52 protein-coding genes (2 of these 52 running past the window's edge) are annotated in these 57,671 nt (G+C 69.6%); 11 read left to right on the plus strand and 41 right to left on the minus strand.

All coding sequences use genetic code 11. From position 1 onward, the window contains the following. The 4 genes from ACOGXI_RS04335 to trxA form a co-directional block, all read right to left on the minus strand. Positions 1-1,375 carry the 5' portion of a hypothetical protein gene (locus ACOGXI_RS04335; protein ID WP_419937654.1) on the minus strand. It extends 449 nt beyond the left edge of the window, so the window shows 1,375 of its 1,824 coding nt (coding positions 1-1,375); it begins with the start codon at positions 1,373-1,375; its stop codon lies beyond the left edge, outside the window. 1 nt (position 1,376) lies between these two features. Next, entirely contained in the window at positions 1,377-4,742 is a 3,366-nt protein-coding gene (locus tag ACOGXI_RS04340) for a hypothetical protein (RefSeq protein WP_419937655.1), read from the minus strand. Next, positions 4,739-5,596 (minus strand): 16S rRNA (cytidine(1402)-2'-O)-methyltransferase, encoded by an 858-nt coding sequence (gene rsmI / locus ACOGXI_RS04345; RefSeq protein WP_419937656.1) that lies wholly within the window; start codon positions 5,594-5,596, stop codon positions 4,739-4,741. The genes ACOGXI_RS04340 and rsmI overlap by 4 nt, the downstream gene beginning before the upstream one ends. A gap of 105 nt (positions 5,597-5,701) precedes the next feature. Next, on the minus strand, positions 5,702-6,040 hold the full coding sequence (trxA, locus tag ACOGXI_RS04350; RefSeq protein ID WP_419937657.1) for a thioredoxin: 339 nt from the start codon (positions 6,038-6,040) through the stop codon (positions 5,702-5,704). A gap of 165 nt (positions 6,041-6,205) precedes the next feature. Here trxA and mce point away from each other — a divergent pair, with 165 nt between their 5' ends. Next, a complete protein-coding gene (gene mce, locus ACOGXI_RS04355) occupies positions 6,206-6,640 on the plus strand; it encodes a methylmalonyl-CoA epimerase (RefSeq protein WP_419937658.1) in 435 nt (144 codons plus the stop codon). 80 nt (positions 6,641-6,720) lie between these two features. Next, complete coding sequence (locus ACOGXI_RS04360; RefSeq protein WP_419937659.1) at positions 6,721-7,452, plus strand: TIGR04283 family arsenosugar biosynthesis glycosyltransferase; 732 nt, start codon at positions 6,721-6,723, stop codon at positions 7,450-7,452. Here ACOGXI_RS04360 and ACOGXI_RS04365 read toward each other — a convergent pair. Next, on the minus strand, positions 7,385-7,840 hold the full coding sequence (locus ACOGXI_RS04365; protein ID WP_419937660.1) for a hypothetical protein: 456 nt from the start codon (positions 7,838-7,840) through the stop codon (positions 7,385-7,387). The two genes, ACOGXI_RS04360 and ACOGXI_RS04365, sit on opposite strands and share 68 nt — an antisense overlap. Further along, positions 7,837-10,458, minus strand: coding sequence for an ATP-dependent chaperone ClpB (gene clpB, locus ACOGXI_RS04370; RefSeq protein WP_419937661.1), 2,622 nt, complete (start codon positions 10,456-10,458; stop codon positions 7,837-7,839). The genes ACOGXI_RS04365 and clpB overlap by 4 nt, the downstream gene beginning before the upstream one ends. Positions 10,459-10,808: 350 nt before the next feature. Here clpB and ACOGXI_RS04375 point away from each other — a divergent pair, with 350 nt between their 5' ends. The 5 genes from ACOGXI_RS04375 to ACOGXI_RS04395 are packed head-to-tail and all read left to right on the plus strand — an operon-like array spanning position 10,809 to position 15,694. Continuing rightward, on the plus strand, positions 10,809-12,878 hold the full coding sequence (locus tag ACOGXI_RS04375; protein WP_419937662.1) for an OPT family oligopeptide transporter: 2,070 nt from the start codon (positions 10,809-10,811) through the stop codon (positions 12,876-12,878). Then, entirely contained in the window at positions 12,875-13,249 is a 375-nt protein-coding gene (locus tag ACOGXI_RS04380) for a hypothetical protein (RefSeq protein ID WP_419937663.1), read from the plus strand. Before ACOGXI_RS04375 ends, ACOGXI_RS04380 begins: the two co-directional genes overlap by 4 nt. Then, a complete protein-coding gene (locus tag ACOGXI_RS04385; protein ID WP_419937664.1) occupies positions 13,246-14,031 on the plus strand; it encodes an MlaE family ABC transporter permease in 786 nt (261 codons plus the stop codon). The genes ACOGXI_RS04380 and ACOGXI_RS04385 overlap by 4 nt, the downstream gene beginning before the upstream one ends. Continuing rightward, positions 14,028-14,774, plus strand: a complete 747-nt coding sequence (locus tag ACOGXI_RS04390; RefSeq protein ID WP_419937665.1) for an ABC transporter ATP-binding protein — start codon at positions 14,028-14,030, stop codon at positions 14,772-14,774. The genes ACOGXI_RS04385 and ACOGXI_RS04390 overlap by 4 nt, the downstream gene beginning before the upstream one ends. Then, complete coding sequence (locus tag ACOGXI_RS04395; RefSeq protein WP_419937666.1) at positions 14,771-15,694, plus strand: MlaD family protein; 924 nt, start codon at positions 14,771-14,773, stop codon at positions 15,692-15,694. Before ACOGXI_RS04390 ends, ACOGXI_RS04395 begins: the two co-directional genes overlap by 4 nt. Before the next feature lie 159 nt (positions 15,695-15,853). On the opposite strand, the gene ACOGXI_RS04400 is transcribed toward ACOGXI_RS04395, so the two are convergent. From ACOGXI_RS04400 to murA, 26 genes are all read right to left on the minus strand, one after another. Beyond that, positions 15,854-16,636 carry a Nif3-like dinuclear metal center hexameric protein gene (locus ACOGXI_RS04400; protein ID WP_419937667.1) on the minus strand — a complete coding sequence of 261 codons (783 nt, stop codon included), beginning with the start codon at positions 16,634-16,636 and terminating at the stop codon, positions 15,854-15,856. 5 nt (positions 16,637-16,641) lie between these two features. Next, on the minus strand, positions 16,642-18,177 hold the full coding sequence (gene guaA / locus ACOGXI_RS04405) for a glutamine-hydrolyzing GMP synthase (RefSeq protein ID WP_419937668.1): 1,536 nt from the start codon (positions 18,175-18,177) through the stop codon (positions 16,642-16,644). Beyond that, positions 18,174-19,487, minus strand: coding sequence for a histidine--tRNA ligase (gene hisS, locus ACOGXI_RS04410; protein WP_419937669.1), 1,314 nt, complete (start codon positions 19,485-19,487; stop codon positions 18,174-18,176). Before hisS ends, guaA begins: the two co-directional genes overlap by 4 nt. A gap of 40 nt (positions 19,488-19,527) precedes the next feature. Further along, on the minus strand, positions 19,528-19,953 hold the full coding sequence (locus ACOGXI_RS04415; protein ID WP_419937670.1) for a BrxA/BrxB family bacilliredoxin: 426 nt from the start codon (positions 19,951-19,953) through the stop codon (positions 19,528-19,530). A 2-nt stretch (positions 19,954-19,955) separates the two neighbouring features. Beyond that, the gene (locus tag ACOGXI_RS04420; RefSeq protein WP_419937671.1) at positions 19,956-21,266 is read right to left on the minus strand and encodes a bifunctional folylpolyglutamate synthase/dihydrofolate synthase; all 1,311 of its coding nucleotides are present in this window, start codon (positions 21,264-21,266) and stop codon (positions 19,956-19,958) included. Beyond that, the gene (gene accD, locus ACOGXI_RS04425; RefSeq protein WP_419937672.1) at positions 21,260-22,096 is read right to left on the minus strand and encodes an acetyl-CoA carboxylase, carboxyltransferase subunit beta; all 837 of its coding nucleotides are present in this window, start codon (positions 22,094-22,096) and stop codon (positions 21,260-21,262) included. The genes ACOGXI_RS04420 and accD overlap by 7 nt, the downstream gene beginning before the upstream one ends. Further along, entirely contained in the window at positions 22,097-23,311 is a 1,215-nt protein-coding gene (gene rodA, locus ACOGXI_RS04430) for a rod shape-determining protein RodA (RefSeq protein WP_419937673.1), read from the minus strand. It lies immediately after the preceding gene. Beyond that, on the minus strand, positions 23,308-25,146 hold the full coding sequence (mrdA, locus tag ACOGXI_RS04435; protein WP_419937674.1) for a penicillin-binding protein 2: 1,839 nt from the start codon (positions 25,144-25,146) through the stop codon (positions 23,308-23,310). The genes rodA and mrdA overlap by 4 nt, the downstream gene beginning before the upstream one ends. 10 nt (positions 25,147-25,156) lie before the next feature. Next, positions 25,157-25,618: a rod shape-determining protein MreD gene (gene mreD / locus ACOGXI_RS04440; RefSeq protein WP_419937675.1), complete on the minus strand. Its 462-nt coding sequence runs from the start codon at positions 25,616-25,618 to the stop codon at positions 25,157-25,159. After that, complete coding sequence (locus tag ACOGXI_RS04445; RefSeq protein WP_419937676.1) at positions 25,615-26,520, minus strand: rod shape-determining protein MreC; 906 nt, start codon at positions 26,518-26,520, stop codon at positions 25,615-25,617. The genes mreD and ACOGXI_RS04445 overlap by 4 nt, the downstream gene beginning before the upstream one ends. A 27-nt stretch (positions 26,521-26,547) precedes the next feature. Next, complete coding sequence (locus ACOGXI_RS04450; protein ID WP_419937677.1) at positions 26,548-27,582, minus strand: rod shape-determining protein; 1,035 nt, start codon at positions 27,580-27,582, stop codon at positions 26,548-26,550. A gap of 182 nt (positions 27,583-27,764) precedes the next feature. After that, positions 27,765-28,880 carry an alanine dehydrogenase gene (ald, locus tag ACOGXI_RS04455; protein ID WP_419937678.1) on the minus strand — a complete coding sequence of 372 codons (1,116 nt, stop codon included), beginning with the start codon at positions 28,878-28,880 and terminating at the stop codon, positions 27,765-27,767. Positions 28,881-28,903: 23 nt separating this feature from the next. Beyond that, positions 28,904-30,121 carry a M16 family metallopeptidase gene (locus ACOGXI_RS04460; RefSeq protein WP_419937679.1) on the minus strand — a complete coding sequence of 406 codons (1,218 nt, stop codon included), beginning with the start codon at positions 30,119-30,121 and terminating at the stop codon, positions 28,904-28,906. 119 nt (positions 30,122-30,240) lie between these two features. Beyond that, on the minus strand, positions 30,241-32,337 hold the full coding sequence (locus ACOGXI_RS04465; RefSeq protein WP_419937680.1) for a polyribonucleotide nucleotidyltransferase: 2,097 nt from the start codon (positions 32,335-32,337) through the stop codon (positions 30,241-30,243). 216 nt (positions 32,338-32,553) lie between these two features. After that, positions 32,554-32,817 carry a 30S ribosomal protein S15 gene (rpsO, locus tag ACOGXI_RS04470; protein WP_419937681.1) on the minus strand — a complete coding sequence of 88 codons (264 nt, stop codon included), beginning with the start codon at positions 32,815-32,817 and terminating at the stop codon, positions 32,554-32,556. A 140-nt stretch (positions 32,818-32,957) separates the two neighbouring features. After that, positions 32,958-34,079 (minus strand): hypothetical protein, encoded by a 1,122-nt coding sequence (locus ACOGXI_RS04475; protein WP_419937682.1) that lies wholly within the window; start codon positions 34,077-34,079, stop codon positions 32,958-32,960. Next, positions 34,076-34,996, minus strand: a complete 921-nt coding sequence (locus ACOGXI_RS04480; protein ID WP_419937683.1) for a bifunctional riboflavin kinase/FAD synthetase — start codon at positions 34,994-34,996, stop codon at positions 34,076-34,078. Before ACOGXI_RS04480 ends, ACOGXI_RS04475 begins: the two co-directional genes overlap by 4 nt. Beyond that, positions 34,993-35,907, minus strand: coding sequence for a tRNA pseudouridine(55) synthase TruB (gene truB / locus ACOGXI_RS04485; protein WP_419937684.1), 915 nt, complete (start codon positions 35,905-35,907; stop codon positions 34,993-34,995). The genes ACOGXI_RS04480 and truB overlap by 4 nt, the downstream gene beginning before the upstream one ends. Continuing rightward, positions 35,897-36,253 (minus strand): 30S ribosome-binding factor RbfA, encoded by a 357-nt coding sequence (gene rbfA / locus ACOGXI_RS04490; protein ID WP_419937685.1) that lies wholly within the window; start codon positions 36,251-36,253, stop codon positions 35,897-35,899. Before rbfA ends, truB begins: the two co-directional genes overlap by 11 nt. A 28-nt stretch (positions 36,254-36,281) precedes the next feature. Continuing rightward, complete coding sequence (locus ACOGXI_RS04495; protein ID WP_419937686.1) at positions 36,282-36,566, minus strand: DUF503 domain-containing protein; 285 nt, start codon at positions 36,564-36,566, stop codon at positions 36,282-36,284. A gap of 15 nt (positions 36,567-36,581) precedes the next feature. Next, a complete protein-coding gene (infB, locus tag ACOGXI_RS04500; RefSeq protein WP_419937687.1) occupies positions 36,582-39,308 on the minus strand; it encodes a translation initiation factor IF-2 in 2,727 nt (908 codons plus the stop codon). Beyond that, complete coding sequence (locus ACOGXI_RS04505) at positions 39,305-39,640, minus strand: L7Ae/L30e/S12e/Gadd45 family ribosomal protein (protein ID WP_419937688.1); 336 nt, start codon at positions 39,638-39,640, stop codon at positions 39,305-39,307. The genes infB and ACOGXI_RS04505 overlap by 4 nt, the downstream gene beginning before the upstream one ends. A 41-nt stretch (positions 39,641-39,681) precedes the next feature. After that, a complete protein-coding gene (gene nusA / locus ACOGXI_RS04510; RefSeq protein ID WP_419937689.1) occupies positions 39,682-41,151 on the minus strand; it encodes a transcription termination factor NusA in 1,470 nt (489 codons plus the stop codon). A 9-nt stretch (positions 41,152-41,160) separates the two neighbouring features. Beyond that, positions 41,161-41,652, minus strand: a complete 492-nt coding sequence (gene rimP / locus ACOGXI_RS04515; RefSeq protein WP_419937690.1) for a ribosome maturation factor RimP — start codon at positions 41,650-41,652, stop codon at positions 41,161-41,163. Positions 41,653-41,837: 185 nt separating this feature from the next. Then, on the minus strand, positions 41,838-42,605 hold the full coding sequence (locus ACOGXI_RS04520; protein ID WP_419937691.1) for a polyphenol oxidase family protein: 768 nt from the start codon (positions 42,603-42,605) through the stop codon (positions 41,838-41,840). Then, positions 42,602-43,891, minus strand: coding sequence for a UDP-N-acetylglucosamine 1-carboxyvinyltransferase (gene murA, locus ACOGXI_RS04525; RefSeq protein ID WP_419937692.1), 1,290 nt, complete (start codon positions 43,889-43,891; stop codon positions 42,602-42,604). The genes ACOGXI_RS04520 and murA overlap by 4 nt, the downstream gene beginning before the upstream one ends. A gap of 417 nt (positions 43,892-44,308) precedes the next feature. Between murA and ACOGXI_RS04530 the strand changes: the two genes are divergently transcribed. Next, entirely contained in the window at positions 44,309-44,776 is a 468-nt protein-coding gene (locus tag ACOGXI_RS04530) for a hypothetical protein (RefSeq protein ID WP_419937693.1), read from the plus strand. Positions 44,777-44,789: 13 nt separating this feature from the next. On the opposite strand, the gene ACOGXI_RS04535 is transcribed toward ACOGXI_RS04530, so the two are convergent. From ACOGXI_RS04535 to ACOGXI_RS04550, 4 genes are read right to left on the minus strand one after another with little or no spacing between them, the layout of a single operon-like run. After that, the gene (locus tag ACOGXI_RS04535; protein WP_419937694.1) at positions 44,790-47,153 is read right to left on the minus strand and encodes an ATP-dependent helicase; all 2,364 of its coding nucleotides are present in this window, start codon (positions 47,151-47,153) and stop codon (positions 44,790-44,792) included. Beyond that, positions 47,150-48,379, minus strand: coding sequence for a sensor histidine kinase (locus ACOGXI_RS04540; protein WP_419937695.1), 1,230 nt, complete (start codon positions 48,377-48,379; stop codon positions 47,150-47,152). The genes ACOGXI_RS04535 and ACOGXI_RS04540 overlap by 4 nt, the downstream gene beginning before the upstream one ends. Then, entirely contained in the window at positions 48,376-49,698 is a 1,323-nt protein-coding gene (serS, locus tag ACOGXI_RS04545; protein ID WP_419937696.1) for a serine--tRNA ligase, read from the minus strand. The genes ACOGXI_RS04540 and serS overlap by 4 nt, the downstream gene beginning before the upstream one ends. 33 nt (positions 49,699-49,731) lie before the next feature. Continuing rightward, entirely contained in the window at positions 49,732-50,304 is a 573-nt protein-coding gene (locus tag ACOGXI_RS04550; RefSeq protein WP_419937697.1) for a hypothetical protein, read from the minus strand. 194 nt (positions 50,305-50,498) lie between these two features. Here ACOGXI_RS04550 and ACOGXI_RS04555 point away from each other — a divergent pair, with 194 nt between their 5' ends. The 3 genes from ACOGXI_RS04555 to ACOGXI_RS04565 are packed head-to-tail and all read left to right on the plus strand — an operon-like array spanning position 50,499 to position 53,565. Then, positions 50,499-51,545, plus strand: coding sequence for a mannose-1-phosphate guanylyltransferase (locus ACOGXI_RS04555; protein WP_419937698.1), 1,047 nt, complete (start codon positions 50,499-50,501; stop codon positions 51,543-51,545). Next, positions 51,542-52,738, plus strand: coding sequence for a putative sugar nucleotidyl transferase (locus ACOGXI_RS04560; protein WP_419937699.1), 1,197 nt, complete (start codon positions 51,542-51,544; stop codon positions 52,736-52,738). The genes ACOGXI_RS04555 and ACOGXI_RS04560 overlap by 4 nt, the downstream gene beginning before the upstream one ends. Continuing rightward, positions 52,735-53,565, plus strand: coding sequence for an MBL fold metallo-hydrolase (locus ACOGXI_RS04565; RefSeq protein WP_419937700.1), 831 nt, complete (start codon positions 52,735-52,737; stop codon positions 53,563-53,565). Before ACOGXI_RS04560 ends, ACOGXI_RS04565 begins: the two co-directional genes overlap by 4 nt. Before the next feature lie 4 nt (positions 53,566-53,569). Here the strand turns inward: ACOGXI_RS04565 and rseP are convergent, their stop codons facing one another. The 5 genes in view from rseP to thiI are tightly spaced (at most 49 nt apart) and all read right to left on the minus strand, a layout consistent with a single transcriptional unit that may run on beyond the window. Further along, positions 53,570-54,673 (minus strand): RIP metalloprotease RseP, encoded by a 1,104-nt coding sequence (gene rseP / locus ACOGXI_RS04570; protein WP_419937701.1) that lies wholly within the window; start codon positions 54,671-54,673, stop codon positions 53,570-53,572. Further along, positions 54,670-55,836 (minus strand): 1-deoxy-D-xylulose-5-phosphate reductoisomerase, encoded by a 1,167-nt coding sequence (gene dxr / locus ACOGXI_RS04575; RefSeq protein ID WP_419937702.1) that lies wholly within the window; start codon positions 55,834-55,836, stop codon positions 54,670-54,672. The genes rseP and dxr overlap by 4 nt, the downstream gene beginning before the upstream one ends. Before the next feature lie 40 nt (positions 55,837-55,876). Then, positions 55,877-56,731 (minus strand): phosphatidate cytidylyltransferase, encoded by an 855-nt coding sequence (locus tag ACOGXI_RS04580; protein WP_419937703.1) that lies wholly within the window; start codon positions 56,729-56,731, stop codon positions 55,877-55,879. A gap of 16 nt (positions 56,732-56,747) precedes the next feature. Beyond that, positions 56,748-57,506, minus strand: a complete 759-nt coding sequence (uppS, locus tag ACOGXI_RS04585; RefSeq protein WP_419937704.1) for a polyprenyl diphosphate synthase — start codon at positions 57,504-57,506, stop codon at positions 56,748-56,750. Between the two features lie 49 nt (positions 57,507-57,555). Beyond that, on the minus strand, positions 57,556-57,671 hold the final stretch of the coding sequence (gene thiI, locus ACOGXI_RS04590; protein ID WP_419937705.1) for a tRNA uracil 4-sulfurtransferase ThiI. The gene runs 1,372 nt beyond the window's last position; 116 of the gene's 1,488 nt are visible here — the last part of the coding sequence; its start codon lies beyond the right edge, outside the window — the gene reads right to left on this strand; the stop codon is at positions 57,556-57,558.

The following is a 57,671-nucleotide window of genomic DNA, read 5'->3' on the forward strand; positions in this document are numbered from 1 at the left end:
CGCTCCGGCTCGCCCGCTCCCGCGCGGAATCGCGCTGGCCCGCGTACAGCGCCAGTCGTGCCGCCGCCGCGTCGAGCCGTCCCGACGAGGCGACGCGAATCCGTTGGCGGGCGTCGGCTACCAGCGCCTCCGCCGTGCCGAGGTCGCCCGCCCGGGCGTGGCCGAGCGCAAGGTCCCCTCGCATCCCCGCCTCGGCCGCCGCGGAGTCCGGATACTGCCTCGCATAGCGGTCGAGTACGGAGGCCGCCTCATCCAGCGAAGCGGGGTCGGCCGCGAGGAGCCCGAACAGGCGGCGCGACGCCAGTTGGTGCGGGCCGTCGCCGGGGGCGCTCTCCCGCGTCAGTTCCTCGAGCGCCCGCCGCGCCGAAGCCGTATCCCTCGCGGCCAGCGCCTGCTCCCCGGACAGCGCGAGCCAGCGCAGGCGATCCGCCGGCCGCGCGCTCAGGCCGACGAGCCGCCGGGCGGACCAGGCGACCTCGCCGGGAAGCTCCGCCGCCTCCGCTTCGCGCACATACTCGCGCAGGAACGCGGCGGCCTCCGCGTCGTCCGGCATCGGCGCCGCCTCGGCCAACGCCCGGGCCGCCTCCGCGCGCCCCAGCCGCAGCGCGACGATGGCTCCCGCCCGGGATGCTCCGTCCCGCCGGTCGGCCAGACGCCCGCGCAGCCGTTCGAAGGAAGCCGCATCGACGGCGGACCCTTGGGCCTCGGTCGCCCGGAGGCCCGTTTCCACTTCGTCCGTCGCCGGCGGTGCGAGGGCGAGAAGCTCGACCCAGGCCGCGGCCAGCCGATCGCCGTCACCCGCAGCGAGAAGGAGGTCGGCGAAGCGCGTGAGGAGTTCCCTGCCGGGGGTCGCGGCGTCGCCCAGCGTCCGGATCGCCCCCGCGGAATCCCCCGCCGCAAGCTGGACATCGGCGCGGGCCAGCCGCGCCGCGGAGAGTTGGGGGGCTTCCTTCAGCCAGCGGTCGCTCACGGCGAGGGCCGAATCGAGCATCCCCGCGCCGGTCAGGCCCCGCACCCACCACAGCCGGGCGACCTCCTCGTCCGGGGCCGCGGCAACGGCGGCCTCCGCGTACGGCACGAGCGCGGCGGCCTCGCCCGACTCCAGGGCCAGTTCGCCGAGCAGCGCGAGCGCGCCCGGCGACGCGGGCGCCCTCGCCAGGTGTTCGCGCAGGGCGGATGCGGCTTCCGCGGCCCGTCCGCCCGCGCGAAGGCGCTCCGCCCGCGCCACGGTGCGCTGCTCCGAGGCCGCGGATGCCTGGCCGGCCACGGCCGAGACCATCGGCAACTGGGCGCCGCAAACAGCCGCCAGGAGCGCGAACATCCGCATGGCTCCGCGGATCCCGCCCGCGGGCAACCGGAACCGGGGAGGATCCACGTCAGGGCTCCCGCCGGGCCGCGGCGCCTGCCGGAGGCACGCGGTTCAGCCGGTCGAAGTACTCGAAGATCAGCGACCGATAGAAGAGCGGCAGCTCCCGGAGCAGGGCTTCCGTGGGCGCCGGGTAGCGGCGTCCCCGCAGCAGCTCCGGGTCGATCGGCGGCGGGGTCCCCGGCGCAGCCGTGGCTTCGCGCGACTCCCGCTCGTTGGGGTCGAGATCCTCATCCTCCAGCGAGCGCCCCGCGTCGAGCATGCGCCGGAAGAGTTGGCGCTGTCGTTCAAGCGTCTCCTGCGTGGGCCCCTCCAACTCGAGCTGCTGTGCGAGTTCGGCCGCCTCCTCCGCCAGTTCCTCGGGACGTCCCAGCAGGTCGCCCTCCGGATCTTCCAGCTCTCCGAGTTCGTCGGCGACCTCCTCCTGGCGCCGCACGATCTCCTCGCGCCGCCGCTCCTCTCCCGACGGCCGCGGGCCGGGCATGAGGAGCGAACTCGTCTCCTGCGTCACGGCCTGCTGCTGCTGCGCGAGCTGGTTCATCTGATCCGCCGCGTCCTGGCCGGCGGACTCCTGCCCGGCCGCCCGCGCCGCCTCCTCGCTCGCGAGCAGATGTCGGGCCAGCGAGTTCAGCGACTCCTGGATGCCCTCGACCTCCGCCCGGGACGGGAGACGCCGCGCGCCATCTCCCGCGAGCCGGTCCAGCAACTGATCCATGCGTTCCGCCGCCTCGCCCGCCGCCGCCCCGGTACGCTGGTCGAGCATGGCGGCCTCGTTCCCGGCCTCGGAGAGTCTCTCGACCAGATTCTCCAATCCCTGACGCACGGCCCCCTGCTGCGCGCGCCAGGATGCCGGATCCGCCGTATTCTCGCCGCGCGTCGCCTCCGACAGACGGCCCTCCTCCTCTGCCAGCGCGAGCGCCTCGCTCCGTGCGCGAGCCAGCGACTCGACGGCGGCCTCTCCCTGCTCCCCGCTCATCTCCTGCTGCGCCGAACCGAGGGCGCCCGCCGCCTGTTCGAGCGCCTCCGCGGCTTCCTCCGCCGCCTGCCGCTCCGATTCGCCGACCTCGCCCGGCTCTCCGGACGGGGACGTTTCGGCTCCACTCTGCGCGTCGGCCATCTTCCCGAGGGCCTCCTGCGTGCGCTCACCGGCGGCCCGGGCCGAGTCCGCAGCCATCTCCCGGTCCGCCGCCTCGAGTTCCGCCTCCAGCTCGGCCAGGCGCTCCGCCAGCGCCTCGGCCTGTTCGACGAGAGACTCCTGGCCCTCCTGAAACGCCTCGGCATCCGTCTCGCCGGCGACTTCCCTCTGCTCCTGCGCCAGTTCATCCGCGTTGGCCTGCGCCGACTTCATCGCCTGTTCGAGCGCAGCCTGCTCGAGCATGCCGAGCGTCTGGTCCACCTGCTCGCGCAGATTCTCGTAATCGTCGGAGAGCTGTTCGAGCGCTTCGCGCACCGCTTCCGGATCCAGCTCGCGCAGTGCTTCCGCGAGCGCCTCGATCTGCTCCTCGAGTCCGCTCGCGGCCAGTTCCTCGTAGCGTTCGGCCAGACGCTGCAACTGCTCCTGCAGCGCGGGGTCGGAGAGCGGCGAGGCTTCGAGTTCCTCCTGAAGAGCCTGGAGCTGTTCCTCCACCCCATCGAACTCCGCCTCGGACCGCTGCGCCTCATCGAGTACGCTCCGCGCCTCTTCCGTGGCCTCGAACCGGACCTCCTCGCTGTCGTCCCCCTCGGCATCCGTCTGCCGCGCAGCGTCGGCCGCCGCCTCGGCCAACGCCTCCAGACTCTCCTCCAGGGCCTGCGCGGCGTCGGACAAGGCCTCGGTTTGCTCCGCGCGCTGATCCCGAATCTCCGTGAAGGTCGGAACGCGAAGCAGGAAGACGTCGGAAAGCGCGGGCCCCCTGGCCGGGTGTCCGTCGAAGGCCTCGAAGCGGTAGAACAGCGTATCCCCGGGCAGGAAGGATTCCGCGCTGCGGTCGAGCAGGTGCCGGAAGACCGCGCGCGCCGCCCCGGCCGGTTCGGGAGAAAGCGCCTCCCGTCGCTCCGCGTTCTCACTGCCCAACCCCGAGCGCCAGCTGCGAACGAAGGCTCGGCGGAGACCGATGTCGTCCTCCATGTCCACGATCACCGGCATCACGCGCTCGTAGCCCAGGATCGTGTCCGGGGCCGGATAAAGGAGGTGGATGCGCGGCTGAAGATCAGGGACTACGTGCACCCGGATCGGGTCCGGGACGATGGGCGCGCCGAGCGACGATTCGGCCCGCAATTCCCACGCCCAGGCGCCTGTCCGCTCCGGAACCCACGAAACGGCGAACTGCGAGCCCGCGATCTCCAGCGGGATTCGGGCTGCCGCCTCGCCGCTTTCACCGTCGCCGGGCTCCCATGCGAGAGCCCCGCCATCGAGCGCAAGGTTGGTCTCCCCGCTCAACCGCAATCTCGTACCCTCCGGCGCCACCAGCGGCGGAATCCGACCCCGGTAACGCTCCGACGCGCGCCCGAGATAGGCCGGAAATTCGACGGTGAGCTGGAGATCCTGGACCAGAAGCGGCTCGAGGGGACGGATAAGAAGGGTGTCGCTCGAGAAGCCCTCCCGGTCTTCGGCCCACACCGCCGTGGGAGAGATGATCGGCGCGGTGCGGCCCTGCGCCGAACCGGTCGCCGATACCTCCAGGAGGGTCCGTTCGGGCGCCCGGCCCGCCGCGCGCCACACCAGGTCGACCCGGTCGCGTCCCGTGGCCGAGATGGACAGCACAGCCGCTTCTCCGCGCGGTACACCGGCCGCGCCGGTCAGGCCGAGGGGCGGAAGCGGCGCGGGAAAGGCGGTGCGCCACGGCGCGCCCAGCGCCGCGGCGGCGGAGAACGTGGGCTGCGGGCGCAGCAGCGCGGCCGCCGAGATCGCGAGCAACATGAGCGTCACGGCGACACCCGAACGGCGAATCCGCCGCTTCCACCCCGGGCCGCTGACCGGCAGGAGCCCGCGCGGCGCGGCGTTCCCCAGCGCCTCGGATACACGCGCGCGGTGGAGCGCGGCCAAACCGGCGCCCCCAACCGCCTCCGCCCCTTCCAGCTCGATCGCGGAGCGGACGTCGCCGGCCCCCAGTCCCGCCGCAACGTCCGCCTCCTCCGCCACCGCATGCGGACGCAACGCGCGCCAGACGCGTCGGACGATCCACGTCAGCCCGGCGAGGCCGGCCCACAGCACGAGGGCGAGCGCGAGCGGCACGAGCGAGCCGCGGCCTTCCCGAGCGGAAACCGGGAGCAGGGAGAGGACGAGGATCAGCGCACCGCCCAGCGTAACGGCTGAAGCCGCCGCCGTCGCCGCGGCCCGCGCTCGAGCCGCCGTGCAGGCGGCGGCCAGCCGTTCGAAGCCGAATCCGTCACTCATTCCGAGGGCGCCTCTTGAACCTGCAAGCTCACGCGATAGGCCTCGTTCCGGCTCAGACCGAACTCCGCAGCCAGGCGGCCGGCAATCTCGCGCCGCCGCAGGCCATCGCGCGACCAATGTCGCGCCTCTTCCATGAGGACCGCCAGATCGGGCGCTTCGTTGCCTGCCGTGTTGCCTGCCGCACCGTCCCCGAAGACGATCGTCACCTCACCCCGGACCTCGCGAGCCGCGAACGCGGACGCCAGCTCGCGCACGGATCCGGCCGTGGTTTCCTCGTGCATTTTCGTCAGCTCCCTGCAGACGACGGCAGCCCGCTCCCCCAGGCCCGCTTCGGTCAACTCACTGAGGAGCGCGACCAGTCGCCCGGGCGCCTCGAACGCGACCGCGGTGTCCACGCAGGCGCGGAGATCGTCGATCCAGGCAGAGCGTTCGCCGCCCCGCCGGGGAACGAATCCGAGAAAAAGAAACCGATCCGCCGGAAAGCCGGACACGGAGAGCGCCGCGAGCACGGCGGAAGGACCGGGAACCGCCAGCACCTCGTGCCCCGCTTCGCGGGCGGCGGCGACCGCCCGGCAGCCGGGGTCGGATACGGTCGGCGTGCCCGCGTCGGACACCAGCGCCGCGGTGCGGCCCGCGGCGAGGGCGGCGAGCAACTCCTCCACCCGTGCCCGCTCGTTGTGCATGTGCAGCGATCGCAACGGGACGTTCGCCTCCACCCGCGCGAGCAGCTTGCCCGTGCGCCGCGTGTCTTCCGCGTAGCACACGTCGACCGAACGCAGCATCCGGACCGCACGCCGCGGCATGTCGTCCAGATTGCCGATCGGCGTGCCGACCACGTAGAGCGTTCCCGTCACGACACGCGTCCTCGTCTCCCGTTCGGCGCCCGATGCGCCCGCGCCCCCCGAAGCCACCAGGGCCGGGGGGCGCGGAGTCGGCGTGGCCCGTGGCGGCGGCGCCCCTCAGGCGTGCTCGAGGATCTTTCTCTCGAGAGAATCCCTGGGGTGCGCCCCCACGAGGGTGTCCACGACCTCCCCGTCCCTGAAGAAGAGGATGCTCGGGATCGAGCGCACGTTGAAGCGAAATGCGGTTTGCGGGTTCGCATCCACGTCGAGTTTTCCGATCGTGACGCGCCCCGAATACTCCTGCGCGAGTTCGTCGACAATCGGCCCGACGAGCCGGCACGGGCCGCACCACTCCGCCCAGAAATCCACCATCGCCAGGCCCTCCGCGCCCTCGATCTCGTCCGCGAAGTTCGCATCCGTGATCTCGACGGGCCCTCCGTTCGCAACTTCAGCCATTCGAATCTCCTGTTCCTGTGCCGCCCCGCCCACCCGTCCGGGAGGAACCGCTTCTCCTCACTGGCTCCGGCGCGGGGTCCGGAATACGTTCCCGCGCGCGGGCGCAGGTGAGGTTTCGTACCCCGGCGCCACCGCTCGTGTTCTCCGAAAGGGTTTCCGGCCGCAGTGAACCAAGGCAATCGCATTCCGGGCGCGCCCATTATCGACCACGTGGGAATCGCGGTCAACTCGCTTCCGGAAGCCGTGCGGCAGTGGTCCGCCATCCTGGGCCGGTCGCCGTCCGGGGAGGAAACCGTTCCCTCGGAGGGCATTCGGGCCACCTTCTTCGGCGAGGACGCCGGCCGGATCGAATTGCTCGCTCCCCTGACCCCGGAGTCGCCCATCGCCCGCTTCCTCGACCGGCGCGGCCCCGGCATCCACCATGTCTGCGTGCGCGTCGACGATCTCGAGGTCGCCCTCGCGGGCGCCGAAGCGGCCGGTGCGCAGGCCATACCGCCGCGGATCCGCCGCGGCGCCGGCGGTGCCCGCATTGCCTTTCTGCATCCCCGCTCGCTGAACGGAGTTCTCCTGGAGATGCGGGAGGATCCCGAGCGAGGGTGACGCAGGAGCCGGAGCCCCCCGAGCCCCCCAGAGGGTCGCCACGGAGGTCGCAGCGTCCCCGGCCGGAGTTCTCCGTCATCGTGCCGACGCTCGATGAGGAAACGCGGCTCGATGAGACGCTCCGGCGCGCAAGGTCCGCCCTCGGCCCGGAGGCGGAAATCATCGTCGTCGACGGAGGCAGCCGGGATCGCACGACGGAGATCGCGGCCCCTCACGGCCGCGTGCTGTCGACCCGCCGCAATCGCGGCGCCCAGCTCGCCGCCGGGGCCCGGGCCGCCGCCGGAGAGGTTCTCGTCTTCGTGCACGCCGACACATGGCTTCCCGATGGTGGGGCGACGGCCATCCGCGCCGCGGTTCGCGGAGGCGCGGAGGCGGGCTGTTTCCGCTTCGCCCTTCAACCGCGCGCGCGCCGATGGCGCTATCGCCTGCTCGAATGGGGCGTGAACTGGCGGACGCGCCGATTCAAAACCGCCACGGGCGATCAGGCCCTCTTCGCCACGCGCGACGCATACGAAGCATGCGGGGGTTTCGGTGACCTTCCCCTCTTCGAAGACGTGACCTTCGTCCGGGCCGTGCGGCGAGTCACGCGGTTTCGCCTTCTCGCCCTCGCGGCGCGTACCTCGAGCCGTCGCTGGGAAACCGGTTTCCTTGCCACCGTTGTTAAGCACTGGACGTTACGTGCGGCCTTCCTCGCGGGTGCGGACCCGCAGCGACTCCGCCGCTACCACGAGCGGCCCTCCGGGATCACGGAGTCCGGAGTCCCTCCGTCCCGATGCGCTCCACGAACCAGCGGCTCCCATCCGAAACGGTGATGAACGGGACGCTCACATCCCCGTTGCGCGTCCCCGTCAGATCCACCATCCAGCGCGAGGCGCCCCCGGCCGCCGAGACGGGATTCGGGCGGAGTTCGTAGGCGCGCGGCGCGAGCAGGCTCGCGAGCACGAACATCCTCTGTTCCGTCTCGGCCCGCCCCCAGCGACGGTCCGCCGGGCCCTCATCCGTTCCGAACAGCCGAGCCATGGCAGGGTAGTCGCGCAGCCTCGCGGCATCGAGAAACCGCGCGATGGCCGCCTCCGCGGACTCCGCTCCATAGATGTCCATGCCGGGGCGCCTCCCGGCGTCTCCGCGCGACGCGCAGCCGGCGAGCGCGAAACCCGCCACGGCCGCGGCCATGACCGCGACGCGAATTCCCGGGTTCATTCCTCCCCCTTCCGCGAATCGGGTACGACCGGCACGAAGCGCAGCCCGTCGCCGTCTTCTTCGAGTTCCACGCGCAGCGCGTCGCCTTCCCGGAAGCGGCCCTCCAGGAAGGCCATGGCGAGCGGGTTCGCGATGAGCCGCTGGATCGCGCGCTTGAGCGGGCGCGCCCCGAACGCGGGGTCGTACCCGACCTCCGCGATTCTTCGCCTGGCCGGTCCGGCGACCTCGATCCGGATGTCCCGTTCCGCCAGCATTGCGGCCACCCGGTCCACCTGGATCCCGACGATCGACTCGAGGTGCTCCCGGCTCAGCGGCTGGAAGACGAGAATCTCATCCACCCGGTTGAGGAACTCCGGCTTGAAGCGGCCGCGCAGGGCATTCTCGACCTCCGCCTCCGTCCCCTCCCACGACTCGCCGGCCTCGGAGCGGGCGAGGATCCTGGAACTTCCGATGTTGCTCGTCATGATGAGGACGGCGTTGCGGAAGTCCACCGTGCGCCCGCGGCCATCCGTCAACCGCCCGTCATCGAGGATCTGGAGGAGGACATTGAAGACTTCCGGGTGCGCCTTCTCGATCTCGTCGAACAGCACCACGGTGTAGGGACGCCGCCGCACGGCCTCGGTGAGCTGTCCGCCTTCCTCGTATCCGACATACCCGGGCGGCGCGCCGATGAGACGTGCCACCGCGTGCCGTTCCATGTACTCGGACATGTCGATCCGGACCATGGCGGACTCCTCGTCGAAGAGGAATTCCGCGAGCGCTTTCGCCGTCTCCGTCTTCCCGACACCGGTGGGGCCGAGGAACATGAAACTCCCGATGGGACGGTTCGGATCCTGAAGTCCCGCACGACTCCGGCGCACGGCATCCGACACGGCCGTGATGGCGTGCGACTGGTTCACGACGCGCCGGTGCAGGTGCTCCTCGAGCGTGGCGAGACGGTCCTTCTCATCCTCGAGCATTCGGGCCACCGGAATCCCGGTCCAGCTCGCCACGACTTCGGCGATCTCGCCGGGTCCGACTTCCTCGTTCAGAAACGAGCCCTCGTCCTGGATCTGCTTCAACCTGGCTTCCGCGGCGAGGAGTTCGGTCCGCCGCTTCGGCAATTCTCCGTGCAGGATTTCGGCCGCGCGCTGGTGGTCCACGCGCCGCTGCGCCTGCTGTGCCTCCACGCCGAGTTCCTCGATCTGGCGCTTGAAGCGCTGAACGGTCTCGATGGTGTCCTTCTCGCGCATCCAGCGGGCGTTGAGTCCCGCGAGCGACTCGCGCGCCGCGGCGAGTTCGCCCTCCAGCTCCGCGAGCCGCCCCCGGCTCCGCGCATCGTCCTCTTCGCGCAGCGCCTCGCGCTCGATCTCGAGTTGAGTGACTCTGCGATCCAGCTCGTCGATCTCCTCCGGCATCGAGTCGATCTCGATGCGGAGTCGGGACGCGGCCTCGTCCACGAGGTCGATCGCCTTGTCGGGCAGGAATCGGTCGCCGATGTAGCGGTCGGACAGGCGCACGGCGCTCACGAGCGCGGGATCCGTGATCCGTACGCCGTGGTGCACCTCGTAGCGCTCCTTGAGTCCGCGCAGGATGGCCAGGGTCTCGTCCACGCCGGGTTCGCCGACGAGAACCGGCTGGAACCGCCGCTCGAGAGCCGGGTCCTTCTCGATATGCAACCGGTATTCGTCGAGCGTCGTCGCGCCCACCATGCGAAGCTGGCCCCGAGCCAGGGCGGGCTTGAGCATGTTCCCCGCGTCCACCGCCCCCTCGGCCGCCCCGGCCCCCACCACGGTGTGGAGTTCGTCGAGGAAGATGACGTAACGGCCGCCGGATTCGGTGATCTCCTTCAGCGTCGCCTTCAGGCGCTCCTCGAACTCGCCCCGGTACTTGGCGCCCGCCAGCATCGAACCGATGTCCAGCTGCACGAGCTGCTTGTTCCGGAGTGACTCGGGGATGTCCCCCGCGACGATGCGCTGCGCGAGCCCTTCCGCGATCGCCGTCTTGCCCACGCCGGGCTCGCCGATGAGGACGGGATTGTTCTTCCTCCGCCGCGAGAGGACTTGCATGACGCGGCGGATCTCCGCGTCCCGGCCGATGACCGGGTCGAGCTTCCCGGCGCGCGCCTCGGCCGTGAGATCGACACCGTACCGTTCGAGCGCGCGGTACTTCCCTTCCGGATCCTGATCCGTCACGCGATGCGGACCCCGGACCTCCTCCACCGCCTTCCGTGTCGCTTCCGGACCCGCGCCGGCGTTTCGGAGCAGCGGGCCCGTCGTGGAGGCCTTTTCCCCCGCGAGGGCCAGGAGGAGGTGCTCGGTCGTCACATACGAGTCGCCCATCTCCCCCGCGAGCGCGTCGGCCGCGTCGAGGACGCGGTCGAGCTCGCGGCTGAAGGCCGGCGCCGCTCCACTCTGCCTCGGCAGGCGGCGCACAGCCCGCTCGAGCCGCGTCTCCAGATCGGGAAGGTCGATGCCCAGCGTCTGCAGGACCGGCACGATGACGCCGCCCTCCTGCGCGAGCAGGGCCGCGAGGAGATGCACGTCCTCGACGGCGGGGTTGTCCGACCGGCGCGCCGCGAGGGTCGCATCGTTCAGGGCCTCGCGGGCCTTCAGCGTGAGTCTGTCGTTCGGGATCATCGTCTATTCGCCGCCTCGAAGTTCTTCCGTGTCGCTTACGTGTTCTTCCGTGTTTCCGCGGGTGTTCGCGTCGAACCGCCGCCGTCGGGCCGCGGCCTCCCCGTTTCATGAGCAATCCCCGTGCCCTCCCCCTGCGCCGGGTTCGGAGACCCCTATCCGCCGGAACGGCGGGATGACCGCCGATCAGGCGGTGAACGGGACCGCCGGGGGCCCTCACGCGGTGCCACTTCGGCAGGGGCTCCCGTGTTGACCCCTGCCGGACCCGCGACTAGCGTCCCAGCGGTCGATCCCGCCCCATGAGGACTCGATCGTTTCCCGTGTCGGGACCGGGACAACCTGGAGGGATGCCCATGTCGGACGCAGCAGGCGGCGCCTCGGAATCGGGCGCACACAAGCCGTATATCCCCGCCTCGCAATCCCTGCCCGAGATCACCGGCAAGGCGATCGTCCTCGGCATCCTCCTCTCCGCGGTCCTCTCCGGGGCAAACGCCTATCTGGGCCTCAAGGTGGGCCTCACCGTGTCCGCGTCGATCCCGGCCGCCGTGATCTCCATGGCGATCCTCAGGATGTTCCGCGAGCACAACATCCTCGAGAACAACATCGTTCAGACGGCCGCATCCGCGGGCGAGTCGCTGGCGGCCGGCGTGATCTTCACCCTGCCCGCCCTCATCCTTCTCCGCCACTGGGCCGGGTTCCCGTTCCTGCCCACGATGGGGATCGCGCTCTGCGGCGGGATTCTCGGCGTCCTCTTCACCATCCCGCTCAGGCGGGCCCTCATCGTCGAGGCGGATCTGCGCTTCCCGGAGGGCGTGGCGACGGCGGAGGTGTTGAAAGCCGGGGCCAGCGGCGGCTCCGGCGCGAAGCTGATCGCCTTCGGGGGCGTGGCGGCCGCCCTGATGAAGCTCTCGCAGACCGGCCTCAAGATCGCGGGCTCATCCATCGAACACGGCGTTACGGTCGGCCGTTCCGTGTTCGGGGTCGGAAGCGACCTCTCCCCCGCCCTGCTCGGCGTCGGATACATCGTCGGACCGCGCGTCGGCAGCCTCGTGCTCGCGGGCGGCGCGATCTCCTGGCTCGCGGGGATCCCCATCTACATGGCGATCACGGACCCGCAGGTCGTGGCCGGCATCACGGGGGATGCGAGCGGCTACGACGCGGCCGCCGCGATCTGGAGCGCGCAGATTCGGTTCATGGGCGTGGGGGCCATGGTCGTGGGCGGGATATGGGCCCTCGTCTCGCTCCTGGGCGCCGTGAGAGATGGCGTGCGGTCCTCCATCGAGGCGCTGCGCGCCGCGCGCGCGAGCGACGGGGGCCCTGAGATCCCCCGCACCGAGCGGGACATGCCGATCAACTTCGTCGGGATCGGGACGGTGGCGCTCGCGCTGCCGATCCTCGCGGTGTTCGTGCTCGTCATCGACCGCGGCGCGCTCGCCATCACGCCCGGACTCTACTGGCTCGTGCTCGGGCTCGGGACGGTCTTCGCTCTCCTGGCGGGATTCCTCTTCGCCTCGGTCGCGGGCTACATGGCCGGTCTCGTGGGGTCCTCGAACAACCCGATCTCGGGCGTGACGATCGCCACGATCCTCACGATCTCCCTCATCCTCTATCTCCTTCTGGGACTGCAGGTCGACTTCACCGTCTCGGCGCCCCAGGCGCTGTCCGCGGCCGCGACCGCCATCCTCGTGGGGGCCGTCGTCGCCTGCGCCGCGGCGATCGCGGGCGACAACATGCAGGACCTGAAGGCCGGCCGGATCGTCGGCGCCACCCCCCGTCAGCAGCAGATCATGCAGCTCATCGGCGTCACCGCCGCCGCCCTTGTCATCGCGCCGATCCTCGGCCTCCTGTTCGAGGCGTACGGGCTCGGCGGCGTCCTGCCGCGCGAGGGGATGGACCCGGACGAGATGCTGGAGGCGCCGCAGGCGACGCTCATGGCTTCCGTCGCCGACGGCGTTTTTTCGCGCAATCTCCCGTGGGGGATGATCGGGATCGGGGCGTTCATCGCGGCGTGCGTGATCGGCCTGGACCAGACCCTCAAGGCGCGCGGCTCCAGCCTGCGGGTGCCGGTCCTCGCCGTCGCGGTCGGGATCTACCTGCCCATCGAACTCGAGGTCCCCATCTTCGTGGGCGGGATCGTGGCGTGGCTGGTGGGCCGGGCCGTGACGCGCGGCGGGGGCGACGAAGGCGCCGTCCGACAGGCGAACCATCGCGGCCTCCTCTTCTCTTCGGGACTCATCACGGGAGAGGCGCTCGTCGGCATCCTCCTCGCGATCCCGTTCGCGGTCTGGCAGAGCACGGACGTGATCAGCCTCATGAGGTTCGCGCCGGATGGATTCGAGACGGCCGCGAGCTGGATCGGCGCGGCGGCCGCGGTCGGATTCATATTCTGGCTCTACCGCGCCTCGCTGCGCGCCTCCGAATGAAGCGCGCGCGCCGCGACGGGGCGGTCATGAAGGCGATCCTGCTCGTCGCGGGCCTCGCGGCCGTCGGCTGCGGCGGATCCGGCGGCAGCCTGGACGAAGACACCTACGTTCAGGTCATGGCCAGGCTCAGCTGGGCGCGGGCGAAGTACGCGGACGCGGCGGAGGGCGACTCGGTGCGGGCCGCGGCGCTCGACGAGCATGGCGTGACCGGACAGCAACTCGATGAATTCGTCACCCGGTTCGGAGACGACCCGAGACGCATGCACCGGCTATGGGAGGCGATTCGCATCGAGGTGGACGTGCTCGACGGCGTTCCGCGACCGGAATCGCAGTTGGAGATACCGGACGCGGAGAGGCACGAAAGCCGTTGAAGGCGCCGAACCTCCTCGCCGCGCCCGGCCGGTCCGCCCGCGCCGCGGCGCTCCACGCCGGAAGGGCCGGCATGCTGGGCGTCGCGACGTTCCGCGCGCTCGCCCATCCGCGCCGGTACGCGCTGGAGACGATCCAGCACGCAAAGTTCATCGGCCTCGACAGCCTCCCGCTGGTGCTGCTGATGGGCGCCCTCTCCGGCGCCGTCATGGCGCAGCAGACGATGTATCAACTCTCCCCGGGGCTGCCGAGGGAGATCGTCGCGGGCGGCGTCGTGGGCGGCATGCTCACGGAACTCGGGCCCGTCCTGACGGCGGTCGTCCTCGCGGGACGCGTCGGCGCGGCGATCGGGGCCGAACTCGGCACGATGAAGGTGACGAACCAGATCGACGCGCTGCTGACGATGGGCCGGGATCCCGTCGTGGAACTCGTGGTCCCGCGGGTCGTGGCGGGAACCCTCATTCTGATCCCGCTCGTCATGCTCGCCAACGCGATGGGGATCTTCAGCGGCTACGTGACATCGGTCGGCATCCTCGGACTGAGTACGGGAGAGTACGTGGATGGGGCCAAGGGATATTATCACCACGGCGCGCTCATCTTCTCGCTCGTGAAGGCGGTCGCGTACGGATTCGCGATCACGTTCATCTCGAGCCACGTGGGGCTGCGCGCGAGCGGCGGAGCGGCGGGTGTGGGCCGCACGGCGACGAGGGCGGTGGTCGCCATCATCGTCTCGATCATGGTCCTCGACACCGTACTCGGTCCGGTGTACAAGACGCTCACGTGATCAGGATCATCGGCGTGCACAAGTGGCTCGGGGGGCGCCCGATCCTGAGCGGCGTGGACCTCGATGTGCGGGAAGGTGAAACCCTCGCCATCATGGGGCCGTCAGGGACGGGCAAGAGCGTCCTCCTCAAACACATCGTCGGCCTCTTCGATCCGGACGCCGGAGATATCCTCGTCGACGGGATTTCGGTACCGTCGGCCGACCGCGCCGAGATGGCCGCCGTTCGCACGAAAACCGCCTACGTGTTCCAGAATTCCGCCCTCTTCGATTCCATGACGGTACGAGGAAACCTGCTGATGGGTCTCCCACCCGGTTTCTGTCGCGGCCGCGCCGCCAGGTGCGAGGAACTGGTCCGCGCCGCGCTCGATCACGTGAACCTCGATCCGGAAGTGCTGACGCTCCTGCCGGCCGAACTCTCCGGAGGCATGCAGCGGCGGGTCGCCATCGCGCGCGCCATCATCGGGAAGCGCCGCTACGTCCTGTACGATGAGCCCACCACGGGGCTGGACCCCGTCAACGCGACCCGGATCAATCGGCTGATCGCGCGCGTGAGCGAGGAAGTCGATGCGACGAGTATCGTCGTGACCCACGACGTGGAGTCCGCCTTCTTCCTGTCCGACCGCATCGTCCTCCTTTCGGACGGCGTCGTCGCGGCGGAGGGTACGCCGCAACAGCTGCGCGAGACGGACAACCGGGCCGTGCGCGAGTTTCTCGACGCGGCGCCCACGCGGGGTCCCGCGTGAGGGATCCGGGGCTGCGCGACCGCGGCGTCGAGGTCCGGGTCGGCGTATTCGTCATCCTTACCGCGGCTGTCATCGTGGCGGGTCTGTTCTGGATATCGGGCTCGCCGTTTCGCGGCCCCACGATCCGCGTGTGGGGGATCGCGGCGAACGCGAACCGGATCGCGACCGCATCGCCCGTTCTGCTGCGCGGGGTGGAGGTCGGCACGGTGGACGAAGTCGCGCTCGAAGCGGAGCGCGTCGTCCTCGCGATGACGCTCTCCTCGCGGGTCCAGCTACCGGCGGACACCCGGGGCACCATCCAACCGGACGGTTTCCTGGGCCAGCAGCTCGTCGAGCTCACGCCGGGGACGAGTGCCCGGGCGCTGACGGAGGGCGATACGCTCTCCCTCGACCGCCGATCCGACCTCACGTCGCTGGCGTCGACCCTCGGGGACGAGGTGGGCTCCCTGATCGGCGAGATGGAATCGCTGCTCGACGGCGGCCTGACCGAGAACGTCGTCTCCGGATCGGAAGCCTTCACGCTCGCGATGCGGGAACTTGCCGGGATTCTCGAGACCGAGCGCACGTCGATCGGCAGCCTGCTCGCCAACATGGACACCCTGTCGAGCCGGCTCGCGGGAATGACCGGGTCCGAGGAAGTCGATCGCACGCTGGCCAACCTCGACACGCTCTCGTCCCGGCTCGCCGGCGCGAGCGCGGATTTCTCGACCGCCGGCCGATCCCTCGCGGAGATCACGCGGGGGCTGGAAAGCGGCGAGGGAACGCTCGGGAAGTTCCTGCGCGAAGACACGGCCCACGATGAACTGCTGGAGACGCTGGGGACGCTGCGCGCCGCCGGCGAGGAACTCGCCCTCCTCCTGCGGGACGTGCGCGAACGTCCGGATCGTTACCTCACGGACCTCAAGGTCTCGGTCTTCTAGTGTGGTGTCGCAGAAGTCCGCGAGCCACCGAGAGCGTCGAGGCGCCGAGTACTGCAAGGCGCTCCGACGAGGAATAGCAGAGCTATTGCGAGGAGGAGCAACGCCGCAGGGGCGGATGCATCGGCGCTCGAATGGCCGTGGGATTGCTGCGACACCACACTAGAGCCCTGTCGGTACGTCGAAGAAGGTGTGCTCCACGCCGAAATGCTCCGCGGCGCGCGCCGCCAGAGCCCGGATGCCGAGCGTCTCCGTCCCGTAATGGCCCGCATAGATCACGTTGATTCCGAGCTCCATCGCTTCGTGGTACGTATGGTGGTTCCCCTCCCCCGTGAGGAAGGTGTCGGCTCCCGCCATGGCGGCGGCCTCGATCATCGAACCCGCCCCGCCCGTGACGATGGCGAGCCGCGACACGCGTTTCGGCCCCCCGGGGATCACGACGGGGGCGCGTCCGCAGACGGCTTCGGCCCGAGCCGCGAGTTCGCCGCGAGACGCGTCGACCGCGCCGATGACGCCGATCCCGTCGTTTCCCTTGAAGGACCCGAAGGGTTCGATGTCTCCGAGGCGGAGTTCGGCGGCGAGGAGGACGTTGTTGCCGATCCGGGGATGCGCGTCGAGCGGAAGGTGCGCCGAGTACAGCCCCATCCCGCTCTCCACGAGGCGGCGGCAGCGCTCGTACGCGGGGCCGACGAAGGGACGCAGGCCGCCCCAGAACAGTCCGTGGTGGACGAGGAGAATCCCGCACCCCGCATCGGCCGCGAGGTCGATCGTGGCCTGGCAGGCATCCGTCGCCGCACCGATGCGGACGACGGCGCGGCGCCCATCGACCTGCAGTCCGTTCAGGGCGAAGGGGTAGTCCTCGATTCCGGCTACGTCGAGGAAATCATCGAGCCAGGCGGCAACTTTCCGGCAGTGCGGGCCGCTCCCGGCACCGGATCCCGCCACGGAGGCTACTCCCACTCGATCGTCGCGGGGGGCTTCGAGGACACATCGTAGGTCACCCGGTTCACCCCCTTCACCTCGTTGATGATGCGGTTGGAGATCCGGCCCAGCACGTCGTGGGGGAACTGGAACCAGTCGGCCGTCATTCCGTCCAGCGAGGTCACCGCGCGCAGCGCGACGACGTTCTCGTACGTGCGCGCATCCCCCATGACGCCGACCGACTGAACGGGCAGCAGGACGGCGAACGCCTGCCAGATCTCATCGTAGAGGCCCGCCGCGCGAATCTCATCGAGATAGATCGCGTCCACGTCGCGCAGCGCAGCCAGTTTCTCTCGCGTCACGTCGCCGAGAATGCGGATGGCGAGGCCGGGACCGGGGAAGGGATGACGCCCCACGATCTCCTCCGAAAGGCCCAGCTCGCGGCCGACGGCGCGCACCTCGTCCTTGAAAAGCTCGCGCAGGGGCTCGACGAGTTCGAACGGGTGATCCGGACGGAGTCCGCCGACGTTGTGGTGGGACTTGATCATCACCGACGGTCCCCACACCGAGACGGACTCGATCACGTCGGGGTAGAGCGTTCCCTGCACGAGGAAACGCGCGTCGCCGTGCCGGCCCGCCGCCTCCTCGAACACGTCGATGAAGGTGTGGCCGATGATGACCCGCTTCTCTTCGGGTTCCTCGACGCCGGCGAGGCGGTCGAGGAAGAGGTCGGCCGCGTCGACGACCTCGAGCCGCATCCCCATGTGTTCGCCGAACACCGCCTCCACGGCGTCTCGTTCACCCTTCCGCAGCAGACCCGTGTCGACGAAGATGCAGGTGAGCCGGTCTCCCACGGCCCGCTGCACGAGCGCGGCGGCCACGGAGCTGTCCACGCCGCCGGAGAGGCCGCAGATGACGTGCCCGTCCTCCACCGTCTCGCGAACCGCGGCGAGCTGGTGATCGATGATGTTCGCGGCGTTCCAGCTCATCTCGCAGCCGGCGATCTCGAACAGGAAGTTCCGCAGCATCTCCCCGCCGCGCGTCGTATGGGCAACCTCCGGGTGGAACTGCACGCCCCAGATCCGCCGCTCCTCGGACCGGATCGCGGCGATGGAGTTCTCGGTCGTCGCCGAGACCTCGAAGCCCGGAGGCAGCGCGTGGAGCGAGTCGCCGTGGCTCATCCAGACCTGGGTAGGCTCGTCATCGGCGAACCCGTGGAAGAGAGGGTCCGTCGACCGCACCCTGAGTTCGGCTCTCCCGTACTCCCGGCGCTCGGCCTGCTGCACCTCGCCCCCGACAAGATCCGCGACGAGCTGCATTCCGTAGCAGATCCCGAGAATCGGGACACCCATGTCGAGGGTCTCGGGCTGGGCCGTGGGGACGCCTTCGTCGTATACGCTCGCCGGCCCTCCGGAGAGGACGATGGCCGCCGGGTCGTAGCGGCGGACCCACGCCGGGCTCCGCGTCGGCGGATGCACCTCGCAGTACACGCCCTCCTCGCGAATGCGGCGCGCGATGAGCTGCGTGAACTGGGACCCGAAATCGAAGATGAGAACGCGACTCACCGTACTTCCTCTCCTCTCGCTTCGCCGGGTGGCCTGGTCAGCGTCTCGATCGCGACCTCCCGTTCCTCGCCGGAGGCCATGTCGCGGAGGACCGCGACGCCCCGCTCCACTTCCTGCGGCCCGAGTACGATGGTGCGGCCGGCGCCCGCCTGGTGGGCGGCCTTGAACTGGCGTCCGACGCCGCGCGGCCGAAGGTCGTAGAGCACCCGCCGTCCCCGGTCGCGCAGGGAGCGGGCCAGGCCGAGCGCCAGAGGTCGCTCCCCATCCGAGACACAGACGATGTAATCGTCCACCCGGGGCGGCGTGCCGGGCACGAGGCCACGGTCCTTGAGTAATTCCGCCAGGACCACATCCCCCATGCCGAAGCCGAGCGCCGGAAGATCCACGCCTCCCAGCGCCTTCAGGAGGTCATCATAGCGTCCGCCCCCGCAGATCGCGCGCAGTTCGTCCCGGCGATCCCATATCTCGAACACGGTCCCCGTGTAGTAGGCAAGTCCACGGACGAGACCCGCGTCGAACCTGACGAAGTCGGCGAAGCCCGTCGCGCCGAGATGCGCGAACACGGTGGACAGCCGGCCGGCCGCCTCCGCGATCGCTTCGTCTCCCCGGTGCGCCGCCGCCAATTCCTCCAGCGGGAGCCGGATGGCCGCCAGCAGGCGCGTCGCCGCCTCGCGCTCCACGCCCTGTGCCGCGAGCCGCCGTCGGACCCCGTCCTCCCCTTCCTTCTCGAGCCGGTCCAGGGCGCCGAACACCGGGACATGGTCTTCGGCGGCGATGCCGTGCGCGTCGAGGAGCGCGCCGATGAGACGCCGGTCCGAGATGCGGACCACGATGTCTGCGGCCCCCAAGCCGAGTTCCCGCAGCGCGTCGATGCCCGCGCTGATGATCTCGGAGTCGGAGAGCGGGTTCGTCTCGCCGACGATGTCCATGTTGAGCTGGAAGTGCTCGCGGAGCCGGCCGCGCTGAGGCCGTTCGTAGCGGAAGAGCTGCGGGATCGAGAACCAGCGTACCGGCTTGGCGAGTCCCCCGGCGCGGGTGGCGATCATGCGGGCGAAGGTCGGCGTCATCTCGGGCCGCAGCGCCACGGCGCGGCCCCCCTTGTCCTCGAACTCGTACAGTTGGCCCACGATCTCGTCGCCGGACTTCCGCGTGTAGAGTTCGAGCGCCTCGAGGGGAGGTCCGTCGTACTCCGTGAATCCGTAGCGGGCGCCGACCCTCCGCCAGGCCGAGAAGATGTGCCGACGAAGGGCCAGTGTCTCGGGGTAGAAGTCTCGGAAGCCGGGCAGCCCGCGGATCTTCGCGGAACTCACGGTCCGATGAGCGCCGGCAGCCCGCGGCACGAACTCCGCTTTATTGGCTTGTCGCGCAGTATTGGTCGTACGCCTTTGTGAGATCGGCGGCGATATCGCGGGCCTCGCGGCCCTCAATCTGGTGTCGCTCGAGCATGAACTGCAGTTCCCCGTCCGAGAGCAACGCGAGAGAAGGCGAAGAGGGTCGGACGCCTGCGAAATACTGCCGCGCGCGCGCCGTCGCTTCCGCATCCTGCCCCGCGAAGACCGTGACGACGCGATCGGGCTGCTTTCCGTGGCCCATCGCCATCGCGACGGCGGGTCGCGCGTTGCGCGCCGCGCAGCCGCAGACGGAGTTCACGACGACGAGCGTCTCCCCGTCGGCCCCGAGGGCTTCGTCCACTTCATCCGAGGTCCGAAGCTCGCGCACGCCGAGGCGGGTGAGTTCGTCCCTCATCGGTTGTACCAGTCTGGGATCGTACAGCATCTCTAGTCTCCTGTCCGTACGCCGGCGAGTTCGGGCAACGCCCGGGCCTCGCCCACGGTATATGCGGATCCAGTGACCAACAGCGTGCCCGCGCCCGCGAGCGTCAGGCCTCGCGAGACCGCCTCGGCCACGTCCCGGCACACGATCGATTCCGAGCCCCGTTCACGCGACAGCCACTCCTGCGCCCGGGACGGGTCCCACCGCCTCTCCGCGGGGGCGGCGGGTCGAGTCAGAATCATAGTGTCGCTGTCAAGCGCGAGCCGGGCCAGCGTTCCCTTCCAGTCCTTGTCGGCCAGCATGCCGACGACGGCGATGAGCGGGCGCGCCAGCGCCAGCTCCGTCAGGGTCTCGCACAGCGCTGCCATGGCTGCCGGATTGTGCGCGATATCGAACACGCATCCCGGGCGCCCGCCCCCCGGAGGCCGGACCTCGAAACGGCCGGCCACCCGTGCCCGCGCGATCCCGCGGCGTGCGGAGCCTTCGTCCGGCGGATAGCCGGAACGGTCCAGCAGCAGGAGGGCAAGCGCCGCGTTGTCCGCCTGGTGCCGGCCCGGGAGGCCGGTCGCGAGCCGCAGACCGTCGGGACGCGACGCCGACACGTACCGGAAGCACGTCTCCCCGGTTCGCACCTCCACGTCCGACACTTCCGCTTCCCTTCCGAGGCGCGCAACCGGCGCCTCGACGCCGCGCGCGACGCGCTCGAGTGCCGCGAGCGGAAGCGGGTCGATGCGGCCGAGGCAGGCCGGCGCTCCCGGCTTGAAGATCCCCCCCTTTTCCCTCGCGATCGCTTCGGTGGACTCGCCGAGCCATTCCGTGTGGTCGAGGCTGATCGGAGTGATCGCCGTGGCGGCGGGCCGAAGGACGTTCGTCGCGTCGAGGCGGCCGCCGAGACCGGTTTCGACGACGGCCACTTCCACGCCGCACTCCGCGAAGCAGGTGAAGGCGAGGGCCGTGGCCGCCTCGAAGTACGTGCAGGCTTCCGCCGCTTCGCAGCCGATGACGCGGGCAGCCGCGACTTGAAGCGCGGACTCCTCCACCCGGGTTCCGTCGATCAGAAACCGTTCCCGAACGTCCTCGAGGTGCGGCGAGGTGTAGAGGCCCGTGCGCGTCCCGCCATCCTCGAGCATCGACGCCGCGAAGCACGCGGTCGACCCCTTGCCGTTCGTGCCCGCGATGTGGAGGGCGTCGAAGCGTCGTTCCGGCCGGCCCAACTCCGCCAGGAGCGCTTCGATTCTGTCGAGACCCCAGCGGATCGCGGTGACGGGACGGGAGTCGAACAGGGCCGCGACGGCGTCCCCATCCCCGTTCAGCACATGTGATCCAGGAGGCTCGCGAGGGCGCCGCGCATCTCCGGACGCGGGACGATGCGGTCGATCATTCCGTGCTCCTCGAGAAACTCCGCGGTCTGGAATCCCTCTGGAAGGTCCTGCCGGATGGTTTCCTTGATCACGCGCGGGCCCGCGAAGCCGATCAAGGCGCCGGGTTCCGCGAGAATCACATCCCCCAGCATCGCGTAGGATGCCGTCACGCCGCCCGTGGTCGGGTTCGTGAGGACGCTCACGTAGGGGATGCCCGCACTCGCGAGTTGCTCGAGCGCGGCTGCCGTCTTTCCCATCTGCATGAGGGAGAGGATCCCTTCCTGCATCCGCGCCCCGCCGGACGCGGAGATGATGATGAGCGGCACTCGGCGCTCCAGCGAGCGGTCGGCGAGACGGCGGATCTTCTCGCCCACCACCGAACCCATGGACCCGCCGATGAAGCGGAAATCCATGGTCCCGAGGTGAACTTCCCTGCCTCCGATCTCGCCACGCCCGGTCCGGATGGCATCCTGATCGCCGCCGCGCTGCTCCGCCTGATCGATGCGTTCGGCATAACTCCGCGAATCGACGAACCCGAGCGGGTCGGTGGAGCGCAGGTGCCCATCGTGGAGTTCGGCGAGGCCGCCGCCGTCGAGCAGCATGGCCTCGTAGGACTCCGCGGTGATGCGAAAATGATGGCCGCAGTTGGGACAGACGTGGAGATTCTCCTCCAGCCGTCCGCTGTAGAGGATCTCGCCGCACCCGGCGCACCGATCCCACACGTCGCCCGGGAGCTCACGCTTCTGCGAGACCAGCTTGCGCTTTGGTTTGCTGAACCAGGACACTCAGGCCTCCCAGGCCACGCGCTGTACGATTCCGAAGCCCGCGTAGAGCACGAGCAGGAAGCTCCCCCCGTAGCTGAGGAGCGGCAAGGGCAGTCCGGTCACGGGCATCATGCCGACCGTCATCCCCAGGTTCACCACGATGTGCGTCAGGAGCACCGCGAAAAGGCAGAAGGCGATCAGGCTTCCGAACGGGTCATCCATCGAGGCTGCCACCCGGAGCACGCGCCAGAGGAGGAAGGCGAAGAGCACCAGGAACAGCATCACGCCTATGAATCCGAACTCCTCCCCCACGACGGAGAAGATGAAGTCCGTATGCTGCTCCGGGAGGAAGGCCAGCCGCTTCTGCGGGCCGTTGGCGAAGCCGGCGCCGATGAGTCCGCCGGAGCCGATGGCGACCTTCGACTGGATGAGATGCCAGCCGGCGCCGAGCGGATCGATCTCCGGATCCAGGAAGACGAGAAGCCGGTTCCGCTGATAATCGGCGAGCGAATCCCATATGCGGAGCGTGAGCGCGCCCGTGAAGACGTTCGCGAGGAGCACGACCACCGACTCCAGGATGAAGAGGCGGTGCACATACAGCGCGGCGGCGACGGCGAGGAACCCGAGGCCCCAGGCGATCCAGTCGAAGCCGAGCAGGAGACTCAGTCCGGGGGACGCGAGCAGGAAGATCTTGAACAGCGGGACGCCGCTCCAGAACAGCGTGGCGAGCAGGAGCGCTCCGAAGATCATGGCGCTCCCGAGGTCCGGCTGCAGCAGCACGAGCGCGAACGGGACGAGCGTGATGACGGCGGGCTTCCAGAGCTCCAACAGCCGCTCGTACGGTCCCGGCATGCCTCCCATGACGCGCGCCAGCATCAGGATCGTCCCCAGCTTCGCGACTTCCGCCGGCTGCAGCCGTCCGGGGCCGAGTTCGAGCCAGCTCCCGTTCGGACCCGTGCCGACGACGAACACGAGCACGAGGAGGAGCACGGAGATCCCGTAGGCCCAAGGCGCAAGCCATTCGAGGAAGCGCAAGGAGAAGCGGGAGGTCACGGCCAACGCGACGATCGCCACGGCGAACCAGTAGAGCTGCCGAACCCAGATTCCCGTGGCCAGCGACGGCACGTCGACCTGCCCGGCCGAATAAATCATCGCGATCCCGAGCCCGGTCATGAACAGGATCAGCGCGAGAAGCGTCGGATCTCCCACGCCCGGGATTCGCAGCCGGGCAATCATCCGCCCGCCTGCGCCGGAGGCGCTTCCGTCGGACGGACGCCGGGCGTTTCCTCGGGCGGCAGGCCGAGCGTCTCGAGGTGACGGTCCACGATCCCGGCGGCGAGAGGCACGGCCAGCGACGGGGCCCCGTCCGGGTGCCCGTGCTCCACAATCGCCGCGATCACGATGCGCGGATCGTAGGCGGGCGCGAACCCCACGAACCAGGAATGGGGCGGGCCGTGCGGGTTCTGGGCCGTTCCGGTTTTCCCGGCCAGAGTCCAGCGGGCCAGGCGGCTGCCGTACGCGGTGCCGCCGGGCTCATTCACGACGCGCGCCATGGCGTCGACGAGTTGGCCCCGCTGGACCTCGGGAAGATCGAGCGTCCAGTCCGCGCGCTGCTGCGCGAGCATCTCATCCCGCACGAGGTGGGGTTTGACGGGGGTCCGCCCCGTCGCCAGCGCCGCGTAGAACTGAGCCATCGCCAGTGGCGACTGCGCGTTTTCGCCCTGTCCGATCGAGAGGTTCCACACGACGGCTTCGGTCCACCCCCCGGGCCCCAGTCGGGTGTCGTACCACTGTCTGGAGTCGGGAAAGTCCCCCGGCCTCTCGGACGGGAGGTCGATCCCCGTCCTGCGCCCGAAGCCGAACTCCCCGACTCCCCCGAGGAGCGGGTCGAGCCCGATGCGCTGCCCCGCCTGATAGAACCAGACATTGCACGAATGCTTGATCGCTTCGGAGAGATTCAGGCGCCCGTGCCCGCCCGACAGCCAACAGCGGAAGAAGCGGGTGTGGTACCGGAGCCCGCCCCGGCATGCATCCGTGTGGTACGTGTCGATCGTGAGGTCGCCCGTCTTCATCCCGATGGCGGACATGATGAGCTTCCAGGTGGATCCCGGCGGATAGGAAGCCATGGAGACCCGGTTCAGCAGAGGGTTGTCCGGGTGTTCGCGAAGCGAGTTCCACAGGTCGAGGGGGATGCCGCCGATGAATGCGTTGGGGTCGAAGGTCGGGTGGCTGTAGAGCAGGAGCACTTCTCCGGTGGCAGGGTCCAGCGCCACGACGCCGCCCCGCATTCCTTCGGGAAACACCGAATCCGCGTACACCTGCAGGTCGAGATCGATGCCGAGATGCAGATCATCTCCGGGCACCGGAGGCTGCGCCTGCGCGACCCCCAGATCCCGCACGATCGTACCCAGAGCGTTCACTTCCACGTAACGGATCCCGTGGCGCCCGGCCAGCCTGTGCTCGTACTGCTGCTCCAGCGCCCGCTTCCCGACCGACTGGCCGGACTCGTAGCCGGCATACTCGGGTCGCGTCAGTTCCTCCTGGCTTATCTCCCCCACGTATCCGATCATGTGCGCGACCGCCGGCCCCGCCGGATAGCGCCGGTGCGGCCTCTGATCCACGACGATGCGCCGAAACCGGGGTCGGCGTTCCTCGATGAACGCGACCTGCTCGAAATTCGCGTTCTCGCGCACGACCAGAGCCTCGCCGGGACGCGCTCGATTGCGCGACAACAACGCGGCGCGCCGCTCGGGCGAAAGTTCCAGCCGCTCCGCGAGACGATCGAGTCCGGCCGAGATGGAGTCGCGGGGACCCGGCAGCATCGACACGTCGTACCCGGGCACGTTGTCCGCGATGGCCCGCCCATAGCGGTCGTAGATGGTCCCGCGCGGCGCCGGAACCGTGATGGTGCGCAGCCGGTTCTCGCTCGAACGGAGCGTGTACAACTCGGCGCTGAAGATCTGGAGACTGACGAACCCGGCGGCGACGACCGACAGGCAGAAGAAGATCGCGCCCGCCGCCCAGCGGCCTCGCTGCCTCCGGATCGAGCGGTGTCCGTTGTCGCCCTTCACATCCTCCCCCTCACCTGGTGACCGCCGAAACCAGCCGTGTCGCGACCCAGCACAGCGCGGTCGTGAGCGCGGCCGATCCGACCCCGTAGGCGAGCAGGGCGCCCGCCGACGCATCTGCGCCGACGAAGATCGCAAGCGCAGACCGCAGAAACGCCGTCCCGAAAAAGACGAAAGCCGGTGTGACCGTGTCCGAATCCGAATAGATCAACCGCCGCACCCAGCCGACGAGCGCCCCCGTCAGCGAGAAGAGTAACATCGTGAAGCCCATCGGTCCCAGCGCAATCGACGCCTCCATGAGGCCGAGCACGCACCCGAAGCCCGCGGCCCGTCCCCATCGGAGTTGCAACGAAGCCAGAATCAATCCGCCGGCGAGGAGGTCGGGCGCAACCGGCCATCGGCTCCAGAGGGGGTGCAGGGCGAAGTGCAGGACCAGCAGTAGGGCGGCGACAAACCACTTCCCGGCCGGACTCATCGACGGGCCGACGCCGTGTCGGTCGGCGCAGGCTCGGGTTCCGTCGGCGCAGACGCCGTGTCCGTCTCGATATCCGTCTCGATGTCCGCCGGCAACGCCGACCGATGCCACACGAACACGTCCCTGACCTCTTCGGGACGCACGGAGGGCTCGACGATATAACGTTTCATCCAGCCCGCCTCCGGCTCGCCGGCTTCGCGGATGTGCCCCACCGGAACGCCCGGCGGATAGACGCCGGCAATCCCCGTCGTGACCAGCAGCGTCCCCGCGGGGATGTCCGCCTGGAAGGGCGCGCCCTCGAGGAGGAGCACCGGTTGCCCTCCTTCCGCGCGCCACGGCCGCACGAGCCCCGATACGCCCCCCTCATCCGCCCGCACGCTGACCCGGAAGTCGGGATGACTCCAGAATTCGCCCCGCCCCCCTCGTCCGTGAGGGGCTCTGACGACACCGACGAGCCCGATGCCGGTGAAGACGCCCACGGGGAACTCACGGCCGCGAAAATCCGGTCCCGACAACACGAAGAGGTCCGGGTTGCCGACATGGGGGCGTCCCGGGTAGAGGGCCGCCGGCGCGACGGAGCCCGCGGGGAGCGCCGAGAGAGACTGTGTCGAAGACTCGTCCCGGATCGGCGCCGTGCGGTCCCGGTAGCGCAGCAGGAGTTCCGTGAGCGAGTCCCGCTCCGTCAGCAGGCCTGCGACGCGACGCTCGATCTGTCCCCGCTCGGCGGCGAGGCGATGGAGCAGCAGGAACGGATAGAGCGCGGTGGCGCGGACCGCGGACTCCACCTGGCTCTGATGTGCGCTGGACAGACCCGCGGCGATACCGCTGAAGATGATGGCGAGGGAGAAGAAGACGACATCGAGAAGCCTGCGACCCTGCGGCCGGACGCCCTGATAACTCACCGGCGGCGATTCAGAAGGGGCTCGGCGTCAACTCGTGAGAACTCCACGATACCGCCCGAATTCATCGAGGATCTTCCCGCACCCCCGCACGACGCAGGTAAGCGGCTCCGCGTCGACGTGGATCGGGAGCCCCGTCTCCTCGCCCAGCAGCGTATCCAGCCCCCGCACGAGGGCGCCGCCCCCCGTCATGACGACACCCCGATCCACGATATCGGAGGCAAGTTCCGGCGGCGTGATCTCGAGCGCCCGCCGTACCGCGGCCACGATCTGCTGGATCGGCTCCTGGAGACACTCGCGGACCTCGGCCGAATGCACCCGCACGGTCTTCGGAATGCCGGAGACGAGATCCCGCCCCTTGACCAGCATCTCCTTGTCGTCATCCGTCGGATAGGCCGATCCGATCTGGATCTTGACGGCTTCCGCCGTCGGCTCGCCGATGAGAAGGTTGTAGTTCTTGCGGAGGAAGGAGACGATCGTCGAGTCGAGTTCGTCGCCGCCGACCCGGATCGACGTATCCGCGACCGATCCCGAAAGCGCGATGACGGCGATCTCGCTCGTTCCGCCCCCGACGTCGATGATCATGTTGCCGGTCGGCGTCTCCACCGGCAGTCCGACGCCGACAGCCGCCGCCATCGGTTCCGCCACCATGTAGACTTCCTTGGCGCCGGCGGCATGCGCGCTGGACCGGACCGCCCGGCGTTCGAGTTCCGTGATTCCGGACGGCACGCCGACCACGACGAGCGGCCGGATCTTGAAGAACCGCGTGGTCATCACTTCCTTGAGGAAGTAGCGGATCATCATCTCCGTGATGTCCACGTCGGCGATGACCCCATCCTTCAGCGGGCGAACCGCTTCGATTCCGCTCGGCGTACGGCCGAGCATACGCTTGGCCGCGAGGCCGATCCCCTCGATGCGTCCCGTTTGCTTGCGCACCGCGACGACCGACGGTTCGTTGAGGACGATGCCCTCGCCTTCAACGTGTACGAGGGTGTTCGCGGTCCCCAGATCCACTCCGATCTTGCTGATCGGCAGGAAGTTACTCCGTAGCGACCACTTTCCCATCTAGCGGGCCGCCGTTTCGGGCCGGCGCGAGAACGGTGGGCTGAAGGACACGGGTGGGACACCTCCAAGGCGGCGAATCGTACCGGAGACAGCCAGTCCGGGTGAAGGACGCCGAAATGTAAACGTACTTTCGGACGCGGGAAAGTCGCCCCGCAACTCCGCTCGCCCCCGGTTTCCCGGACTCACGCGGAGAGCGCCTGCAGGGGCGTGTATTCGAGATCGAACGCCTGCGCCACGGCCTCGTACGTGACCCGCCCTCCCGCGATGTTGACGCCCCGTGCGAGGTCCGGATCCTCGTCGCACGCGACGGTCCAGCCTCGATTCGCCAGGTTCAGGATGTAGGGGAACGTCGCGTTCGTCAGGGCCAGGGTGGAGGTTCTCGGGACGGCCCCCGGCATGTTCGCCACGCAGTAATGGATCACGCCGTGGACGGTGTAAGTGGGGTCGTTGTGCGTGGTCGGGCGCGCGGACTCGACGCAGCCGCCCTGATCCACGGCCACATCGACGATCACGGAACCGTCCTTCATCCGCCGCAGGTCGTCGTGCCGCACGAGTTTCGGCGCCTTCCCGCCGGGTACGAGCACAGCGCCGATCACGACGTCCGCGCGTGCGATCTGCTCCAGGATCGAGTGGCGGTTCGAGTAGAGCGTATCCACGTTGGCCGGCATGACCTCCGCCAGGTATCGAAGGCGCGGCAGATTGACGTCGAGGACCGTCACGTGGGCGCCGAAGCCCGCCGCGATCGTCGCCGCGTTCGCGCCCACGACCCCTCCCCCGAGGATGACGACTTCGGCTGGAAGAACCCCGGGCACGCCGCCGAGCAGGATCCCGTACCCGCCGGTGATCCGCTCCAGGTTCCTGGCTGCCTGCTGGATCGCCATCCGCCCCGCGACTTCGGACATCGGCGTCAGGAGCGGGAGCTCGCCGGTCGGAAGCTGGACCGTCTCATAGGCGATCGCGACGCAGCCGCTTTCGAGCGTGCGGCGCGTCAGGCGTTCGTCGGCCGCGAAGTGGAAGTATGTGAAGACGACCTGGTCGACCCGCATCCGATCATATTCGGCTTCGATGGGTTCCTTGACCTTCACGACGAGTTCGGCCCGATCCCATACCTCGTCCGCCGTCTCCAGCACCTGCGCGCCCGCGGCCACGTACATCTCGTCCGGAAAGCCGCTGCGCAGCCCCGCGTCGCGTTCGACGCACACCTCGTGTCCCGCCGCGACGAGCGCGGTCGCGCCGGCCGGCACGAGGGCCACGCGGTTTTCGTCGGGCTTTATCTCCTTCGGTACGCCAACGATCATCTTCGTTCCCTTCCAGGGGATGCTCAGGTCGCGTCTGTTGCGGATCGTCCCCGGGCGGGGCCGGGCGCCAACTCGAGCGTCGCGAGCCGTTCGGGTGAGAAGTATGCGGCGGCCTCGAGACATTGTGCGCGGTCGACCGCGTCGATTCTCCCCGCCACCTCGTCCAGGGTGCGATACTCGTGGCCGTACAGGGCGACGCCCGCAAGTCGGTTCATTCGGCTTGCGGGCGATTCGAGCGAGATCAGGAACTGGCCCTTCAACTGGCTGCGAGTGTCGTCCAGTTCCTGACGCGTCAATCCGTCCCGTGCCAGGAGGGCCAGTTCCTCCTGCAGCGCCTCGCGCGCATCCGCCGCGGTTTCGGGCCGGGTTCCGACGTAAGCGCCGACGTGACCGGCCTGCGCATAGAACCCGTGGAAGCTGTACACGGCGTAGGCGAGACCCCGAGTTTCGCGGATCCTCTGGAAGAGCCGTGAACTCATTCCGCCCCCGAGGGCGGTCGCGGTGACATGGACGGCGTAGCGAAGGGGATCGCGATACGGAACGGAGAGCCCCCCCGTCACGATGTGCGTCTGCCGGCCGCCCTCGCGCCGCATGCGCCGGAAGCCCGATTCGCCGGCCGGCGGCGGAGGGTCGGCAGCTGCGGGGGCGGGGGCCCGGTCCGGGAGCCAGCGCGCCAGACCGTCCACGAGGTCCCCGTGCTCCACCGCTCCGGCCGCCGCCACGACGACGTTCCCCGGCCGGTACGCGCGTTCGTGCAGTGCCGCCAGCGCGGACACGGAAAGCCCTCTCACCGACTCGCGGGTGCCGAGGATCGGTTCGCCATACGGGTGTCCGCCGTAGAGAGCGCGCGCATGCTCCTCGAAGACGATGTCCTCCGGCACCTCCGCCGCGGAAGCGATCTCCTCCAGCACGACCTCGCGTTCCACGTCCAGGTCGTCTCCGGAGAGCCGCGGAAAAAAGGCGAGGTCGCACAGCACATCGAGCGCGATACCGAGAGCCGCCGCCGGCACGCGCGCCTGAAATGCGGTGAACTCGTGGGTCGTATACGCGTCCAGCGCCCCACCGAGCCGTTCCAGCTCCCAGGCGAGATCGCGCGCGGAGCGCCGGCGCGTCCCCTTGAACACCATGTGCTCCAGCAGATGGGACGCACCGCCGTGTTCGGCATCCTCGTGGACACGGCCCTGCCGCACCCAGAGGCCGATGGCGACGGAGCGCACGGAATCCATGCGCTCGCTGAGCACGGTGGGGCCATCCGGGAGACAGGTCCGGTACACCTCCCGGTCGAGCCGGCCTCCCGTTCCGGCAAGCGGCCGCAGGTCCCGAGCCGGCCCGCGCGCAGGCGGGCCGGGATGCGACGTGATCAGGCGTTCTCGACGGGCGTGAGGGCGGCGCGGCGCGACAGCTTGAGACGCCCGCGGTCATCCACGGCGAGGAGCTTCACCTTCACCTCGTCGCCGGGGCTCACCACGTCCTCCGTCTTCGAGGTGCGCCCTTCCTCGAGCTCCGAGATGTGGCACAGGCCCTCGACCCCGGGGATGATCTCGACGAAGGCGCCGAAGTCCGTCGTGTTCTTTACGACACCGCGGTAGATCCGCCCGACCTCCGGCTCCTGGACGATGCCTTCCACCATCTCGCGCGCATGCTGCGCGCCTTCGCCCGAGGGCGCCGCGATGGTAACGGTGCCCGAGTCGTCGATGTTGACCTCGGTGCCCGTCTCCTCCTGGATCATCCGGATCGTCTTCCCCTTCGGCCCGATGACCTCGCCGATCTTCTGGGGGTTGATCTGCAGCGTGACGATCCGCGGCGCGTGCGGCGACATTTCCTCGCGGGCCGTCTCGAGCTTCTCGTTCATCGCTTCGAGGATCCGCAGCCGGGCATCGCGCGCCCGGGCCAGAGCCTCCCGCAGCGTGTCGACGGAGAGCCCGTCGGCCTTGATGTCCATCTGGACCGCCGTGATCCCGCGCTCGGTGCCGGCGATCTTGAAGTCCATGTCGCCGAGGGCGTCCTCCACGCCGAGGATGTCGGTCAGGACCTCGACCTTGTCACCCTCCTTGACGAGCCCCATCGCGATCCCCGCGCACGGAGCGCGCATCGGAACGCCGGCATCCATGAGGGAGAGCGATCCGCCGCAGACGGAAGCCATCGAACTCGACCCGTTCGACTCCAGGATATCGGAGACGACCCTGATCGTGTACGGGAAATCCTCGTACGCCGGGAGCAGGGCCTGGAGCGCGCGCTCGGCGAGCATGCCGTGGCCCGTTTCACGGCGGCTGGTGCCCCGGAACATCCGCACTTCGCCCGTGGCAAAGCCGGGGAAATTGTAGTGGAGCATGAAGGACTTCGAGGTTTCTTCGCGTACATCGACGGAATCGATCCGCTGCTCGTCCCGCACCGTTCCGAGCGTCGTCACCGCGAGCGCCTGCGTCTGGCCTCGCGTGAAGAGCGCCGAACCGTGCGTTCGCGGCAGGAGCCCGACGTCGCAGGTGATGTCGCGGACGTCGTTCATGCCGCGGCCGTCGATCCGCTCGCCGTCTTCGAGAATGCGGCGGCGCATGATCCCCTTCTCCAGTTTGCGCAGGGCTGCGCCGACATCGCCGGAGCAGTCCGGGTGGTCCGCCTCGAGCCGCTCCGTAAGAGCTTTGCGCAGAGCCGACAGGACGCGCCCGCGCTCCTCCTTGTCGGCGATCCTCAGCGCATCTCCGACCTGTCCGGCCGCCTGGTCCGCGACCTTGCTCACGACTTCCGGATCGGGTCCGACGGGCTCGTACTCGAACGTGTCCGGGCTTCCGGCCATCCGGACCAGCTCGCGCTGGAGCCCGATCAACTCGACGATCGCCTTCTGTCCCACCTGCATCGCCTCGAGGAACTCGTCCTCGGTGGCTTCGAGGCAGGCGCCCTCGACCATCACGATCGAGTCCTCGGATCCGGCGACCACGATCTCCAGGTCGCACATCTCGAGGTCATCGAAGGTCGGGTTGACGAGCCAGTCGCCGTCGCGGCGCGCGACGCGGACGCCGGCGATGGGCCCGCCCCACGGGATCGGGGACAGGAGGAGGGCGGTCGAGGCGCCAAGCATGCCGATGACGTCCGCGTCGTTATCCTGGTCCGCGGAGATGATGAAGCAGACGACCTGCGTGTCGTTGCGGTAGTCCTCCGGGAACAGCGGCCTCAGCGGCCGGTCGATCTGCCGTGCCGAGATCGTCTCCTTATCGCCGGGTCGGGTTTCCCGCTTGATGAACCCGCCGGGAAACTTGCCGGCGGCGTAGGTCTTCTCCCGGTACTCGACCGTGAGAGGGAAGAAGGGGAGGTGCGTGGGCTTGCGGTCCGCCGTGGCGGTGACCAGCACCGCGGTCTCCCCGTACTGCACATAGACGGCGCCATCGGCCTGCCGGGCCATCCTGCCCGTCTCCAGGATCAGGGGCCGTCCGTGGAATTCAGTTTCGATTCGGTGTGTCATTCTTTTTTTCTCTTCTTCTTTCGAGTGTGGCGCCGCGGGATTCCGCGCGCCGCGCCGGCCTTTCACCAGGCCGGACGCTCATGGTGTGCCTTCTCGGTCTTGCATCGGCTTCTTCGATTCAGGGCCCCGGCTGGCGGGATCCGGGACGGTACAAGGGAAGGAAAGCGGGAGGCCCGACGATGCGGGCCAGCGGAGGCTGGGCAGCGGGGCGGCGCCTCAATGGCGTAGCCCGAGCTCCTCAATGACCGTTCGGTAGCGGTCGAGATCCGTCCGGCGAAGGTAGTTCAACAGTCGACGGCGACGGCCGACCATCTTCAGCAGTCCGCGTCGGCTGTGATGATCCTTCGGATGATCCCGGAAGTGCCCGGTCAACTCTTCGATGCGAGCCGTGAGCAGTGCGACCTGCACCGGAGCCGACCCCTGGTCGTTCTCGCGCCGCGAGAACTTTTTTATGATTCCCTGCTTTGTCGTCTTTTCCACGTCTCTCTGGTATCCCTGGATCCGGCGGGGAGAACGGCACGAATCCGCCGGGCCGTTTCACATACAATCTCTAAAGATAGAATTGACACTGGCCGCTGTAAAGGTGCATCTCGCGACCCGGGCCCGGGACGCTCGCGCGCTCACCTGCCGGACGGGTTCATCGGCGAGCAGTCGGGACCGGTGAGCGCGGGCGCGAAGATCACGGCGCGGGCGATCCCGCCTTCTTCCCGAACGCCGAACAGGAGGGCGTCATCCCCGGTCCCCCGCAGCGCCTCGTCCCGCCGCGTGCGCGCGATGAGTGCCCCGCTGGCGGGATCGATCACATCCAGGATGGTGTCGAGGAGCCGGTCGAGGTCGAGCGGCGACGGCGCGGCGACGGTGTTCGCCGTCCAGTTCTCGTCGGCGATCCAGGTGGCGGTCCACAACAGGCCTCGCTCGAGGCGGAGACCGATGACGACGGACGGGACCGGAGCCGTGACGGGCGCGCCGGGCAGCGGCGGTCCGCGATCGAACCACTCCGGGTCCCCGACCAGGCGCGTGACCGGCTCGCTCCCGTCTGCCGGATCCCACGCGTCGAACCCGTAGCCTCCGGCGCGGGTCGTCCACACCCTGCCCCGCTCGTCCACCGCGACGGGCGCGCGGAAGAAATTCACCATCCAGGACTCCACGGGGGTGGCGCCGAGGCTGGCGGACCGTTCTCCGCCGTCGTCGACGATCTCGGTCGTCGCGCTGAGTACGTCGTCGACCTGACCGAAACCGGACACGGCATACCGTTCACCGAGGGCGATGGCAGCGAAGTCGAGCCCGTGAAGGCTTCGGACATTCACGGTTTCGAGCGGCCGGCGATCCGCGGACAGGAGCGTGATCCTGCGATTGCCGAGGTCCAGGATCCGGAGACTGCCGTCCGGCCCCGCGCGGATCCGGCCGGGCACGCGGAACTCGCCCGGACCATCGCCCCCCCGACCGAAACGGTCCCGGAACACGCCCTCCGCGTCGAACACCAGCAGTTCCCCCCGGTTCTCCACGCTCGCCACGATGTATTGGCCCTCCGCGGTTCGCGTGATCTCCGGTCGGCTTCCGATCGTCCCGGAATCTCCGATGCCGCCGAGCCGAACGACTTCCCGGAGTCGGACCGCGCATTCCCCCGCTTCGTCCGCGATCGGCAGGAGCGACTGGGCGGAGGACGGTCGCGGGACCGCCGCGCACACGACCGCGGCGATGAGCCACGGATGCTTCACATGCACCGGAAGCTTGCCGGTCATCCGCCCATCTTCCTCAAGTATGCGCGGCCGTCCGCGAGGTCCCGGCGCATCTGCGCGGCGAGATCATCTCCCGACTCGAACGCCCGCACCTCGCGCAGCCGGTGGAGGACATCGACAATCACGCGCTCTCCGTAGATGTCGCGCTCGAAATCGATGAGGAAGAGTTCGATGGCCGGCGGAGAGCCCGCGAAGGTCGGCCGGGCGCCGAGGTGCAGCAGTCCATCGATTCGTTCGGAACCGAGCGTGGCGCGCACGACGTAGATGCCTTCCGCCGGAAGGAGCTTGTCGGGAGGGGGAGGCGTGAGGTTGGCGGTCGGAAAACCGAGCGTCCTTCCCCGGCCCAGTCCTCGGATCACGGTCCCGCGGAATGAATACGGGCGACCGAGGCCCGCGGCCGCCCCTTCCATGTCGCCCGCCGACACGGCCTGCCGAACCCGGGTGGATGAGACGGGCGATCCGTCCGCTTCGACGCCTCCCACGACGGAGACTTCGAACCCGTGGATTCCGCCCAGCCGTTCGAGCACGGAGACGTCTCCGGCACGTCCGCGCCCGAACCCGTGGTCGTACCCGATCACGATCTCCGCCGGGCGGAAGCGCGGGACGATGATGTCCTCCACGAACTTCTCGGGAGAGTAACGGGAGAATTCGAGCGTGAAGGAGACGAACGCAACGTAGTCCAGCCCTGCCTGGGCGAGGATCTCCTTCTTCTCGTTCGGCAGCGTGAGGAGCGGGGGGGCGACTTCGGGACGCACGACACTCAGCGGATGCGGGTCGAAGGTGAGGAGCACCGCATGGCCGTTCCGCGCGCGCGCGCGCCGCCGAACAGCGCGCAGAATCTCCCGGTGTCCGAGGTGGACGCCGTCGAAGGTCCCCACGGTGACGACGGTGCCCCGAACGTGCGGGGGGAGGCCGCTCACGCGACGAACACCTTCTTCGGATGGAGACGGCCGTCACGCTCCTCGGCAATGGCGACGAGGCCGTCGGGGGCGCACAGGGCGACCGGTTCCCCCGGGGATCCCCCGGAACCGCGCGCCCGCTCCGTGGGCGGGAGCACGTCGCCGCGTTCGATCGACCTTCCGTACCGGATCTCGTCCCGTTCCCCGTCATTCAGTTCGCGCCGCCGCACCCACGGCAGCGCCGCGGCCCCGGGGCGCCACGCGGGGGACGCCGCGACCACGGCTTCCGCCGCCGCGCCGGGAGATATCGCCTCGCCCACGCCGAAGGGGCCGATCGCCGTGCGGCGCAGCGCGGTGAGGTGCGCCCCCGGTCCGAGATCCCGCCCGAGATCGCGGGCCAGCGCCCGCACGTACGTGCCGGTGGAGACGCTCGCGCGGAACCGGACTCGCGGGAGATCGATGTCCGTGACCGCGATCTCGTGGATGGTCACCTCGCGCGCCTCGAGTTCGGGACGCTCCCCGCGACGGGCCAGCGCGTAGGCGCGCTCCCCGCTCGCACGGCGCGCCGAGTAGGCGGAAGGCACCTGTCGTCCGACGCCCTCCCGGGCCGCGAAGGAAGCCCGGATCGCCGCCGCGTCCAGCTCCCGCCACCCGGCGTCTTCCGATACGGTCTTCCCCGTGAGATCGTCCGTGTCCGTCTCCCGTCCCAACGCCATCGTCGCATCGTAGGATTTCGGCAGTCCGTGGTAGAGGTCGGAGAGCCGCGTGAACGACCCGACGAGCGACAGCAGGAGCCCCGTCGCGAAGGGGTCGAGCGTCCCGGTGTGGCCGATCCGGCGCACGCCCAGCTTCCGGCGGATCCGAAGGACGATGTCGTGCGACGTCGCTCCGGCCGGCTTGTCGACCAGGAGGAGACCGGCCTCAGTCGTCACGTGGCCCCTCGTCCTCGCGGGTCCGGCGCAACAGTTCCTCGATCCGGCTCGCGTGCTCGGGCGTTTCGTCGGCCAGGAAGCGGAATTCCGGGATCTTCCGCAGCCGGAGCGACCGGCCGAGTTCCCGTCGTATGAATCCCGCTGCGTGCTCCAGACCCTCGATTCCCTCCGAGACGTCCTCGTCCGAACGGATGTAGACGGTGGCGAAGGAGAGGTCCCTCGTCGCCCGCACGTCGGTCACGGTCACGCCGTCGAGACGCGGGTCCTTCAGCGATCCGAGAAGGAGGCGCGTGAGTTCGCGCCGGAACAGCTCGCCCAGCCGTTCGCTCCGGTGACGATGGCTCACGCGCTCCCCCGCGCCGGGCAGCCGGCCTTCACAGGAACTCGGTCTCCGACTCGACGACGTGCGCCCTCGGGTCGGATCTCAGGAAGAGGTCCACGCGTCCGAGAACGGACTCGGCGTGCCGGCGTTCGCCCGATACGACGCAGGCCGTGATCTCGGCCATCGAGGCCCGGTCGCGAAGACCGGTCTCGGCGGCGGAGACCCGGAACTTCATGATCGTGCGCTCCCGCAGGCCGCGGACCACCGAACGCTTCGCCTTGAGCGACCGGCAGCCCGGGAGGTGAAACACCCAGCGGCCCACTCCGATGACGGCCACGATGCCCGCCTGAGGTCAGCCTGCCGGTGCTCCGGAGAGGGTGCGCGCGACTTCCACCACCTCGTAGCACTCGATCACATCGCCGACCTTGATGTCGTTGTAGTTCTCGATGGAGATGCCGCACTCGTACCCGTCTCTCACCTCGCGCACATCCTCCTTGAACCGGCGCAGGCTGTCGATCCGGCCCTGATAGATCTGAATCTGGTCGCGCAGGAGGCGGATCGGGAGGTTTCGCCGCATGGTGCCAGTCTGGACGTAGCAGCCCGCGATCGTCCCCGCCTTCGGGACGCGGAAGAGCTCACGGATTTCGGCCATGCCGACCGTGATCTCACGCTGCTCGGGCGCGAGCAGACCTTCGAGCGCCAGGCGAATCTCCTCGACCGCTTCGTAGATCACGTTATAGATCCGGATCTCGATCGACTCGCGTTCCGCGGCGGCCGCCGCCCCGGCATCCGGTCGAACGTGGAAGCCGACGATGATCGCCCGCGAAGTCGAGGCCAGGAGAATGTCGGACTCGTTGATGCCACCCACGGCCCGGTGGATGACCTCGACGGAGACCTCGTCGGTCGACAGCCGCTCGAGACTGTCGGAGAGCGCCTGGACCGACCCGTCCGTATCGCCCTTGATGACGACGTTCAGGCGCGCGCCCTCACCCGCCTTGACCGCGGCGAAGACATCCTCGAGCCGCGTTCCGGTCGCCCTGCGGCGGATGTCCTTCTCGCGCTCCAGTTGCTGCCGCCGCGAGACGATCTCGCGGACGCGTGCCGCGGAGAGGGCGACGAGGGAGTCGCCCGCCTGCGGTACGCCCTCCATTCCGAGGACCCGCACGGGGATCCCCGGACCGGCGCTCGTGACTTTTCGGCCCCGCTCATCCAGGAGCGCGCGGACCCGCCCGCCGTAGAGCCCGCAGACGAAATCGGCGCCGACCCCCAGCGTCCCGCGTTCCACGAGCACGGTCGCCACCGGACCCATGCCGCGATCCAGTTGCGCCTCGACGACCGTCCCGCGGGCTTCCCGGTCCGGGTTCGCCTTCAACTCGAGAATCTCCGCCTGCAGAAGGACCTTCTCGAGAAGGTCATCCAGCCCCTCACCCGTCTTCGCCGAGACGTCCGCGCCGAGGGTCTCGCCACCGAAGTCCTCGAGGACCACCTCGCGTGCGAGGAGTTCCCTCTTCACCCGATCCACATCCGCCGACGGGAGGTCGACCTTGTTCACGGCGACGACGATCGGCACCGACGCGTTCCGGGCGTGGCTGATCGCTTCGATCGTCTGGGGCATCACGGAGTCGTCGGCGGCCACGACGAGGATGACGATGTCCGTGACTTCCGCGCCGCGCGCCCGCATGGCCGTGAACGCCTCGTGGCCGGGCGTGTCGAGGAAGGTGATCGTCCGACCCTCCGAGAGGAGCACATGATAGGCGCCGATGTGCTGCGTGATGCCTCCCGCCTCTCCCGCGATCACGTTCGTGCTCCGGATACGGTCGAGCAGCGACGTTTTTCCGTGGTCGACGTGGCCCATCACGGTCACGATGGGCGGCCGCGGCACCAACTGGCTCTCGTCCTCCGGCAGATCTTCGTCGTCGCTCGCGAGGTCCGCCTCGAACCCCTCCTCCCGGATCGCCGTGAAGCCGGCCTCTTCGCAGATGAGTTCGATCTGACCGAAGTCGAGCCGCTGGTTGATCGTCACCATGAGGCCGAGGTTCTTGAACGCCGATGTGATGATGGCCTGCGGCGGGACCTCGATCAGGTCGGCGAGTTCCGACACGGTGAGGAACTCGTTGACTCGAACCGTCGCCTTCTCCGTGCGCTGTTCGAGTTCGCGCTGCTCGCGCTCCGCCTCGCGCTGCTGCTGCTGCGTCTCGCGACGTCGTTTTCGCGGCGAGGATTGCCCCATTGCGGCCAGCGTCTTGCGGAAATTCTGCTGGACGGCGTTTCGGTCCACGCGTCTCCGCTTCTTTCCATCTCCGCCACGGGACTTCTTGCGACCATCAACGGTGTACCCCTGGGCCGAGATTCGCACCTTGCCGCCCGGGCCCGCCGAGGCCGTGGGGCCCGCGGCCGCCGAGGCGGGCGACGGCATGTCCCGGCGGACCGGCTTCGGCCGACGCGCGGGGCGAGACGGAGCGGACGGCGCCTCCGCCTCCCCTTCCGCCGCTTCCGCTTCCGTCGCTTCCGCTTCGGGCTCGGCGACTTCCGGCTCCGCCTCCGCGGCCTCGATACCCGCTTCCGGCTCCACCGGCTCGGCCGCCTTGGGGGCGGGAGCCTCGGGCGCATCGGCGGGCTCCGGAGCAACTTCGGCTTCGGGTTCGACTTCGGCCTCCGCCCGCGGGGCCTCGGTCTCGACGGCGGGCTCGGGCTCGACCTCGATCTCGGCCTCGACCTCGGCCTCGACCGGAGACTCGACAGGAGACTCGACCTCGGGCACATCGGTGGGCGTCGCAACGTCCTCCGCCGCCTCCGGAAACGGCCCGGTGCTTTCGTCGACCTCGACGTCCGGCGTCGCGGTCGCGAGCGTCGCGGGAGCGGCCCTCCGCCGACGGCGGCGTCGCCGCACGGGGGCGGCGGTACCCGTGACCGCTTCACCCCGCCGTTCGCGTTCGAGCCGCGCGTGCAGACGCGCCACGCTCGCCGGGTCCACGCTCGACATGTGGCTGCGCACAGGCACATCCATCTCCCGCAGCAGCTGGATGAGGTGACTCGTGTCGAGTCTCAGTTCCTCCGCGACCTCGAAGACACGCTTCATTGTCCAGGCACCTGCCCTTCCGGATCTCGCGACCCGGAGCTGTCATCACGCCCCGAGGGCGCGCGCTCCCCTTCGAGAATCCGCTGCGCCAGCGCTGAATCCGTGACGCCGACCACAGCCACATCGTTCCGTCCGAGCGCCCGTCCGAGCGCTCTTCGACTCGCCACCGTCACACGCAACGCCCCCCGCGCCTGTGGCGTCAGGCGGCCCAGCGCATGCCGCGATGCGTCGCCCGCGACCACGAGCAGGGCGAGCCTTCCCCTGCGTGCCGCGATGTCCACGGCCCGGGTGCCGAGAGCGACCCGGCCCGCGCGCGTCGCGATCCCGAGCAAGCTCAGCGTAGCCCCGGCCCGCGCCCGACCCCCGCCGCGCTTCAGGAGGTCCCCTCGCCCGAGGCCGCCGTGCTCATCGCATCGGCCGCGTCCGCAGACGCCACCTCCGCAGGCGCCGCCTCCGCGGACACCTCGGGAACCGCCTCCGGAGCCGCCGCCGCAGCCGCGTCCTCCACGGACGCCTCGGCAGCCATCTTCGCAGCCGCGGCGACCTCGGCCTGCGCCTCGTCCACGACGGTCAGTTCGTCGATCAGCGCTTCCAGCGTATCGGCCTCATCCGGCCCGATCCCCGGGACCTGAAGGAAATCGCTCCGATCCATGTCGAGGAGTCCGTAGAAGCTGCTGATCCCGGCCGCCTCGAGCGCCGCAAGCGTCGCCGGAGCGATCCCCTCGAGTTCGGAGAGCGGGAAGTCGGACATCTCGTACTCATCATCGCTTCCGAACAGGCCGGACTCCCCGCCGCGCTCCATCCAGTCACGGCTGGAGTACAGGTCGATCTGCCATCCGATGAGCTGTGACGCCAACCGCACGTTCTGCCCGTTTCGCCCGATCGCCAACGACAGCTGGTCCTCGTCCACGATCGCCGTAATGACGTGCCGCTCCTGATCGGAGATCACCTTGGCGACCCGGGCCGGAGCCAGCGCTCGACGGGCGAAGATCTCCGGGTCGGGGTGCCACGGGACGATGTCGATGCGTTCCCCGCTCAACTCCGACACGACCGCCTGGACGCGCGATCCCTTGAGACCGACGCAGGCTCCGACCGGGTCGACCGATTCATCCCGGGACGCGACGGCCACCTTGGTGCGTCCGCCCGCTTCGCGGACAATCTCCTTGATGTCAACGATATTCTGGTAGATCTCCGGCACCTCGAGCGCGAACAACGAAGCGACGAACTGCGGATCCGCCCGCGACAGGATGAGTCGCGGACCGCGCGGCGTCTCCTCCAGCAGCTTCAGCACGGCGCGGATCGGCTCGCCCTGGCGGAAGCGTTCCCGCGGATTCTGTTCCCGCCACGGGATGATCGCTTCGGCTTCGCGAGACCGGTTCAGCATGACGACGAGTTTGCCGCGCTCGCTCGCCTGTACTTCGCCGGAAACGAGATCTCCCACCCGGTCGTTGAATTCCATGCGGATCCGATCGCGTTCCCCCTCGCGGATGCGCTGGATGATCCTCTGCTTGGCGGCCATCACGGCGCTGCGTCCGAAATCCCTGAAGTCGACGGGGATTTCCATCAGGTCGCCGACCTGAAAATCGGGATCATCCCAGCGAGCCTGCTCGAGCGTCACTTCCCGGGCCGGATCCTCGACCTCTTCAACGACTTCCTTGAGGACGACGATCGAAATGTCGCCTCCATCGGTGACGTCAATTTCCGCTTCGACCGGACCGCCGAAACGACGGGCGAGCGCCGCATGGATCCCTTCGCGGATGAGATCATGCAGCTCCAGCTCCGTCAGCGACTTGTTCGCCGCCATCATGCGGAAAGCTTCAACGATCGGGATCTGATCGCTCATTGCCTCTCTCTATCTCCCACGCACCCCTCCAGCCGCGTCCCAGTCGTAGACCAGGCGGGCGGAGGCCACGAGCTCCAACGGGATCTCCACACGATCCCCTTCGATCTCCAGCGCAAACGTCCCGGGAAGTCCGTCCACCGTCCCGAGCAACGTCCCTTCCAGTTTTCGGCCGCGATCGGCCAGCGGACCGTAGCCCCGCACGCGGACTCGCGACCCGGCGAAGCGGTCGTAGTCCGCGGCCTTGACCAGCGGCCGGTCCACTCCCGGCGACGACACTTCGAGCACCCAGTCTTCGGCTGCTCCATCTTCAAGCGCGCCACGCAGTTCCCTTGTCACCGCGACGCAGTCGTCAACGGTGACGCCCGACCGCGCGGACGACGGACCGGATCGATCGATCCGGAGCCGGAGCAGCGGCCGACGACGGCCTCCGCCCCGCTCCATCTGCACGACCTCGAAGCCGAGGGCTTCGACCGCGCGTTCGATGTCCGCCGAGTCCAGCATCACCGATCCTTTCGGCGAATCCGGTTCGCTCTACTGCAAAAAAAAGTGGGGCCCGTACAGCTTCCCCACTTCGAGTAACGCCATCGCCCGCCGGCCCGCGCGGACGTATGTGGTCATGCGAATCGGAACATACGGCGGGGTCCGACGCGCTGCAACAGCCGGTACCGCTCGCCGGCGCTTCCGGTTCAGTCTCTCCGCAGCCCCAGGAAGGCGGCCATCCGTCCCGCCGTGCCGCCGCTTGCGCGGTGTGAATGAAAGTCGCCAGGGACGCACGATGTGCAGAAGCGGGAACGGGAAAGGGCCCCGGGTCCGACGCCGGCCGTCGCGGCCTGAGCCGCGAGGATCCCCCTCAGGTCGAGCCGTGCGCGCGTGCCGCCAAGGCCGAAAGCGGAAAGCACGGGCGTGTCGACCTCGTAGCAGCGTCCACAGATCGCGGGCCCCAGATGGACGCGGAGATCACCGACGGCCCCTGGGGATCCGCGGTCGAGGCCGCAAGCAAGCCGGGAGATCGCGCGCGGAAGGATGCCCGCCGCCGCGCCGCGCCATCCCGCGTGGACCAGTCCGACGCGCCCGAGTTCGCGGGACCACAGGTACACGGGCACGCAATCGGCCGCCGTCGCGACCAGCAGCCACCCGGGCCCGTCGGCGAGTTGGCCGTCCACGCGACCTGCCCGGTGGACGGTGCAGGTGCAAGCCTCCGGATCGGGGGCGGGCGCGGCCGGGATCTCCCGGAGGTCCGTGCCGTGGACCTGGGTCGGCACCGAGACGTGGCGGAAGCCCAGCTCCCGGGCCAGATCGGTGTAGACCGCGGCCACGCGCTCCGGGGAGGCCTCCGGGGCCGCGAGGTCTCCGCGCTCAGTGGTCGTGATACCGCACACGAGGGTCGGATCGAGCGATTCCCACTGCGACAACCGCAGCAAGCCATCCTTCCGGGTCTCCGCGACCTCGGTCATGCGCCTTCCGGCCCCACGCGTTCGATGCGGGCACCCAGCGACGCGAGGCGTTCGTCGATGCGCTCGTAGCCGCGCTCGATCTGCCCGATGTTGTGCACGCGACTCATCCCTTCCGCCGCAAGCGCCGCGATAAGGAGCGCCATGCCGGCCCGGATATCGGGACTCTCGAGGGTCGCCCCGCGCAGCGGCGAAGGTCCCACGACGACGGCCCGGTGCGGATCGCAGAGGACGATGCGGGCGCCCATGGCGATCACCTTGTCGACGAAGAACATCCGCGACTCGAACATCTTCTCGTGGATGAGGACGGTGCCGCGGCACTGGCTCGCGGCCACCAGCGCGATGCTGATCAGATCCGCGGGAAAGGCGGGCCAGGGTCCGTCATCGATCTTGGGAATCTGGCCGCCGAGGTCGGGCTGGATCTCGAGTTCTCCCCCGCCGCGCACGACGAGCAGGTCGTCGCGCCACGCGAATTCAAGGCCGAGGCGTCGGAATCCGACGCGCAGGGGGTCGAAGTGGGCCGGATCCACTTCGGCGATCCCGAGCGTCGACCCCGTCGCCGCCGCAAGGCCGATCACGCTGCCGATCTCAATGTGATCCGACCCGATCCGGAACGTCCCGCCTCCGAGCGTTTCCACGCCTTCGATGACGAGCCGCGAGGTTCCGATGCCGTCGATGCGAGCGCCGAGCGTGACGAGAAAGCGGCACAGATCCTGCACGTGGGGTTCCGTGGCGGCGTTGCGCAGTTCCGTCGTGCCCCTCGCCGTCGACGCCGCGAGCACGGCGTTCTCCGTCCCGGTCACCGAGGGCTCGTCGAGAAAAATGGAAGCGCCGCGGAGACCGGGAGCGCGCAGGACGTACCGGTCTCCGACATCGACGGTCGCGCCCAGCGCGCGCAACGCGAGCATGTGGGTGTCCAGCCGGCGGCGCCCGATGAAGTCACCGCCGGGGTGCGGGAGCTGGCACGACCCCATCCGGGCGAGCAAGGGACCGGCGAGCAGCACCGATCCGCGGATGCGGCCGGCCAGATCCGCGTCGGGGATCGCCCGCGGGTTCACGCCGGCGGCGTCGAGTTCGAGCACGCCCGGCGCCGTCCAGCCACCCTCGACGCCGAGACTGCGGAGGAGGTCGAGCAGCGTCTCCACGTCGGTGATGCGCGGGACGTTCTCGATTCGCACCGGCTCGTGCGTGAGGAGCGTGGCGGCCAGAATCGGGAGGGCGGCGTTCTTGTTGCCGACCGGCGTGAACACGCCACTCAGCTCGTTTCCACCCTCGATCCGATAGTACATCCGCGCCTCCTCCCACCCGTTCCCCGCATCCGGCCTCGCCGGCGCCGCGCGCCAAACTAGTGTGGTTTCGCGGAAGTCCGCGAGCCACCGAGAGCGTCGAGGCGCCGAGTACTGCAAGGCGCTCCGACGAGGAATAGCTCTGCTATCTCGCATAGCAGAGCTATTGCGAGGAGGAGCAACGCCGCAGGGGCGGATGCATCGGCGCTCGAATGGCCGTGGGATTTCTGCGACACCACACTGGCCGGCGGACGAAGGGGGGCAAACGTCGCGGCAAGGACGGTTGAGCCCCCGTTGAGCGCCGGCTGAGCGCAGGTCGAGCGCAGGTCGAGCGCAGGTTGAGCGCAGGTTGAGCCCCATGGGAACCAGACCTATACTCTCCTCCCGTAATCCTTCCGATCGTCCTCCGAGGGAGCCGCAGTGACCACATACGAGATCGCGGTCGTCGCCGGGATGGCGGTTTGGCTCGTCGTCGCGCTGGCGATGCTCATCGTCCTTCTGCGGGCGATCCGCCTGTTGCACGACATCCGGCAGCCGCTGGGGCAGATCTCGGGCACGGTCACCGATCTGAGCGACCGCCTCAAACCGGTGCTGCACAACGTCGAACAGGCGAGCGACCAGGCCCGACGCATCGCGGCACGCCTGCGGGACGACGCGGACGGCGTGGGACAGGCGCTGAAGAGCGCGAGCGACTCCACCGGCCGCATGGTGGATCTGGTGGAGGAGCGGGTCGTGGAGGTCGCGGCGCTGCTCGCGGTCGTCCAGGAGGAGGCCGAGGAGACGTTCGTCACGACGGCCTCTCTGCTGCGCGGACTCCGGCGCGGCAAGGACAACGTTTCGACCGCGAAGCGGATGGTTCGGGCGCTGGGGGACCGCGGCGGAGAGTGATCGCCGCGGGCTGCTAGGCCGGGCGCAATCCGGCGTACGCCACGACGACTTTCTTCCGGCCGACCGTCTCGAACGCGATGTCGGCCTTGGCCTCCCTTCCGAAGCCGTGCACCTGCAGCACCTCGCCTGCCCCGAAGCGTGGATGTACCACCCGTACCCCCGGGGTCAGCGCGAGCGGCACCTGCGAGTCGTCGTAGTCATACTCGAGTTCGCCCGGAGGCGCCGACCGTCCAGCCGCGCCGGAGCCGCGGGCGCCGCCGGTCTCGCTCGATCCACGGTTCGCCCCCCTCTGCCAGGTGAAGGAGCGGTCGGGCTCCACCGCGCCGGCCCGGCGGCCCGCATCCCCGGTCACGGACCTTCCCTCCCCTCCCCCCGGCCGGCGCCCGCCGGGCCGACGGACGTCCCGGGCATGCCGCCGACGCCAGCGCGGGGCCGCAAGCCGCGGGAGCACGTGTTCTTCCGGGAGTTCATCGATGAAGCTCGAGGGGGCGGAGTGGCTCGCCATCCCCGCCCGCCAGCGGCGGTCCGCGTACGTCAGACTCAGCCGGTCCATCGCACGCGTCACTCCCACGTAGAACAGACGCCGTTCTTCCTCCAGCCCGCCCGGCGTCTCCATCGCCCTCGAGAGAGGAAAGAGGCCTTCCTCCAGCCCGCCCAGGAAGACCACCGGAAACTCGAGTCCCTTCGCGTTGTGCAGCGTGATCATCGTCACCGCCTCACCATCGAAGTCCGCCTCATCGAGGTCTGAACGCAGCGAAACGGACTGCAGGAACAACTCGAGGTCCGTGGCCTCGTCGTCGGGGTCCTCCACATCCTCGCGCTCGAACGCCTCCGCTGCCGCGAACAGTTCGCTCACGTTCTCGAGGCGGTCCGCGCCGTCCTCCTCCTCGGCCAGCGCCGTGGCCAGGCCGAAGGTCGCCACGCAGGCCTCGAGTGCTTCCCGGGCGCTGGAGGCCGGGAGCGAAGCCCGCACGTCGGCGAGTCCGTCCGCGAACCGCCTCAGGCCGCGCGCCGCCGCCCTCGGGAGGCCGTCCTCGTGCCGCGCCCGCGCCGCGACCAGGGCGAGGGGCTCGATGGCTTCGCCCGCGTCGTCGCCCGCGCGAGCGAGTTCCCCCAACCGCTCCAGGCTCTTCGCTCCGACCCCGCGCCTCGGCCACCCCACGGCACGCAGGAAGGCGACGTCGTCCGCGGGATTCACGAGGAGCCGCAGGTAGGCAATGACGTCCTTCACCTCGCGACGCTCGTAGAACGGCACGCCGCCCACGATCCGGTACGGGATGCCGGAACGCCGGAACGCCTCCTCGAAGGCCCGCGACTGGGCGTTCGTCCGGTACAGCACGGCGAACTCGTTCAGCCCCCGCGTGCCGCGGCCGGCCTCGATCTGTGACGACACCCACGCCGCCTCCGCCCGCTCGTCATCGCAGCGGACGACCTCGATCGGATCGCCGGCCTCCCGCTCCGTGTGCAGCCGCTTCGGCTTCCTCGCGAGGTTCCGGCAGATCACGGCGTTCGCGACCTCGAGGATGGACCCCGTCGAGCGATAGTTGCGCTCCAGCCGCACGACGTGCGCGCCCCGGAAGTCGGCCTCGAAGTCGAGGATGTTCCGGATGTCCGCCCCGCGCCATCCGTACACGGCCTGGTCGTCATCCCCCACCACACACAGGTTCCCGTGTTTCGAAGCCAGCGCCTTCACCATCCGGTACTGGGCGTGGTTCGTGTCCTGGTATTCGTCCACGAGCACGTGGGCGAAGCGCGCGGCGTGGCGATCCTTCACGCCATCCACCGTCTCCAGCAGGCGCACCGTCTCGAAGAGGAGGTCGTCGAAGTCGTAGGCGTTGCGCCGCGTGAGTTCGCGCTGGTACGCGGGATAGGCCTTCGCCACGACCTCCGCGAGCAGGTCGAAGGCCTCGGACTCGTACTCGGCGGGACCCATGAGGGCGTTCTTCGCACTGGAGATCCGGCCGCGCAGGGCTCGGGGCGCCCAGCGCCTGGGGTCGTAGCCCGCCGACTCCATCACATCCTTGAGCGTGCGGATGGAGTCATCCTCGTCATAAATCGTGAAGGCACGCGTGCGGGAGGTGTGCGGAGCCTCCATGCGAAGGATGCGCGCGGCGATCGAGTGGAACGTGCCGATCCACAGTCCCCGCGTGGAACGGCCGATGAGCCCCTCGATCCGTTCCCGCATCTCGCCGGCGGCCTTGTTCGTGAAGGTGACGGCGAGGAGGCGCGTCGGCTCGAGCCCCTGCTCGATGAGGCGGGCGGCCCGCGCCGTGAGCACCCGTGTCTTGCCGGAGCCCGCGCCCGCAAGGATCAGCAGCGGCCCTTCGCCGTGTTCGACCGCGTCCCGCTGCTCCGGGTTGAGGCGGAGTCCCCTCACGTCCCCCGTGTCCCGGGACGGTGGCGCGGGAGTTCGATCCGGAAGCTCGCGCCCCGCCCCGTATCCTCGAGGCGGATGGAGCCATCGTGCATGTCTTCGATGATGCGCCGCACGAGGGACAGGCCGACGCCCCAGCCATGCTTCTTCGTCGTGACGCCGATGTTGAAGATCTTGTCGCGGAGCGCGGGAGGAATCCCCGGTCCGGTGTCGAGCACCCGGAACACGGAACGCTTGCCGTTCGGGCCGAGGTAGGAGATCACGATCCGTCCGCCGTCCGGGGCCAGCGCGTCGATCGCGTTCTTGATCAGGTTCTCGAAGGCCCACTCCAGGAGCGTCGCATTGCCCAGCACTTCCGGTGACTCGGTATCCATCTCCACCGCGATCTCGATCTTGCCGGTACGGGAGAGCGTGGGGAGGCGGGCCTCGAAGTACTGCCGCAGCTGCAGGGCCGTGGCGCGCACGGACATGGGCTCGAGCGTCGGCTTGTGCCCGATGAGTTCGAAGCGGTGGGAGACTTTCTGCAGGCGCGTCACGTCCGCCGCCATCTCGTCGATGAGGTCCGGCTGCCCCACCTCCGACCCCCGGGGGCGCGGCCGGGTCTCGAGCACCTCCAGCCAGCCTACCAGCGAACTGAGCGGAGTACCCATCTGATGCGCCGATTCCCTGGCCATGGCGGACCAGATGCGCTCCCGCTCGCTCCGGAAGGAGAGGAAGAGGAGCCAGCCGCCGCTGCCGAGGATGACGAGGAGCGAGGCCGCCTGCAGCCACGGGATCAGGCGGAGGCGACTCGTGAACTCGGGATCGCCGAAGTGGACCTGCAGGCCGGGCGCCTCGAAGGGCGGCCTCAGCGCGTCGAGTTCGGCCACGAATTCGCGCAGCGCCTGGTCGTCCGGGTCGCCGGTCGGACCGAGCGGGAAGTCGTCGGGCAGGTGCGCGGAGCTGCTCGGGTTGCCCAGCGTGTCGGTGATCACGATGGGGATGCGGAGCCGCCGGACCTGGGCGCCCACCTGCTGTGAGGCCTGATTCCAGAGTTCGTTCTGTTCCTCGACCGTGAGGTTACCCGCCGCGGCCGCCGTGCTGACCGCCATCAGCTGCCCGAGGACCGCGGCGTCGAGCCGGCGTTCCTCCGCCTGCTGGCGCGAGAAGATGGCGGACGAGACGAGCACGCCCGTGGACAGAACCGCGAGCAGAAGCGCGCCGCCGCGCCGGTTCCAGAGCCGGATCACCGGCAGAGCTCGAGCCGCTCGAACCCGAGATAGGAGTGAAGCACCTCCGGCAGCAGGATCCCCTCACCCTCGCGGAAGCCCGTCTCGAGCAACACCACGATGAGCCGGGCGAGGGCCAGCGCCGAACCGTTCAGCGTGTGCACATGGGCGGGGCGGCCCCCGCGCTCGGGCCGGAAGCGGATGGCGGAGCGCCGCGCCTGAAAGTCTCCGTACGACGAACAGCTGGACACCTCGAGCCATGCCTCGACGCCGGGAGCCCAGATCTCCAGGTCGTACGTGATCGCGTTCGCGAATCCGAGATCCCCGAGCGGAAGCAGGACCCGGCGGTACGGGACCTCCAGAAGCTCGAGCACGCGCTCCGCGTGGCGGGTCAGAAGCTCCAGCTGCGCCTCCGACTCCCCGGGCCGGCAGATGCGGACGATCTCCACCTTGTCGAACTGATGAACCCGCAGGAGCCCGCGCGTATCGCGGCCCGCCGCGCCGGCCTCACGCCGAAAGCAGGGCGTGTGCGCGACGTACGCGAGCGGCAGGTCATCGCCGGAGAGGATCTCATCCCGGTGCAGATTCGTGAGCGGCACCTCGGCCGTCGGCACCAGGAAGAGGTCGTCGGGGTCCGTCCGGTAAGCGTCGTCCTCGAACTTGGGGATGTGCCCGGTCCCCATCATCGATTCCCGTGAGACGACGAGGGGAGGCAGCACCTCCAGGTATCCGTGCTCGCGGACGTGGAGGTCCAGCATGAACTGAACGAGCGCACGGCTGAGACGGGCGCCGCCCCCGACGAGAAGCGGAAAGCCGGAGCCCGCGATCTTCGCCCCGCGCTCGATATCCAGCGACGGCGTCCGTCCTCCGGGCATCGCGGAGCCGCCGGGATCCGTATAGCCGTGCGTGGCCCCGAGGATCCAGTGCGGCGGCGCCTCCTCCTCCCGCGGGGCGCCCCATTCCGCGACCGTCGGCCCTTCCCCTTCCTCGCCGGGCGGGACGCGGGGATCGGGGATGTTCGGGATCTGCAAGAGGTGATCGCGCAGTTCCGCCTCGGTGCGCGCGAGGTCCGCGTCGAGGGCCTTGATCCGGGCCGCGACGCGGCGCATGGCCTCGATCTCCGACGATGCGTCCTCTCCCCTGCCCTTCGCGGCGCCGATCGCCTTCGACGCCGTGTTCCGCTCGGCCTTGAGGACTTCCACTTCCCGGATCAGGCCTCGGCGGATCTCATCCGCCCGCAGCGTCTCCTCCACGAGTCCCTCCGCGTGCTCGTCGCCGCGTTTCCGCATGGCATCGCGGACGAGTTCGGGGTCGTCGCGGAGGGTTCTGAGGTCAAGCATGTCGCTGGGGGGCGGGATCGGCCGGACAGGGCGTCACAGCGAACCGTGCGTCCCCGGTTCGAGGACGACGTCTCCGCAGTTCGGGTTCACCAGGTGGCGGAAGGTGATCGTTCCCGCGTCGGGATCGATGGCGAGAACCTGTAACTTGGCATAGCGGCTGCAGGCGAGAAAATTGTTCGGGTCGACGCGACTGCGGGCGATGAGCACGTCGCCCGGCTGGACTGCGAGGGGTGCGTTCAGGGTGTACCCGTCCTCCGGGGCCTCGAGCACGGCGTCGAAGCGTTCGCCGGTTACCTGCAGGCCCGAGTCCGTTACGCTGTCCGCGACCGCCGAGAAGGGGACGAGTTCCGCCGCTCCCTCCCGGATCTGAAAGAGGAAATCCCAGTTCAGCGTCTGGTCGATGCGAGCGGGAACCGCGAGTACGATGTCGAAAGCCGGAGGGTCTTCGAGGCGACCCGTCACGTAGTCATACAGCGTGACCTCCGTCGGCGTGAGCGGAACATCGCCGAGGAAGGCATCGAACGGATCGTCGCAGGCGGTCGCCGCGAGCGCGAGGATCAGCGCTCCGAGCCGTGCGGGCAGACAGATTCGGTGTCGGGGGAGCATGGCGCGAATACTGTCGCCCGGGGAGGACTCGGGCAAGAAAAAAGGCCCGGAGGAAGCGGGATCGACGGGGCGGGCCGGCAACGTGGCGCGCCGCTCGCGGCGTCCGTAGCTTGGCCGCGTCGCGGCCGGCCCGCGGCGGGAAAGAGCCCGCGCGCGCGAAGGGCGGTTCGGAGGACGGGAGGGAGGCTCTGTCGGTGCACCTCGAGGCGTACTGCGCGGTCCTCGCGGGCGGGATCGGCCGCCGGTTCTGGCCCGCCTCGACCCCGGCCCGTCCCAAGCAGTTCCTGCCCCTCGCCGGTCCCGACCCCCTCATCGACGATACGCTCGCTCGTGCCGTCGCCCTGGTCGGCGCCCCGCGCGTCCGGGTCGTCGCGGCCGAACGCCTGGTGGAACTCATGCGCCCGAGCCTGGATGCGGCGGGTGTCGATGCGCTCGTCGAACCGAAGGCGCGCGGAACGGGACCGGCCCTCGTCTGGGCGGCTTCGGAGATCGAGCGGGCTCAGCCGGGCGCCCTGATGATCTCGATGCACGCGGACCACCGCATCGAACCCGTCGAGGCGCTCAGGGAGACGCTGCAGTCGGCCCTCCGGGCGGCGCGAGAAGGATACCTGTGCTGCGTCGGCGTGCGGCCGGACCGCCCCGAGACCGGATTCGGGTACGTGGAGACGGGGCGAGAGACCGCGTCCGGCGCCCGGGAGGTGCGGCGCTTTGTGGAGAAGCCGGATCCCGCCGCGGCCCGAAAATACCTGAAGTCGGGACGCTTCCTGTGGAACTCCGGCATCTTCGTGTGGCGGGCGGCCGATCTGCTCGAGGCCGCCCGACGCGGCGCGCACGAACTCGCGGCGGCGTGGCCGGCCCTCGAACGCGGCGATGCGGAGGGCTTCTTCGCCCGTGCCGAGCCGGTCGCGATCGATGTCTGCGTGATGGAGCGAGCCGAGCGTGTGGCCACCGTGGAGGCGCGATTCGCCTGGGACGACCTCGGCGTGTGGAGCGCACTCCTCCGCTCCCGGGAGCTGGACGAGGCCGGGAACGCGTCGGTCGGCTCGGCCCGCCTCCTTGACGCGGCGGACAACGTCGTGTGGACGGAGTCCCGCCGGGCCACGGTCATCGGGGTGTCGGGTCTCGTCATCGTGGAGGCGAACGGGGAACTTCTCGTGATGCCGCGCGACGAGGCCGCGAGACTCGACGCCCGTCTGGAACAGGTCGACACGGATTCCTCCACTTCCGAACCGCCGCGTTGACGACGCTGGTCATGTTCGACGACGAGCGGGCGGGCGGCTGGGCGCCTTTTGCGCTCACCCGGCCGTGCGGCGAACTCGTCTTCGGCCGCTGGACGTTGCGCGAGCGGCTGGAACGGGTCGCGCGAACGCGCGTGGCCGGTCATGTGACGCGCCCCTGGCTGCACCGGTACGCGGAGCCGGGAGCGCCGCGCTGCCTGGACGCGGGCGGGCTGTCCACTCCCTGTACCGTGTGGAACGCCCGGGCCGTGCCGTCACTCGAAGCGGCGTGGAACGACGCGCCCGCCAACCTCTGGGTCGCCGACCGGCTGGCGGGCGTCCGCCCGGGCGCCGGCGCAGAGCCGCCGCAAGCGGACTGGTTCGCCGCTCCCCGGCCCCGGCCCGGGTTGCCGGACCACGAGGTACCCGGGGCTTGGCTGCGTGACCCCTGGGACCTTGTGGCCGCCGGACCCGACCGGCTCGCCGCCGACCTGACGGCCGTCCCGGGCGCGGAGGCGTCGGCGCCGCCGGACGGTTGCTGGCGCCTCGGCGACGCCCCGATCCACCTGGGCGAGGGGGCGCGCGTGGAACCCGGCGTGCTCTTCGATGCGCGCGAGGGCCCGATCGAACTCGGTCCCGGCGTCCAGGTCCGCTCAGGCACCCGCCTCGGCGGGCCGCTCTACGCGGGCGCCGGCTCACAACTCCTCGGCGGCCACATCTCGCGCTTTTCCGGGGGCCCCGGCTCCCGCGTGCGGGGCGAGGTCGACCACGTGACGACGCTGGGCTATTCGAACAAGGCGCACGACGGGTTTCTCGGACACGCGTACCTCGGCTGCTGGGTCAACCTCGGCGCGGGAACGGTGACCAGCGATCTCAAACACACCTACGGGTCGATCCGCGTGGGGCCGCCCGGCGCGCGGCGGGACACCGGACTCCTGAAGTTCGGCTGCCTGCTCGGCGATCACGTGAAGACCGGCGTCGGCACCCGACTCGAGACCGGCGCCGTCGTCGGCGCCGGCTCGAGCCTGTTCGGCGCGGAGCCGCCGCCTCGCTGGGTGGAGCCCTTCTCGTGGGGCGGAGGCCGGAACACGGAGCCGCACCGTCGCGGTGACTTCCTTTCCACGGCCGCCCGGGTCGTCGAGCGCCGGGGACTCGAGGGGACCCCGGAGTTCCGGAACTGGCTGGGCGATGTCTGGGACGAGGCCTGCCGCTCGTGAGCCTGTCCGTCGCGTCGCTGGGCTCGGGAAGCCGCGGCAACGCCTTTCTGGTGGAGGGCGACCGCGCCCGCGTACTCGTCGATGCGGGGTTCTCGGGGGTTCAGCTTGCCCGCCGACTCGCCGAACTCGACGTCGAGCCCGAAACCATCGACCTCGTCGTCGTCACGCACGAGCACCGGGATCACGCCGCGGGGATCGGCATCGGAGCGCGCCGCTGGGGCTGGCCCCTCGCGATGAACCCGCCCACTCGCCGCGCCTGCGCTTCTCTCCTGCGCGGGCAGGAGCGATGCGGCGACCTGCCGCTCACCGGACTCGAGGTCGGCGACCTCGCGATCGAGACCGCCCCCACCGCGCACGACGCCGCGAAACCCGTCGCCGTCACGGTCCTGCACCGACCCACGGGCCTGCGAGTGGGGATTGCGACGGATCTCGGGAGACCGACGACACCCGTCCGCGTGGCGCTCCGGGAGTGCGCCTTTCTCATCATGGAAGCGAACCACGACGAGCACCGTCTCCGGGCGGCTTCCTATCCCTGGCGAGTCAAGCAGCGGATCGGGGGTAGCCGGGGACACCTCTCCAACCGCCACGCGGCCGAGTTGGCGCGCGAACTCGCCCACCCGGGGCTGGGAGGGATCCTGCTCGCCCACCTGAGTCACGAGTGCAACGACCGGGAACTCGCCCTGGAGAGCGTCGCGGAAGGGCTCGCGCCGGCGGGATACGATGGATTACTGGACGCCGCGGCGCAGGCGGAGCCCAGCCCCCGTTACGACGTGGTCGCCCTCGCGCGGGCGCGCGGCGACGCAGAGCAACTCTCGCTCTCTATCTGACTCTCTATCTGAGAATCACCCTCAGCACATCGTTCCCCACGGCCCACACCATGAGCGCCAGGACGAAGACCATCCCCACCGTGGTGAACCGCATGCGCGCCTCGACGCTGAGCGCCCGGCCGCGGATCGCCTCGATCCCCAGGAAGAGCAGGTGGCCCCCGTCGAGCACGGGAATCGGCAGCAAATTGAAGATGGCGAGATTGACGCTGATGATCGCCATGAAACTCAGGAGCTCCCAGAACCCCGCGCGCGCGGCGCGGCCGGAAATCTCCCCGATCAGAATGGGGCCGCCGACCTCTCGCGCCGAACTTCGTCCCGTGACCAGATCCCCCAGGAACTGAAGGACGGCGCCGCCCCAGTAGGTCGTGTTCGACCACCCGCGCCCGAGCGCCGCGACGGGGCCCGCTCGACCACTCTCGGCGCCGACGGTGATCCCGACGCGACCGACCGTCCTCGAGTCTCCCGTGAGATCCGAGTATTGCTCGACCGCTTCGGGCGTCGCGACGAAGGTGAGTTGCTCCCCTCCCCGCTCCACGACGATGTCGATGGATTCGCCCGCCCGGCGCTCGATCCGCATCGTCACCTGGCCGGGGTCGTGCACCGCGGCGCCATCCACGCGCCGGATCAGATCCTCGGCCCGGAGGCCCGCCTCCGCGGCGGGCGACCCGGGTGCGACCTCGCCGATCCGCGGCTCGAGCACGCCCCGCCCCATCGCGACCGCCGCGAAGGCGACGACCGCGAACAGCCAGTTCATGATGACGCCGGCCGAGATGGCGAAGACGCGCGCCCACAGCGGCTTGCCGTCGAAATCTCCGGGCCCGGGCCTCGCTTCGCTGCGCGCCGCCTTCTCCGGGTCGCCCCCGCCCTCGAGTGTCGACGTCACTTCCTCGTCCGCCATCCCCGCCATTTTGACGTAGCCGCCGAGCGGGATCCATGAGAGGACGTACTCCGTTTCACCGCGCCGGAACCCCACCATCTTCGGGCCCAGGCCGATCGAAAACCGCGGCACGTCGATCCCGACGCTCTTCGCAGCGGCGAAATGCCCCAGTTCGTGCACGAAAATGAGCACGCCCAGAACAAGGATGGTTACCAGAATCGTTACGATCACTCAGCGTCTCCCGACTTGGGCTCCCCGTGTGGGTCGCGGGCGATGGCGCGCGCCCGGGTGTCGACGCGCCGCGCATCCTCCACCGATTCGATGGCGCGCGACGAGAACCGTTCCAGTGTACGAAGCACGACCTCGGCGAGTTCCCTGAAGCCGACGTCCCCGGAGAGGAACCTCTCGACCGCGACCTCGTTGGCCGCGTTGAAGGCCACCGGAAACTCGCCTCCCGCCTTTCCCGCCGCGACCCCCGCGCCAAAGAGGGGGAAATCCTCCTCCCGCACCGGTTCGAACTCCAGCGGGCCGTCCCGCACGGGGTCGAACCCCGTCTCCCGACGCGCGTCGTCCAGCCGGTCCGGGTAGCCGAGCGCCCACAGGATCGGAATCTCCATCGAGGGCCGGCCCAGTTGGGCAAGCGAGGAACCGTCCCTGAATTCGACGAGGGAATGGACGATCGATGTGGGATGCACGACGACCTCGATGCGCTCATAGGGGAGGTCGAACAACGTGTGCGCCTCAATGACCTCGAGCGCCTTGTTCGCCAGCGTGGCGGAGTCGATGGTGATCTTGGCCCCCATCGACCACGTGGGATGACGCAGGGCATCGGCCGGCGTGACGGTGGCGAGTCGCCGAGCCGGCCACTCGCGGAAAGGGCCGCCCGAAGCCGTGAGGGTGACCCGCGCGACCTCCGAAACCGGACGACCGGCCAGACACTGGTGGACGGCGGAGTGTTCGCTGTCCACCGGCAGGAGTTCGCCTCCTCCGCCGCGCAGCGCCCGCATCACGAGGTCTCCTCCCGCCACGAGCGATTCCTTGTTGGCGAGGGCCAGCCGCTTCCCCGCTGCAAGCGCCGCCAGCGTCGCGTCGAGTCCGGCGAACCCGACGATCGCATTGAGCACGATATCGCTCCCGGGCGACCCGGCGGCGTCCGCGAGCGCATCGGCGCCAAACCGCCATTCTCCGGCCCATTGCGGCGCGAAGCCGGCCGGGGGCGGGGTCCCGAGCACGACCAGATCGGGGTCCAGGTCGAGCGCGAGCGCGTCCAGCGCCTCCCAGCGACGGTTCGCCGTCAGGACGGCGGCGCGAAACCGGGAAGGGTGGCGGCGGATCACCTCGAGCGTGCCCGCGCCGACGGATCCCGTGGCGCCCAGGATGGCGACGTTCTTCAAGCGCCGGCCTCAGGGAAACCCGGTCCGCCTCCGGCGGCCGTCACACGAAGAGGAAGAGGAAGAGGAACGCGGCCGGGACCGCCCACAGGACGGAATCGAGCCGGTCGAGCATGCCCCCGTGCCCCGGAAGCATTTGCGATGAGTCCTTCACGCCGCACTCGCGCTTGAGGGCGGACTCCGCAAGATCCCCGACGATCGCCAGCCCCGCCACGACCAGCCCGAAGGCCAGTGTCGAAACGAGGTTCGGCGTCCAGATCTCCGGAAGAAGGAAGCGCGGATAGAGGACGGCGGCGGCGAGGCCCGCGAGCAGCGCACACACGGCTCCCGCCACCGTCTTGTTCGGGCTCAGGCGCGGCGCGAGCGGGCGTTTCCCGAGCGCTCGCCCGCCGAGGTACGCCGCGGTGTCGGCCAGCCACGTGATGACGACCGGAAAGAAGAAGATGAGCGTGCCGGCCATCCGCCCTGCGACCGCATCGCCGCCGGCCGGAAGCAGGGGCCCGCCTTCGCGCAGGGGGAGGCCCAACGCGAGCAGCCCCCCCACGTAGAAGACGCCGAACGTCGTACAGGCGGCGGCCCGGATCGGCCGCTCCGAGAGGTCGACGGTCACGAGCGCGAGCGCCGGGAACGCGAGCATCAGGCTCGCCGCAAAGAATCCGCCGCCCTCGAGACCGCCCGCGAGGACGACGAACGGAAAGAGAAACGCGGCCACGGCTCCCGGCAGCGTGAGGACCCGCGTCCCGGTGCCGCGCATCATCGCCGCGAACTCCCGGTAACCGAGCGCGGCCGCCGCGCCCAGCCCGGTGACGAAGACCACCCCGCCGGCGTAGGTCACCAGCGCGCAGAGGGGGACCCCGACACCGGCGACGGCGAGTCTCTTGCGGAAGTTGGGGCTCATGCAGGACCCGGCCGGCTCACGTCTTCACCAGCCCGAACCTCCGCTCCCGGCGCCGGTAATCGACGAGCGCGCCGAAGAAATGCCCCCGGGTGAAGTCGGGCCACAGCACGTCCGTCACGAAGAGTTCCGCGTACGCGAGCTGCCAGAGGAGGAAGTTGGAAATGCGCTGCTCCCCCGAGGTCCGGACCAAAAGGTCGGGATCCGGCCAGTCCCTCGTCAGAAGTTCGGCCGCGAAGAGTTCGGCGTCGATCTCCTCCGGGGCCAACTCGCCCTCCAGGCAACGCTGTGCGAGCGTGCGCGCCACCCCCGCGAGTTCCGCCCGCGACCCGTAGCTGATGGCGAGGTGCACTTCCAGCACCGTCCCGCCCTCCGTTGACGCCTCGAGTTCGGAGATCGCCTGCCGGGCCTCTTCCGGAAGCCGCAGCCGGTCGCCGAACACCGTGACCCGGACTCCGTGACCGACCAGAGCTTCGCGCTGGCTCCTCACATACTCCTGGAGGAGCGTCATCAGCGCTTCCACCTCCATGGAAGGCCGAAACCAGTTCTCATCCGAGAAGGCGTACAAAGTGAGATGGGCCACGCCGGCCTCCACCGCCCCCTCGATCGTCTCGCGCACGGCCGTCATGCCCGCGCGGTGCCCCTCCCATCTCGGCAGACCGCGCCGTCTGGCCCAGCGTCCGTTGCCATCCATGATGACGGCGACATGGGCCGGCACTTCCCCCTCCTGCAGCACCGTCTCCAGGGCCGCCGTCACGCCGCTCTTCTCCCCGCTCATGCGGCCCAAGCTCGCCCCGCATGGGCAGGAGTGTCAAAGCAGGCCGCGATCAGTCGATTCCCGTCCGGCCTCGAGCGAAGCGCCGCATGCGGGGCGCCCCGCCGAGGAACGAGTAGGCCTCGTATCCCGCGCGTTGCATGACCTCGGCCAGGTAGGCCGTTCGCA

This window comes from Candidatus Palauibacter sp. (genome assembly GCF_965208055.1).
Lineage (GTDB): Bacteria > Gemmatimonadota > Gemmatimonadetes > Palauibacterales > Palauibacteraceae > Palauibacter.

Coding starts and splice junctions, on each gene's coding strand:
- ACOGXI_RS04340 (WP_419937655.1), bottom strand. CDS start 4,742: ATGAGTGACGGATTCGGCTTCGAACGGCTGGCCGCCGCCTGCACGGCG.
- trxA (WP_419937657.1), bottom strand. CDS start 6,040: ATGGCTGAAGTTGCGAACGGAGGGCCCGTCGAGATCACGGATGCGAAC.
- ACOGXI_RS04365 (WP_419937660.1), bottom strand. CDS start 7,840: ATGAACCCGGGAATTCGCGTCGCGGTCATGGCCGCGGCCGTGGCGGGT.
- clpB (WP_419937661.1), bottom strand. CDS start 10,458: ATGATCCCGAACGACAGACTCACGCTGAAGGCCCGCGAGGCCCTGAAC.
- ACOGXI_RS04375 (WP_419937662.1), top strand. CDS start 10,809: ATGTCGGACGCAGCAGGCGGCGCCTCGGAATCGGGCGCACACAAGCCG.
- ACOGXI_RS04380 (WP_419937663.1), top strand. CDS start 12,875: ATGAAGCGCGCGCGCCGCGACGGGGCGGTCATGAAGGCGATCCTGCTC.
- ACOGXI_RS04415 (WP_419937670.1), bottom strand. CDS start 19,953: ATGCTGTACGATCCCAGACTGGTACAACCGATGAGGGACGAACTCACC.
- rodA (WP_419937673.1), bottom strand. CDS start 23,311: ATGATTGCCCGGCTGCGAATCCCGGGCGTGGGAGATCCGACGCTTCTC.
- mreD (WP_419937675.1), bottom strand. CDS start 25,618: ATGAGTCCGGCCGGGAAGTGGTTTGTCGCCGCCCTACTGCTGGTCCTG.
- ACOGXI_RS04450 (WP_419937677.1), bottom strand. CDS start 27,582: ATGGGAAAGTGGTCGCTACGGAGTAACTTCCTGCCGATCAGCAAGATC.
- ald (WP_419937678.1), bottom strand. CDS start 28,880: ATGATCGTTGGCGTACCGAAGGAGATAAAGCCCGACGAAAACCGCGTG.
- ACOGXI_RS04465 (WP_419937680.1), bottom strand. CDS start 32,337: ATGACACACCGAATCGAAACTGAATTCCACGGACGGCCCCTGATCCTG.
- ACOGXI_RS04475 (WP_419937682.1), bottom strand. CDS start 34,079: ATGACCGGCAAGCTTCCGGTGCATGTGAAGCATCCGTGGCTCATCGCC.
- infB (WP_419937687.1), bottom strand. CDS start 39,308: ATGAAGCGTGTCTTCGAGGTCGCGGAGGAACTGAGACTCGACACGAGT.
- nusA (WP_419937689.1), bottom strand. CDS start 41,151: ATGAGCGATCAGATCCCGATCGTTGAAGCTTTCCGCATGATGGCGGCG.
- rimP (WP_419937690.1), bottom strand. CDS start 41,652: ATGCTGGACTCGGCGGACATCGAACGCGCGGTCGAAGCCCTCGGCTTC.
- ACOGXI_RS04520 (WP_419937691.1), bottom strand. CDS start 42,605: ATGACCGAGGTCGCGGAGACCCGGAAGGATGGCTTGCTGCGGTTGTCG.
- murA (WP_419937692.1), bottom strand. CDS start 43,891: ATGTACTATCGGATCGAGGGTGGAAACGAGCTGAGTGGCGTGTTCACG.
- serS (WP_419937696.1), bottom strand. CDS start 49,698: ATGCTTGACCTCAGAACCCTCCGCGACGACCCCGAACTCGTCCGCGAT.
- ACOGXI_RS04550 (WP_419937697.1), bottom strand. CDS start 50,304: ATGCTCCCCCGACACCGAATCTGTCTGCCCGCACGGCTCGGAGCGCTG.
- ACOGXI_RS04580 (WP_419937703.1), bottom strand. CDS start 56,731: ATGAGCCCCAACTTCCGCAAGAGACTCGCCGTCGCCGGTGTCGGGGTC.
- uppS (WP_419937704.1), bottom strand. CDS start 57,506: ATGAGCGGGGAGAAGAGCGGCGTGACGGCGGCCCTGGAGACGGTGCTG.